The following is a 55,966-nucleotide window of genomic DNA, read 5'->3' as shown; positions in this document are numbered from 1 at the left end:
GGAATTGACGCAAAAAGGCTATTTCGTCTTCCTGCCCAATCCACGCGGCAGCTTTGGCCAGGGCCAGGCGTTTACGCGCGCCAACATGGCGGACTTTGGCGGCGGCGACTGGCGCGACATTCTCGCTGGCATCGACGAAGTGCAAAAAGTGGCGCCTGTCGACGGCCAGCGCCTGGGCTTGATCGGCCATTCGTATGGCGGCTTCATGACCATGTGGGGCGTCACGCACAGCGATCGTTTCAAGGCGGCCGTGGCGGGCGCGGGAGTATCGAACTGGATCAGTTACTATGGCCAGAACGGCATCAACCAGTGGATGATCCCGTTCTTTGGCGCGTCCGCCTATGACGATCCTGCCGTCTACCGCCGTGCCTCGCCCATCGAATCGATCAAGGCGGCGAAGACGCCGACCCTGATCTATGTGGGCGAGCGCGACGTGGAAACGCCGGCCGCCCAGTCGCTGGAATTCTGGCACGGCTTGCGCGCCATGGGCGTGCCGTCCAGCCTGTTCATTTACGATGGCGAAGGCCATTCCTTCCGCAAGCCTGAACACCAGCGCGACTTGCAGAAACGCACTATCGGCTGGTTTGAGCAGTATCTGAAGTAAGTTGGGCAGGCTTAGCGCGGCGAGACAATGTGCACGATCGCGGCGCTATGTACCACGATCTTGTCCGCATCGGCTTGCAACAGGCGGATGCGTCTTTTGACCAGCGGCCAGCCCGACCAGGCCACGTCGCTGACGGGCGGTGCGGCAGGAGCGGCCAGCGGGGCGCTGATGGTGGCCTTGTTGTCGAGTTGCTCCAGCGCGCGCGACAGGGTCAAACACACTTGCGTATGGCTATGGCTGAGCAGGGCGTTGACGGGCGCGACAGGCAGCTGGCTGGCGTGCCGGCCCAGGATCGAACGCAGCGCCGCCACGTGGGCCACCAGCAGGTAATTTTGCACGATGAACAGGTTGATGTCTTCCACGGCCCGCTGCTTGCTGGCCGGTTCATCGAGCATGCGCACGAGTGCCGAACTGAGCGCGGCCAGGCTGTCCATCAAACGCTTGCGCTCGATGCGGTAGGCGAAATCATCGAAGCATTTCCCCTGTAGCAGCGCGAAGCTGGCTTGCATATAGCTCAAGTTTACATTCAGCACCTGCCGCACCAGCCGTGGCAGGCTCTGGTATTCCCAGTTGGCCAGCACGAAGCTGAACACGGTGGCGACCGCCGCGCCGATCAGCGTGTCGATCAGGCGCTCACTGACGAGGTTCGGATTGCTGGGCGCCACCAGGTGCATTTGCAGCAAGATCATCAGGCTGACGGCGATGGCTGTGTAGCGGTAGCGCAAGTAAATAAAAGTGGGCGTGGCCACGATGGAGAGAAATAAAATGGCCATCAGAACGATATTGCTGTGCACAAAGCGGATCACGATGGCCGTGACCACGCAGCCGATGATGGTGCCGATGATGCGGTCGGCGCGGCGCTGGCGCGTCATGCTGAAGGTGGGGCGCAGGATGATGACGATGGTGAGCACGATCCAGTAGCTGTGCGCCGCATATGGCAGCCAGTGGCCGATCAGCAATCCCACCGAGATGGCCATCGAGACGCGCAGGGCGAAGCGGAACACGGGCGAGTCCAGGCGCAAATTCGACAGCAGGGTCTTGAGTTCGTATTTCTGCTGCGACAGGAATGGCGCCATGTCGGCACCGCTCCAGAACGGCACGTCGGCATACACCTTTTGCGTCGCCAGGTGCAATTCACCGATCATCTTCAGAATGGCGCGGATCTTGTTGCGCTGCGCGCGCAAGGTCGCCAGCGCTTCCTGCGCAGCGTCGCCTTGTGCGTGCAGGCGGGCAATTTCTCCTTCGATATCGGCCCATTCCTTGTCGTAGCTGATCTGCGCATACGAAGCGCGCTTGCGCGTGACGGCATACGCCACGGCTTCGATATCGCGCGCCGCCTTGTAGGCGAGGTCGTGCAAGGATTGCAGTACCTCGGAGTCGGCCAGGTGCTGGCGCAGCAGCGCGTAGTCCGTGTGCGTGGAAAGGATCAGTTCATATAAATCCAGCATGCACACGTGCACTTGCACGACGATGGCGTCCTTGCTGTTTTTGTGGCTGCGCAAAATCAGGTCGCGCGACGCCTGCTGGCGGTCGGCCAAAATACTTTGATGGCGCACCAGCTTGTTGAATTGCTCCGTCAAATTGAAACGCGTGTCGTAGAAATCGGCCTTGATGTCGATGTAGGCGGCTAACTCGAACAGGGCTTCGGCCAGCACTTGCTGTTTGATGCGGTGACGCAAGACCCAGGCGATGGCCATGGCGTAGGCCAGATAAATCAATCCCCCCAGCATGAACAGGCCCGCGTGGTGGAACGATTGCTGCCACGTCATCTGGTGCTCCATCGACATGGTCATGATGAACAGGGCGGCCAGCTGCAAGGGCATGGATTTCTTGCCGTACACCACCATCATGCTGGCGAGAAAACTCACCAGCACGAGTACCGTCATCAAGAGCCACTGCACGGGCCCGCACAGGCTGATTAATAAGGTGACGGCGCTGCACAGCAGCACGGAAGCCAGCATTTCGTTGAACTTGTGGCGCAGCGGGCTGGGCATGTCCATCAGGGTCGTGCACAGGGCGCCGATGCATACCGTCATGGCGGTGGCGCTGTCGCTGAGTTCCTGGACCAGCAAGGCCAGGCCCACCAGGCCGACGGCCACGCGCAAGCCCAGGTAAAAATAATGGCTGTAAATAAAGGTGCGCAGGTTCAGTGCGTAGTGCATGGGATTACCTTGTGGGTAGGGCACAGAAAGAGGCGCCGCAGCGGGGTCTCCGATGCGGCGCCAGGATGTTGCATTCGCTACAGCCCGGAGTTACATCAGGGCAATGACCGGGTAACGCCGCCATTCGGGCTCGGCAAAGCGCTGGCAGTGCTCAAAAATGAAATCGAGCACGGCTTCCTGATTGCTCAGCAAGGCCAGATTCGCTGCTTTCCAGTCGGCAAACTTGGCGGCCAGCACCGGTTCGTCGCGCAGCAGTTCGGATGCCATGTCTTCGAACACGTAATCGGAAAACGCTTCTTTCTTCTCCAGCACGCTGTTGAAGAAGCCCCAGCGGAAGAAGCTGTCGTGCGCTTGCGGTTCCAGGGTTTCCACGGCGTAGCGCGCGTTGTCCTGCGCCAGGCTGATGACATAATCGCCCGCCTGCACGGTGAATTGCCCCGTGCGCGCTTCCACGTCCACCGTGTCGTGGAACATATGGCCTTCGTAGGCGGTGGCGCGCGTGCCGACATTGGTGATGTGGTAGTAGCGTGCCGTTAGCGTCTGTTCGGCGGTGATGCGGATCATTTCCACGCCGTTCCAGCGCAGGCGCTCGATGACTTCGCGCCAGGCTTGCGGCACCACATAGGCTTTCGGCGCGGCCACGGTGACATCCGCATCGAAGCGGTTGTAATACTTGATATCGCGTTCCCACGGCTGCGAGCGGTCGTAGGACAGGCGCTGGTAGTCGCCCAGGATACTCGGCGTGTATTGCGCCGCGTAGCCCTTGAAGGGGAAGGTCGACGGCTGCTCTTCGTTCATGACCCAGTGGATCGGCCACTCGGCTTGCGTGCGGCCAGCTGCTTTTGCCTGCGCGCGCAATTGGCGGATTGTCTCGCCATGTTCGATGGTAAACGCCATCGTGATGTCGAGCAGGGCACGCATGGAAGCGTAGCGGTCGGCAAACGGTTTCAACATATGCGTTTCCGGCATGAAACCGATGACGTGATGCAAGGCGGCAAAACCGGTGGAGAAACGGGGTACTTCGAGGAATTCGGCGATGCCGTGGTCGGGGCTGTCCTTGACGGGATTCACATACGGGCAGGTGGGCCAGCCGGCGCTTTCCATGGCCGCAAAGATGTGCGGCAGCATGGTGTCTTGCAGGAAGGGGCCCAGGCCATTGCCCAGCTTATCCGTCTGCGTGTGGATCAGGGTCATCGTGTACGGATAGTCGGCGCCATTCGACGTATGCGTGTCGACCATCACGTCCGGGTCCCAGCTGGCCAGCAGGCGGTTGAACACTTGCGCGTTCAGGCTGTCGCACTTGATGAAATCGCGGTTCAGGTCCAGATGGCGGCTGTTGCCGCGGAAACCGAATTGCTCCGGGCCATCCTGGTTTACGCGCGAGGTATTAGCGCGGTTCAGGCTGCCATCGACGTTGTAGATCGGAATGAACAGCAGCACGGTGCTGCCCAGCGCCGCCAGGCGCTCCGGCTGCGTGCAAAGGTCGCGCACGATGGCCATGCAGGCGTCGATGCCTTCCGGTTCGCCCGGATGGATGCCGTTGTTGTTGAAAAAGACGGTGCGCCCTGTGCGCTTGATCTGCTCGCGGTCAAACACGCCGTCCGCGCTGACGACGCCAGCATGGATGGGCACGCCCGAGTCGGACAGGCCGATCTGTTCGAAATGCAGCACGTGCGGGTAGCGTGCGGCGAGATCCTTGTAGAAAGTGATGCATTCCAGCCAGGTCGTGGTCTGGTTGTGGTTACCGAGTTCGTAGGTCGTGCGCAAGTCTTGTGGCATAGCGGTCTGAGTCTGGGAGGGGGAAGGCGCGCTGGGTAAGTACGCCCGTTAGGGGCCAATTGTAGCACCGGCGCTTCTGCCTTGATGCGCCGCAGGGGCTTGCTGCAGTACTTGTGTTATGAGTACGTTTCACGCGCAAGGGGAGGCGGCATGGGCAAGGCAGTGATGGCAGCGCTGGCGGCGCTGGTGTGGTGGGCTTGCCTGGCGGCACAGGCGGCGCCATTGCGCTTGCCAGCAAGCAAGGGGCAGGTGGCGCAGGGCGGGGCCGTCACGGCCACCGCACGGGGCGCGCTGATACGCTACCGGGGCTGGCTGCTGGCCGTCGATGGGGCAGTGGCGGAAGAGCGGCCTGACGTCTTGCTGACGTCGGCCGATGCGGGCCAGGCGCCGCGGCTGCAGATCGGCTCCATGCGGCGCAGCTTGCCCCTGTGGTCAGCCTTCGAGTTGATCAAGGGCAGCACGCGCTTGCGCATCACGGCGCTGCCGGGACCTGAGGCGCCCGCGCTGCTGCTCGATTTTGGCGAGGCCGATTATCGCATCGTGATTCCCGCCGCTACCATAGCGCGGCCAGCGTATTCGCTGCTGGCGCAGCGCTTTCCCGGCGCTGACCTGGCCTTGCTGCTGCAGGATGGCCGGCGGGTCATGCTGCCGCTGGGAAGCGGTCGCACGCAAGTGTTTGGCGCGGAGCAAGCCGTGCCTTACCGGTTTTCAAAGATCAAACGCCAGGCGAAAAAAAGCCACTCCCGCGGGAGTGGCTCAGGCTAAAGCGCCCGTTGCCGGGTTATGGCTTTTTGTTATTCAGCGCCCATTTCTTTCAGCAGGTTGTCGGCGTGGTCGATGTGTTTCATGTTCCACAGCATGTAGCGCAGGTCGACCTGGATCGAACGGGTGTTGGCCTTGTTGTAGTCCCAATCGGAGATGATCGAGTCCAGCGTGCCGTCGAAGGCCAGGCCGATGAATTCGCCTTTCGAGTTCAGGGCAGCCGAACCGGAGTTGCCGCCGGTGATATCCAGGGTGGCCAGGTAGTCGACCGGCACGGTTTTCAGCTTCGGATCGACAAATTTGCCGAAGTCCTTGGCTTTGATCGCGGCCAGTTGTTTCGCAGGTGCATTGAACTCGCCTTCGCCCGTGGCTTTGGCAGCGACGCCATTGACGGTGGTGAAGGCAGTCCAGGTGGTGCCGTCGGCGCCATGGTCACGGCCGGCAACTTTGCCGAACGTTACGCGCAAGGTGCTGTTGGCGTCAGGGTAAACGGCTAGTCCCTTGCTCTTCATGAAGGCAATTTTCGCTTTCATGTAGTTGGCGTAGGCTTGCTGGATCTTGCCGGCCAGTTCTTCGTCTTCCGCTTCGTTTTTCAGCGAATCTGGATACATGGCGACGGCTGCCTGGATGAAGCTGTCCTTGCTGGCCTGGAATTCGGCTGGCGTGCGTTTCAGCCATGCTGCGCGCTCGGCCTTGTCGGCCAGCTTGCTGCCCGCATACAGTTTGTCCAGGGCGGCGGACAAGTCGGCTGGCGACATGCCATCCTTGATGCCGATGGCGGCGTCAAAGCTGGCGCGGCGCTGTGCTGCCGGTTGCGCGGCGTACTTGGTCAGGCTGTTGAGTACCAGCGCCTTGTCGACTTTTTCATCGTAGGTGCGCTCGACCGAGGTGATGCCCGCTTCCATGCGTGGCAAATCGCGCGTCTGGTAGCCGGACTTGCGTTCCGTATCGGCCTTGGTGCTTTCGTTGGACAAACGATACAGGCTGCGTGCCGTGCTCAGCAGGCGTGGCTGTGCGTAGCCCAGGAAGAAGTCGCGCTTGGTGTCGGCATCGCGTTCGGCGATCAGCTTTTCCACTTGCTCGATGTCGCCGGCAAACTCCGCCTTGCGGGCAGCATTGGCGTTGACCCAGGTTTTCAGGGCTTCGTGTTCCGTCGTCTTGCGCGCCAGGAAGTCGCTGCCGGCGTAGGAATCGAGCATGCCTTGGCGGTTCTTGTAGTAATTGTTCACGCCAGCGACCTGACCCGCGTATTTCAGGGCAACGTCCTTGTTGTCCTTGGTTTCGCGCGCGATGATGGCCAGGGTTTCGCCCGACGCTTTCACGAAGGCCGGATAGTTCCAGTCAAACGTGAACGCCACTTCCGATGGCAGGCGGTGGCGGTTGGTGCGGCCAGGGTAGCCCAGCGCCATCACGAAATCGCCTTCTTTCAAGCCATCCTTGGCCAGTTTCAGCACGTGTTTTGGCTGGTACGGCACGTTGTCCTTGCTGAAGTCGGCAGCTTTGCCATCGCGGCTGACATAGGCGCGGTAGAAACCGTAGTCGCCCGTGTGGCGTGGCCACATCCAGTTGTCGGTGTCGCCGCCGAACTTGCCCACGCCTGCTGGAGGCGCGTGTACCAGGCGCACGTCGCGGATTTCCAGTTGCTTGATCAGGTAGAACTCTAGGCCGCCGTAGTAGCTCGACACGGTGCAGCGGAAGCCGGCTTCTTTTTCGCATTCGGCGACCAGTTTTTTCTGGTTTTTCTCGATCGCGTCGATGCGTGCCTTGCCTTGCAGCTTGGCCACGTCGGCGGTGATGATCTTGTCGCTGACATTGGTCACGGCCGAGGTGACGAAGATGCGGCTGCCTGGGGCGGCCGGCAATTCTTCAGCGAAGGTCTTGGCCAGGAAGCCGTTGGCCAGCAAATCGCGTTCCTTGGTTGAATTGACTGCCACGCTGTTGTAGACGCAATGGTGGTTGGTGGCAACCAGGCCTTGTGGCGAGACGAACGAGGCCGAGCAACCGCCCAGGCTGACGATGGCGCCCATCGGGAATTCGGTCAGTTTGGTCAGGGTGGTCGGATCGAGTTTCAGTCCGGCCGCTTTCAGTTCCTTGGCTACTTGTGGCAGCTGTTGGGGCATCCACATGCCTTCGTCGGCGTGTGCGAAGTTGCTCAGGATGGCGAGCGCGATTAAAGATTTTTTCATTCGAGTTCTAGTCTTTTTACATGGTGGGAAGTCGGAACCAACGTGTACCCAGTGTTTTTCTCAGCGGGCGACCTAGAGTATCCGTATCGAACTCGCACTAGTCAATCACATTTTCCGGGCGGCATGTTCTTGCATAATTGTATAAATAGCATGATTTTCGGTGGCGTAGGGGCAGGAACCGGCCGCCAGCCTGCATTTTTCCGTGCGGCGACTGTAGTATTGTCCATACGTGTCCTAGCGGCAATAAAAGTGGCCGGGGCGCTTGCGCGGCCCGGCCACCTCGTGAGGCACGGCGTGTCGCCGGTCTAGCGGATTTTGCCGCGGCGCAAAAGATTCACGATGCCCAGCAGGATCACGGCGCCCAGGAACGAGACCAGCAGCGAAGACACGCTGAAATTGTCGCTATTGATGGTACCCGTGCCGAACAGTGGCGCCAGCAGCCAGCCACCCAGAAAGGCGCCCACGATGCCGACGACGATATTGAGGAAGATACCCTGTTGCGCATCGGTTTTCATGACCATGCTGGCCAGCCAGCCGATGACGCCGCCAATAACGATCCAGATAATGAAATTCATGTAGTCCTCCGCGCGATGGTTGAGTGGGGGTGTCATGTTAGAAAAACATCATGCCAGGTGATACTGATGCCGCACGATAGAAAAGTCCAGCGGATTTGCATCGCGCATGCAAAAGCCCGCCTGGCTGCGGGCAGCGAGGCGGGCTTGTCGTGCGGCAAGGCCGTGTTTAGTCGGCCTTGATCGCTTCTACCTGGATGGCCAGCTTGACTTCCGGCGAGAACGCCGGCATGCCGTAGTTCAGGCCAAAGTCGCTGCGCTTGAATTCAGCGCTGGCATCGGCGCCGCACACTTCGCGCTTGTAGCGCGGGTGCATGATGCACTTGAATTTGCTCACGTTCAATTTGACGGGCTTGGTCACGCCCAGCAGGGTCAGTTCGCCATCGACTTCCACCAGCTGATCGCCATTGAACTTGAACGACTTGCTCTTGTAGGTGATTGCCGGGAATTTTTCCACATTGAACATGTCCGCTTTTTTCGCGTGCGTGTTCATGGCGTCGAGGCCGAAATCGATCGAATCGGCATCGATGACCAGGTCCAGGCTGCCCGTCTTGGCGGCACGGTCCAGGGTCACGGTTCCCTTGGTCTTGTTGAACTTGCCGCGCCAGACGGACATGCCCATGTGATCGGCTTCAAAGCTGGGGAAGGTGTGCGTCGGGTCGAGGTTGTAGGTGTCGGTAGCGGCCATGGCCGAACCCGCGCCGGCGGCTGCCAGCACGGCGATCATCAAGTGCTTGAATGTCATGAATATCCTAAGGTTGAACAAGGGGTATAGCGATTACTGAGCAGAAACATGGAATTTAATTGTGACCTCATCGGCGACCATGCTCGTGTCTTTCCACTCGCCTTCGCCGATGTTGTAGGTCAGGCGCTTGATCGGCAGGGCGCCGTCGAACGCATATTTGCCGCCGTCGGCTTTCACCGTCAGGGGGAAGGTCACGTCGGTGGTCTTGCCTTTGATGCTCAGCTTGCCGCTTACCGTCAGCTTGCCCGCGCCGGCGGCCTTGATGCTGCTCGAGACAAAGGTGGCTTTCGGGAACTGGGCCGAATTGAACCATTCTTTCTTCGCCACTTCCTTGTTGTACTCGGGGTCGCCGATATCGATGCTGGCCGTCTCGATGTCCACCGACGCCTTCGAGGCGTCCGGCGTGGCCGGGTTGTAATCGATGGCGATATTGAATTTCTTGAACTTCGCTTCCACGGGCACGTTCATTTGCTTGAACACGGCCGACACGCTGGTCTTGGCGGGATCGACTTTCAGCAAGGTGGCGGCGGTGGCGGCCACGGACAGGCCCAGCAGGGAAGCGAGGACGATGCGTTGGGTGGTTTTCATCTTATTTTTCCTGGAGTTTCAGTGAGCAAGGGAAGTCGGTGTTACGGCAACATGCGCTTGAGGACGCCATCGCGGTCGATGAACTGGTGCTTCAGCGCCGCCAGCACATGGGCGGCCACGGCGGCGGCCATCGTCATGTTCAGAACATAATGAATCTCTTTTAAAAGTGGCTTAAGTTCCGGGTTCGGCGCCATGATGACGGGCAGCTGGAACAGGCCCAGGTAGACCACCGGCACGCCGGCGGCCAGCGTGTACAGGTAGCCGGAGATGGGCACGGCGAAAATCAGGATGTACAGCAGCACGTGCATGGCGTCGGCCGCCTTCTTTTGCCAGGCAACCATGCTGGCCGGGTGCGGCGGCGGCACGTTGGCCTTGCGCCACAGCAGGCGGATGGCGGCGATGGCCAGCACGGTCACACCCAGCCATTTGTGCCAGGAGAAATATTTGAGTTTGGTGGGTGTCAGGCCGGGAATGTCCGTCATGACCAGGCCCATGACGAAGGCGCTGATGATCAGCAGGGCGGTCAGCCAGTGCAGGATGATGGCGGTGGTGGTGTAGCGTTGCATCGGCGGCTTTCTTGAATGTAGTACGTATTAGGACTAATTCGGCCTAATATACCAAAGAAAAGCAATTTACGCTGCGTGCTGCAGATTCTACAAGAAAGATTGCCGGAAAAACCGCGGGGCGGGCAGCATTTGTATGCTGGCCGCCCCGCAGGAGTGGATCTGCCTGATCCAGGTAGCGATGGTCGCTTAGATTGCCTTGGCCAGTTGCGCCGCGATACCGATGTAGTTACCCGGCGTCATGGTCAGCAGCACGTCCTTGGCATCTTGCGGGATGGCCAGGCCGTTGACGAAGGTTTGCAGCGCTTCTTTCGAGATGCCCTTGCCGCGCGTCAGCTCTTTCAGCTGCTCGTACGGGTTTTCGATGCCGTAGCGACGCATCACGGTTTGTACGGGCTCGGCCAGCACTTCCCAGGTGGCGTCCAGGTCTTGCGCCAGGCGCGCGTGGTTCACTTCCAGCTTGTTCAGGCCGCGCAGGCAGCTGTCATAGGCCAGCAGGGTGTAGCCCAGGCCCACGCCGATGTTGCGCAGCACGGTCGAATCGGTCAGGTCGCGCTGCATGCGCGAGACGGGCAGTTTTTCCGACAGGTGTTTCAGGATGGCGTTGGCCAGGCCCAGGTTGCCTTCCGAGTTTTCAAAGTCGATCGGGTTGACCTTGTGCGGCATGGTCGACGAACCGATTTCGCCCGCTTTCAGCTTCTGCTTGAAATAGCCCAGCGAGACATACGTCCAGATGTCGCGGTTCAGGTCCAGCAAGATCGTGTTGGCGCGCGCGAAGGCATCGAACAGTTCGGCCATGTAGTCATGCGGCTCGATCTGGATGGTGTACGGGTTGAAGACCAGGCCCAGGCGCTGTTCAATGACGGCCTGCGAGAATGCCGGCCAGTCGAAGCCTGGGTAGGCGGACAGGTGGGCGTTGTAGTTGCCGACGGCGCCATTCATCTTGCCGAGGATTTCCACTTGCTCGATGCGTTTCACGGCGCGCTGCAAGCGGGCCACGACATTGGCCATTTCCTTGCCCAGGGTGGTCGGGCTGGCCGTCTGGCCGTGCGTGCGCGACAGCATCGGCACGTCGGCATTGTCGTGCGCGATCTGCGTCAGCTTGGCTACCAAGCCTTGCAGGGCCGGCAGCATCACGCCATCGCGCGCGGCTTTCAGCATCATGCCGTGCGAGGTGTTGTTGATGTCTTCCGAGGTGCAGGCGAAATGGATGAATTCCGACGCCGCCACCAGTTCCGGCACGTCCGCCACTTGTTCCTTCAGCCAGTACTCGACAGCCTTGACGTCATGGTTGGTGACCGCTTCGATGGCCTTGATGCGGGCCGCGTCGGCTTCCGAAAAGTCGGCTGCCATCTTGTCGAGCAGGGCGCTCGCTTCTGCCGAGAAAGGCTTGATCTCGGCGAAACCGGCTTGCGACAGCGCTTGCAGCCAGGAGATTTCCACTTTCACGCGGTGGTGCATGAAACCGGCTTCGGACAGGATCGGGCGCAGCAGATCGGTCTTGCTGGCGTAGCGGCCATCGAGCGGAGACAGGGCCGACAGCGTGGAATACGGAGTAGTAGAAGTCATGAGAGCGGACGCAAGTTAAAGAAACGGTTGGCGTGTGGCGCGCGGGGAGGGCAGGGCTATTGCAATACAGCAACACTGACGGCGCCACAGTAAAGGGCGATTTTACCACCGCTGGCCGCTGGCCAGCCGCCCGTCGGCCGCCAGCGCACCGCAATCTGGCCGAATCCGACCCCGATGCGGCATGCCTGCCACACTGCGGGGAGCGCCGGGTGCGTGCTGCCAAACGCCGCTGCCGCCGATGCTATACTGCTTGCTGCTCCTTTACCTTAAAGTACCTATGAAACTGATCGGTTCCCTCGCCAGCCCGTATGTCCGCAAAGCCCGTATCGTGCTGGCGGAAAAAAAGCTCGACTATGTCTTTGAGCTGGAAAACGTGTGGGTGCCGGAAACCCGCATCGCCCAGGCCAATCCCCTGGGCAAGGTGCCCTGCCTGGTGATGGAGGATGGCAGCACGCTCATCGATTCGAAAGTCATCGTCGAATACCTCGATACGCTCACGCCCGTGTGCAAGCTGCTGCCGGCCGGCGGCAATGGCCGCGAGCGGGCCGATATCAAGAACTGGGAAGCGCTGGCCGACGGCATTCTCGACGCGGGCGTGCTGGTGCGCCTGGAGCGCACGCAGCGCCCGCCCGAGCAGCAAAGCGCGGCCTGGATCGCGCGCCAGCTCGACAAAATCACGCTGGGTCTGGCCGCGCTGGAAGCACGCCTGGGCGAGAGCGCGTATTGCGCCGGCAAGAACTACACCCTGGCCGACGTGGCCGTGGGCTGCGCGCTGGGCTGGCTCAGCTTCCGCTTCCCGGAAATCGACTGGCGCGCGGACCATCCCGCGCTGGCGCGCCTGTTCGACAAACTGTCCGAGCGGCCATCGTTCAAGGACACCGTGCCGCAGTGAGCGTACGATGACCGGTACCGATTCAAAGGCGCAGCAACGCCTGCAAATGGCCGATATCGCGCGCCTGGCCGGCGTGTCCACGTCCACCGTGTCGCGCGCGCTGAGCGGCAGTTCGCTGGTCAACGAAGAGACGCGCGCGCGCGTCATCGCGCTGGCCCGTTCGCTCAAGTATTCCATCAATATCGGCGCGCAAAACCTGCGCCTGAAACAGAACCGCACGGTCGGCGTGGTGGTGCCGTATGACGCTGCCACGCGCCAGCACCTGTCCGATCCTTTTTTCCTCAGCATGCTGGGCAGCCTGGCCGATGCGCTGACGGAGCAGGGCTTCGACATGCTCATTTCGCGCGTCGATGCCGAAACGCTCGATGCGGCCGCCCAGTCTTTCGATAGCGGCCGCGTGATCGGCATCATCCTGATCGGCCAGTGGCGCCACCATGAACAACTGAACCAGCTGGCCGCGCGCCAGGTGCCCATCGTCGTGTGGGGCGCGCAATTGCCGCAGCAGCTGTATTGCACCGTCGGCGGCGACAACGTCGCCGGCGGCAGGCTGGCCACGCAACACTTGCTGGCGGCGGGGCGCACGCGCATCGCCTTCTTTGGCGACGCCAAGCTGCCCGAGGTGGCGCAGCGCCACCAAGGTTATGCGCAGGCGCTGGCCGCGCAAGGTCTGGCGCCCGACCCGCAGCTGTACGTGGCCGGCTCCTTCCTGCCGCAGGGCGGCGCGACGGACGTGCAGGAATTGCTGGACCGCCACCTGCCGTTCGATGCCATCTTTGCCTGCAGCGACTTGCTGGCCATGAGCGCCATCAGCGCCCTGCGCGCGCGCGGCGTGGCCGTGCCGGAACAGGTGGCCGTGGTCGGCTACGACGATATCGAACTGGCCGCGTATTTCCACCCGCCGCTGACCACCGTGCGCCAGCCGATCCGCGCCGCCGGGCGCGCGCTGGTGGCCTCGCTGCTGGCGCTGGTCGACGGCGCGCCTGCGCCATCCCAGCAATTGCCAACCGAGCTGATCGTACGCGCCTCGGGCCGCTGAGGCGCGCATCTCCTCTCGATTGCAACCGATTGCAATAACTTCAAATTTTCCCGTTTATTTTTATGCTGCACAGCAGCATAAAAAACGCTGCATTCGCCTCGTATCCCGCTTGTTTCCCTCTGTATTGCCCGTAATATTCTCTTAAAAACAACAACATTTTCATGTTGCAGTGCTAGATTGCAATCGATTGCAATAAATTCTTATTCGTTGAATAATGACGTACCGGCTCAGCCAGCGCGCCACGGCATGCAGCGGCCAGGACTCATAACAAGCGGATACCTCGATGTATCGGCATACAACACTGGAGACAAGATGAAAACACGTACTGCTCAACGCGGCTGCATGGCCGCCGCCGTCGCCCTGGCCATGCTGCAATTCGGCGCTGCCCAGGCACAGTCCGCCGGCGACACCGCCAGCGCCGCTCCCGCCGATGGCCTGAACCTGGAACGCATCGTGGTCACGGGCACCACCGGCGGCACGTCCAAAATGAAATCGAGCAATTCCGTCAGCAGCATGGAACTCGACACCATCCTGCACAACGCGCCCACCAGCGCCGCCGAAGTCCTGCGTTCGGTACCGGGCTTGCGGGCCGAATCCTCGGGCGGCGAAGGCAATGCCAACATCACCGTGCGCGGCCTGCCCATTTCCGCCGGCGGCGCGCGCTATGTGCAGATCCAGGAAGATGGCTTGCCGGTGCTGCAGTTTGGCGACTTCAACTTCACCACGCCCGACAGCTTCGTGAAAATCGATTCCACCCTGGACCACCTGGAAGTGGTGCGCGGCGGTTCGGCCTCCACCCTGGCCACCAATTCGCCGGGCGGCATCATCAATTTCATCAGCAAGAATGGCAAGGAGCAGGGTGGCAGCGTGGCCATCAGCCGTGGCCTGGGCTACGACCAGACGCGCGTGGACTTCGATTACGGCGCGCCGATTTCTGAGCGCACGCGCTTCTTTATCGGCGGCTCCTGGCGCACGGGCGAAGGCATCCGCCACAGTGGTGTCAACAGCGAAAAGGGCGGCCAGATCCGCGGCAATGTCACGCATGAATTCGACAGCGGCTTCGTGCGCCTGTCGTTCAAGCACCTCGACGACCAGTCTCCCACGGCCTTGCCGGTGCCGGTCAGCGTGCGCAATGGCCGCATCACGGAAATCGCCGGCATCGACCCGCGCAAGGCCAGTTTCTATTCGCCGTACTGGGTGCCCGACATGGTGCTGAACAAGGATAACCAGCGCGTGGCCACCCGCGTCAACGACGGCTTGCACGTCAAAAGCGACACTGTGGGCCTGGAAGCATCGTTCAAGCTGGGGCAGGGCTGGAGCGTGAACGAAAACTTCCGCTACGCCGACAATTCGGGCCGCTTCACGGGCGTGTTCCCGTCGAATAACGGCAGCGACGGCAGCTATGTGTTTGCCAGCGGCCCGAATCAGGGCAAGCCCTACACGGGCCGCGCGTTTTCCGCCGTGGTGTTCAATATCTCGATCGACGACGCCAGCAATACCCTGAGCGACACCAAGCTGGCCAAGACCTTCGTGCTTGACAGCGGCAAGCTGACCACCACGGCCGGCCTGTACCTGTCGCAGCAAAAGCTGGGCCTGACCTGGAACTTCAATGAATACCTGATGCAGGCCACGGGCGACCAGCCCGCGCTGCTGCAGACGGCCAGCAGCACGCCGGGCTACATCGGCCCGGCCTTCGGCGCCTGCTGCTCGCGCGCCGTCGACATGGAGTACCGCACGACGTCACCCTACCTGAACCTGGCCTGGGAAAGCGGCGCGTTGAACCTGGACGGCGGCCTGCGGCGCGACCGCCAGCACGCCAGCGGCACGGCCAATATCGCCACCGGCGCGCAAGCCTATCTGCCGTCGACGGTGCAGCAGGTCGACTACACCCTGGGGCATACCTCGTACTCGCTGGGTGCGAACTACAAACTGCAAGCCAACCTGGCCGTGTTTGCCCGCGTCAGCGAAGGCGTGGCCTTCAATGCCGACCGCATCCTGTTCGGCACCCCCCTGGATGGCAGCGTGCCGGTGGCGATGAACACCGTGCGCCAGCTTGAAGGGGGCGTGAAATGGCGGCGAGGTCCCCTGAGCACCTTCATCACCGTGTTCCAGGCCAAGACGAAGGAAAGCAATTACGAGGCGACTACCCAGCTGCGCACGGCCAACAGCTATGAAGCCAAGGGCGTGGAACTGGAAGCGGCCTACAGCAACGGCGACTTCCGCATCAATGGCGGCCTGACGTTCACGGATGCCGAGATCACGGGCACGGCGGCGGCCGATGTGGCGCTGATCGGCAATACGCCGCGGCGCCAGGCGCGTGTCGTGTACCAGCTCGCGCCCACCTATGAATGGGGACCGGCCACCTTCGGCGCCAGCCTGGTCGGCACGGGCAAGTCATGGGGCGACGATGCGCATACGATCACCTTGCCCGCCTACCAGGTGCTCAATGCCTTCGTCAATTACCAGCTGACGCCACAAATGCAGGTGGCGCTGACGGCGAACAATCTGCTCAACAAGATCGGCTACACGGAAGTCGAGGGCGATGGCCATGCGGCCCGCTCGATCACGGGGCGCGCCGTCAAGGTCAGCCTGAAATACGCATTTTAAGCAAGGATAGGATTCATGATGTCGATACGCAGCCCCCTGGCGCGCCTGCTGGCGCCGCTCCCCACGCACTTGCGCGCCGATGCGGCGCGCCGCTATGCGCGCCAGGAGGCGGTCTTGCTGGACCGCCTGGGCAGCCTGTATGGCCAGCGGCCGGACTTCCTGCCCTGGCTGGGCGACCTGATGGAAAGCGTGGGCCGGCTGTACGCGGCGCGCGCGCCCGAACTGCGGCGGCAAGATGCGCAGCGCGAAGCGCAGCCGGACTGGTTTGCCAGCCAGTCCATGCTGGGCTACAGCGCGTATGTGCAGCGCTTCGGCGGCAACTTGCAAGGCGTGGCCGAACGCATTGCCCACCTGCGTGAACTGGGCGTGACGTATCTGCACCTGCTGCCGTTTTTGCGTGCGCGCGCCGGTGAAAGCGATGGCGGCTTTGCCGTCGCCAGCTTCGAGGAAGTCGACCCTGCACTGGGCAGCAATGCCGACTTGCTGGCGTTGACGGCGCAGCTGCGCACGGCTGGCATCAGCCTGTGCTCGGACCTGATCCTCAATCACGTGGCCGACGACCATGCGTGGGCGCTGGGCGCCAAGGCGGGCGATCCGCTGCTGCGCGATTTTTTCCACACCTATCCCGACCGCGTGCAGCCGGACCGCTACGAGCAGACCGTGGGCCAGGTCTTCCCGCAGGCGGCGCCGGGCAATTTCACCTTCGTGCCAGAGCTACAGCGCTGGGTCTGGACCACGTTTTACCCGTATCAGTGGGATTTGAACTACGCCAATCCGGCCGTCTTCGCGGCCATGGCCGGCGCCATGCTGGGCCTGGCCAACAAGGGCATCGAAGTGTTCCGCCTCGATTCGACGGCTTTCTTGTGGAAGCGCGAAGGCACGGACTGCATGAACCAGTCCGAAGCCCACAGCCTGCTGCAAGCCTTGCGCGCGATTGCCGCCATTGTCGCGCCGGGCGTGCTGCTCAAGGCCGAAGCCATCGTGCCCACGCCCAAGCTGCCTGCCTACTTTGGCAGCGATGCCGCGCCCGAATGCCACATCGCCTATCACAGCAGCCTGATGGCCGCCGGCTGGGGTGCGCTGGCCGAGGAAAGCACGGACTTGCTGCAGCAGGTGATCGCCGCCACGCCGCCGCTGCCGCCGGCCGCAAGCTGGCTCAGTTATGTGCGCTGCCACGACGACATCGGCTGGAACGTGCTGCTCAATGAAGCGGGCGCGGACGGGCCAGCGCGCCTGGCGCGCATCGCGCAGTTCTTTGCCGGCACGCCCGGCAGCGGCAGCTATGCGCGCGGCGCCGCCTTCCAGAGCAGCAGCGCCGACAAGGCGCATGGCAGCAACGGCATGGCCGCCTCGCTGGCCGGCCTGGAAAGCGCCACCACGGTGCAGGAGCAGGAATACGCGTTGCGCCGCCTGCTGCTGCTGCATGGCCTGGCTTTGAGCTTTGGCGCCTTGCCGGTGCTGTACATGGGCGATGAACTGGGCATGACCAACGATTACAGCTACACGCAGCGCCCCGACCGGGCGATGGACAGCCGCTGGCTGCAGCGCCCCGCGTTCGACGACAGCCTGCTGGCATGGCGCCACGATGGCGTGAGCGCCAGCGGCCGGCTGTACCTGGGGCTGCGCCAGCTGATCGACGCGCGCGGGCGCTTGCCGGCATTGGCCGCTGCTGCGCCGCGCAGCGTGCTGCCCGCCGATACGCCGGCCGTGCTGGCGCTGCTGCGCGGCGACGCGTTTCTCAACCTGAGCAATTTCAGCGGCGCCAGCCAGCGTTTCACTTTGCCCGCAGGCGAGTGGCGCAACAGCCTCGATGGCAGCGTGCTGGCCGGCACGGTAGGCCTGCAGCCATGGCATATGCTGTGGCTGGAGCGGGAGCAAGAGCAAAAACGGGAACCAGCATGAGCGACGCCAGCACGCACCGTCCGCATCTGTCGTTCTGGCAGATCGTCAACATGAATGTCGGTTTTTTCGGCATCCAGTTCAGCTTTGGGCTGCAGCAAAGCAGCATGAGCCCGATCTACAAATACCTGGGCGCCGACGAGGCGAGCCTGCCATATTTGTGGCTGGCCGGTCCCATGACGGGGCTGCTCGTGCAACCGCTGATCGGCGCCATGAGCGACCGCACGGTAACGCGCTGGGGCCGCCGCACGCCCTACTTTCTGATCGGCGCCATCCTGTGCAGTCTGGGCCTGCTGGTCATGCCCTTCAGTCCCACCCTGTGGATGGCCGCCAGCCTGCTGTGGATACTCGACGCGGCCAACAATGTGACGATGGAGCCGTACCGCGCCTTCGTCAGCGACAAGCTCGACAAGAAGCAGCACTCGCTGGGTTTTCTCACGCAAAGTGCGTTTACGGGGCTGGGGCAAACGCTGGCCTACCTGACGCCATCGCTGCTGGTCATGCTGGGCATGAACAAGGATGCCGTCAATGGCAGCCATATTCCGCACATCGTCATCGCCGCCTTCCTGATCGGTGCCGTGTTCTCGCTGGCCTCGGTGCTGTGGACCCTGAAGACGACGCCGGAAAACCCGCTTACTGCCAGCGAGCTGGCGGCCATCCGCAGCCGCCCGCCGGGCTGGCGCCATACGCTGGCCGATATCGGCGCGGCCCTGCGCGAGATGCCGCCGACGATGAAGCAGCTGGCCCTCGTCAACCTGTTCCAGTGGTACGCCCTGTTCTGCTACTGGCAGTACATTGCGCTGTCGCTGGCGGCCACCCTGTTCCACACGACGGACCCGGCGTCGCAAGGCTTTCGCGACGCGGGCCTGCTGAACGGGCAAGTGGGCGCCTTCTACAATTTCGTCGCCTTTGTCGCCGCCTTTGCGCTGGTGCCGTTCACGCGGCGTTTCGGACCCAAACGCATGCACAGCCTGTGCCTGTGCGCGGCCGGTATCGGCATGCTGAGCATCCCGCTGATCCACAGCCCGGCGCTGCTGTTGCTACCCATGCTGGGCGTGGGCCTGGCCTGGGCCAGCATCATGGGCAATCCCTACATCATGCTGGCCGGCTGCATTCCGCCCGAGCGCACGGGCGTCTACATGGGCATCTTCAACATGTTCATCGTCATCCCGATGATCATCCAGATATTTACTCTGCCCCTGTACTATCGCAGCTGGCTGGGCGGCAATCCGGAAAACGTCATCCGGCTGGCCGGCGCCCTGTTGCTGTGTGCGGCGGTGGCGGTGCTGTTCGTCAAGCTGCGCCCGCAGCAGGCCACAAAGACTTGAGGACGGACGTAAAAAAACCGGCTCAGCCGGTTTTTTTACGATGCTGCGAAAAGATTACTCTTCCACGGCCATCTGGCTTTGCAGGTAGTTCTGGATGCCGACCTTGGCGATCAGGTCGATCTGCGTTTCGAGCCAGTCGATATGCTCTTCCGTGTCTTCCAGGATCATCAGGAACAGGTCGCGCGAAACGTAGTCGCCCGCTTTTTCGCTGATGGCGATGCCTTCCTTGACGGTGGCGTGCGCGGCGCGCTCCAGCTTCAAGTCGCATTCCAGCATTTCCGGCGTGTTCTCGCCGATCAGCAGCTTGTGCAGCGCTTGCAGGTTAGGCAGGCCGTCGAGCATCAGGATGCGGTCGATCAGCTTGTCGGCGTGTTTCATTTCGCCGATCGATTCTTCGTATTCCTTCTTGCCCAGCTTTTCCAGGCCCCAGTGCTTGTACATGCGCGCATGCAGGAAGTACTGGTTGATGGCCGACAGTTCGTTGGTGAGCTGTGCGTTGAGCATGCGGATGACTTCTTTATCGCCCTTCATGGGAATTCCTTTGTTCTGTGTCGCGTTCGATGATGAAACCGGAGGCTGCTGGCGTTCACTGCCGGGTGGCGCAGGGCTGCCTGGTGGCGCGCAGGGTGCCGGTCTCGCTATGCCCGCATGATAGCGCAAAATATGGGCGTTTTTTGCTGCAAAACGGTGTCTTTCCGTCTTTTTAACGTAAATATCGTGCGAATAAAACCCATTCTCAAATGGATTGTCATATTTTCCCGTTTTTTATTTGTTAAGGAAAATGCAGGCCATTCTCATTCGCGTTCATGCTGCTATTTGGCTGCGCTGAAAAGACGGGGAATGTTGCTCCGTTCTTGCTTTTGTGTCTTCTTGGCCGCTGCCGGCGATGCGATAATCAGGCAGCGATTTTTACTGAAAAGGATAGCAAGATGATGCTGCATATACCCGGTGTGCTGACGCCGGAACAGGTGACGCAGTTTCGCCAGCGCCTGGCGCAGACGGACTGGGTCGACGGGCGCGCCAGCGTCGGGGCGCAAGGGGCGCAGGTCAAGCGCAACCGCCAGCTGGCCGAAGGTTCGCCGCTGGCACTGGAGCTGGGCGAGATCGTCAGCCGCGCGCTGATGGCCAATCCGCTGTTCTTCGCCGCCGTGCTGCCGCTGCGCATCCTGCCGCCGTTCTTCAACAGTTATGCGGGCGGTGAGCACTATGGCCTGCATATCGACGGCGCCATCCGCACGCCGAAAAACGGCCTGCAGTCGATGCGCGCCGACGTCTCCTCGACCGTGTTCCTGAGCGAGCCGGACGAGTACGAAGGCGGCGAGCTGGTGGTGGTCGATTCCTACGGCACGCATGAGGTAAAACTGCCGGCCGGCGACGTGATCGTATATCCGTCGAGCAGCGTGCATCAGGTGCTGCCCGTCACCAGCGGCGAGCGCATCTGTTCATTCCTGTGGACGCAAAGCATGGTGCGCGAAGACTGGAAACGCAGCATGCTGTTCGAGCTCGATCAGAACATCCAGAGCGTGCGCGCAGAGCACGGCGATTCGCCCGCGACGGTGGGTTTGACGGGGCATTATCACAACCTGCTGCGGATGTGGGCGGAAATGTGATCGTGGTGGTGTCGGATTACGCGTGGCCTTTGGCCGCGCTAATCCGACCTACGATACTGCGTGAAGCATCGGCAAAAAAAAGTCTGCCTGGCCCGGGGATGTAGGCTGGCAGACTGAAACAAGCAGTTGCTTGACTGGTACAGAAAACAGGGCGCAAAAAAGCAAGCAGGGCACAGGGTGCGGTGCTTGCGGGCTGGCAGCGGCGCGAAGGCCGCCGGAAGGCTAGCTCAGCTGGAAGGTCAGCGGTACTAAAACGTAGACGGGGACAGGCTTGCCGTTTTCGATCATCGGCTTGAACAGCGCGCGCTGCGCCGCCTGGCGGCCCGCTTCATCGAGGTTGCCGTAGCCGGTCGATTTATGGATCAGGATTTGCTCCGGCAAACCCTTTTCATTGATCAGGATGCGCAATACCACGGTGCCGCTTTCGCCCAGGCGGCGCGACAAATTCGGGTAGATCAGTTGCGGCGCCTTGATGTATTCGACGCTGCTGACGGTGCGCGGCGTGGACGGCGCCGGTGGCGTCGGCGACGGTGCCGATGGCGCAGTCGGCGCGGCGGTGGCCACGGGGGCTGCTTCGGCGCGCGTTGGCTGCGGCGGCGTGATCGTCGGTTCGCTCGGTGCCACGGCGATCAGCGGCAGCGGCGGGATCACGGCGCGCGGCACGGGAGCACTCAGTTCCACGGTTTTCGGCACCGACGGTGCCGGCGGCTTGGGTGGCGCCGGCGGGGCGATGATGCTGATGGTGGTGATGGTCGGCATGGCCGCCGTGACGACGCGGCTCAGCAAGCCGCTCTGGATGGCGTAAAAGCCGGCGAGATGCAGGACGACGATGGCCATCAGCGGCGCGAATTTGTTGCGCTTCTTGTCGAAGTCGGCAAATTGTTGCACGGCCTGCACCGTTACGGGCGGGGGCATCATCGTCATGGCGTTCATCGCTTTCTTTAGTTTGTCAGTACAGCTCGCATCAATACGGTTTCTTGCAGCACTACGGTGGCGCTCAGGTGATCGTTCAGCACCTCCCGCGCGCAGGTATGGCATTTGCCGCAGCAGGTGGCCACGCCCAGGTCGCGGCGCAGTTCGGCCATGCTGGACAGGCCAAGATCGACGGCTTGACGGATTTCACGATCAGATATGTTGTTGCAGACACATACAATCATTGATACACCTTCTGGCTGGAGGATGAACAGACACTAGTGCTCTGAAGCATTGTTGCTAGTGTTTTAATGAGAATCATTATCATTACGTTTCATTGTCGCGCAAAGCGGGGGACAATGCAAGCGATTTTGATCAAGTGTGCGGCGCCTGGCGGCTGGGCGCGGCGTGTGGATATGGCCTGCGTGCGCATGGCGCAGCCCTTGACAGGGGCCACTCTCCGGGCTAAATAAAAACAATTCGCATTCATGTTTATAATGCTGGTATTGTCTCGGACGGTCGCCGTCTGGACTGATTGAAAGGCCGCTTGTCGGTAATGCGCAACAGTGGCGTTTTACCTCACAAACCTGGGAGCAGTGCAAGGCGCCCCGCGCCCCAGCCTGTATCAGGTGTTCTTAATTTGAACGGAATTTGCTCATGACTCTAGTTCCACCCTTGATGACGCTCGATGCGCTGGCAGTCGGCCAAAGCGGCACGGTGTTGCATATCACGCCCCACACGGCAGGACAGACGGAAGATGGCGTGGACCTCGCCCGCCGCTTGATGGAGCTGGGATTCGTTCCTGGCGAACGCATCCGCATGCTCAAGCGCGGTATTCCCGGCGGCGACCCGCTGGCCATCAAGGTCGGCAATGCCACGTTCGCACTGCGCCGCTTCGAAGCGGCGCTGATCACGATTCAACCGCTGCTTCAACCGGAATAACCATGGGTGCTGTCGAAACTATCGTCGATGCGGGCGTGCACAAGCCGCCGCATCAGCCACAAATTGCCTTGCTGGGCAATCCGAACTGCGGCAAGACCGCCCTGTTCAACCGTTTGACGGGCGCGCGCCAGAAAGTGGCGAACTACGCCGGCGTGACCATCGAGCGCAAGGAAGGCCATTTCACTTCGCCCGCTGGCACGCCCGTGCGCCTGCTCGATCTGCCGGGCGCCTACAGCCTGTCGGCCACCACGCCCGACGAAGCCATCACGCGCGACGTGGTGGGGGGCTTGCGCAAGGGCGACCCACGCCCGGACGCCATCATCTGCGTGGTCGATGCCACCAATCTGCGCCTGAACTTGCGCCTGGTGCTGGAAGTCAAGCGCCTGGGCTTGCCCATGCTGCTGGCGCTGAACATGACGGACGTGGCGCGCAAGCGCGGCATGCTGATCGATACGGCCAGGCTGTCGCAGGAACTGGGCATGCCCGTGGTGGAAACCGTCGCGGTGCAGCACGATGGCGAAAAAGCCCTGTTGAACGCCATCGACGCCATGCTGCCCCTGCCGGTCGTGGAAGCGAAACCGCTGGCGGCCATCGATGCCGTCAGCGTCGAAGAAACCCAGCGCGAAGTGCGCCGCATCCTGGCCGCCGTCAGCAATGACACCAGCGACACGGGCAACCTGACGGAAAAAATCGACGACGTGGTGCTGCACCCCGTGTTCGGCCCCCTCATCCTGGCCGTGCTGATGTTCCTGATCTTCCAGGCCGTGTTTGCCTGGGCCGCCACGCCGATGGAAATGATTACCGATGGCGTGGGCCACCTGGGTGCCCTGCTGACGGCGAACATGCCAGATGGCCACCTGAAGAGCTTGCTGGTGGAAGGCATTATCGGCGGCGTCGGCAGCGTGCTGGTATTCCTGCCGCAAATCCTGATCCTGTTCTTCTTTATCCTGAGCCTGGAAGACTGCGGCTACCTGCCGCGCGCGGCCTTTTTGCTGGACCGCCTGATGGGCGGTGTGGGCTTGTCGGGCCGCGCCTTCATCCCGCTGCTGTCGAGCTTTGCCTGCGCCATTCCCGGCGTGATGGCGGCGCGCACCATCCAGAACCCGCGCGACCGCCTGGTCACCATCATGATCGCGCCGCTGATGACGTGTTCGGCGCGTTTGCCTGTGTATGCGCTGATCATCGCCGCCTTCATCCCGCAGCGCGAAGTGTGGGGCTATCTGAGCCTGCAAGGCCTGGTGCTGTTCGTGCTGTACTTCGCCGGCATCATCTCGGCCATGGCCGTGGCCTGGGTCATGAAGCGCGGCATGGGCGTGCGCGGCAACCAGCCGCTGATGCTGGAACTGCCGGCCTACCACTGGCCGCACCTGCGCAACCTGGCCGTCAGCCTGTGGGAGCGCGCGAAGATTTTCCTGACGCGCGTCGGTACCATCATCCTGAGCCTGATGATCATCCTGTGGTTCCTCAGCACCTTCCCCGGCGCGCCGGACAACGCGATCCATCCGCCGATCTATTACAGCCTGGCGGGCATCCTGGGCCGCGGCCTGGAAGTGATCTTCGCGCCCATCGGTTTCAACTGGCAGATCTGCATCGCGCTGGTGCCCGGCATGGCGGCCCGTGAAGTGGCCGTCGGCGCCCTGGGCACCGTGTATGCGCTGTCGCAAACGGGCGACGCGCTGGCCACCACGCTGGAGCCGCTGATCGCCCATTCATGGTCGATGGCCACCGCGCTCTCTTTGCTGGCCTGGTATGTGTTCGCGCCGCAGTGCCTGTCGACGCTCTCCGTGGTGAAACGCGAGACGGGCGGCTGGCGCTATCCGCTGCTGATGGCCGGCTACATGTTCGCGCTGGCGTATGCCGCCTCGTTCATCACGTATCGCGTCGCCCTGATGCTGGGCGCTTAGGAGAAAAGCATGTGGCAAACCATTATCGTCGCCCTGATCGTCGCAGCCGCGCTGCTGCATTTTTCGACCAAGTATTTGCCGGCGGGCGTGCGCCGCGCCATCGTGCGTGGCCTGGTGCGCTGCGGCCTCGATGAGGCGAAAATGTCAGCCTTCTTCAAGGTGGCGCCCGGCTGCGGCAGCGGCTGCGGTTCCTGCGGCTCCTGCGACAGCCCGCCGCCACCGTCCGCCACGCCGCCGGCCGACGGCAGCAGCAAGCGCGTGATCCTGATGCAGGTACAGCGCTAGATCTGATATACGTCTAGGCACGGGTGCGCCCGTGGGCTACACTGGGCTTTCCACATGGCAAGGAGTGGCAATGGCGATACTGTTGATCTTCATGTTTTTGTTTGCGATCGCCTCCTGGCTGCTGGCCAGCCGGCGTGGGCGCAATGGCGGCGTCTGGTTCGGTATCGGCCTGTTCCTCGGGCCGTTTGCCTTGCTGGCGGTGGCAGCTCTGCCGCCTGTGCCGGCACCCTGACCCTGTATTTTCAAAACCCGCAGATGCGGGTTTTTTTACGCCTGCCCGCCCGCATGGCGCAGCCGGTACTGGCGCGGCGAGCAGGCCATGACGCGCTTGAAAGCGTGGCTGAAGGCGCTGTCGGAATCGTAGCCCAGCGCCTGCGCGATCGCGGCGATGGGCGCGGCGCTGTCCTTCAGGCGCCGCGTGGCCAGGCGCATGCGCCAGCGCAGCAGGTAGTCGAGTGGCGTCACGCCCACCCTGGTCTTGAAATGCAGGGCAAAAGCCGAGCGCGACTGGCCTGCGACGGCGGCCAGTTGCGCCAAGGTCCAGCGCTGCGCCGGCTGCGCATGCATCGCTTCGATGGCCGCGCGCAGTCGGGGATCGGCCAGCGCGAACAGCCAGCCTGCCGGGTGCGAGGCCTGCGCTGCCAGGTACTGGCGCAGCATCTGCAGCAGCATCATGTGGCCCAGGTGGCGCGTCATCAGCGCCGCGCCGGGCGCCGTCGCCTGCAGTTCCTGCGCCAGCCGTTGCAAGGCCCAGTGCAGCACGCTGGCCTGGTCCGTATCGCCGCGCACATGCAGCAGCGGCGGCAGGCAGTCGAGCAGGATGGCCGCTTCGTCGCCAAAGCTGAAGCGTCCGCCGATGAGAAAAAAATCGTGCTGCGGCTCGCCGTGGCGAGCCACGCCGTGCTGCGCGTGCCGGTACACGTCCAGCGCCGGTGCGGCCGGCAAGCCGGGTGTGCTGGCCAGGGTAAACGCACGCCCCGGCGCCAGCAGGAAGCAGTCGCCCGTGCGCAGTTGCACGGGAGCGTCAATGCCCGTGACGGTCAGCCAGCAGCCGCCTTCGATGACAGCGTTGAACTTGATGCCGTCCGGCGGCGGAAAGTCGATGGCCCAGTCACCGCCCGCCTTCAGGCCGGCAAAGTAGGAACTGCGCGTATCAAACAGCGAGAGTACATCGGAGAGCAAATCCATGGTGGCGTTCAATTCTGGACGATGGCGATAGTATCAAAGATTTTACGCCATTCACAGTCCAGTTCCTTGCGCGCAAAATGTCCATCTCGCCAGCCATTCGGACTGGCGCCACTTGCAAAGGCAGATCCCATGGACCGCATCGACAACAAACAAACTCCCCTGCACTCCGGCTTCGACGCCACCACGACCGCCACCGAGGCGCTGGCCGGGCGCGACCTGTCCGGCATGCAGGCCATCGTCACGGGCGGCGCCTCGGGCCTGGGGCTGGAAACGGTGCGCGTGCTGGCCGGCGCCGGCGCCCGTGTACTGGTGCCGGCGCGCGACCCGCATCAGGCGCAAGCGACCCTGGATGGCATGGCCGGCGTGGAGGTCGCCGCGCTCGACCTGCTCGATCCGCAATCAATCGACGCCTTTGCCGCCGCCTTTCTTGCCACCGGCCGCGCCCTGCACCTGCTGGTCAACGGCGCCGGCATCATGGCCACGCCCCTGCTGCGCGATGCGCGCGGCTACGAGGCGCAGTTCGCGACGAATCACCTGGGGCATTTCCAGCTGACGGCGGGTTTGTGGCCGGCCTTGCGGCGGGCGCAGGGGGCGCGCGTGGTGTGCGTGTCGTCGCTGGGACACCGGCAGGCAGGCGTCGACCTGGATGACCCGCATTTCCTGCGCCAGCCGTACGACAAGTGGCGCGCATATGCGCAGTCGAAAAGCGCTAACGCCCTGTTTGCCGTGGAGCTGGACCGGCGCGCCGCAGCGCACGGCGTGCGCGCCTACTCGCTGCATCCGGGCGCCATCCTGACGCCGCTGCTGCGCCACCTGGACCTCGATGACCTGCGTCGCGTGGGCGCGCTGGACGACGCAGGCAAGGTGAATCCGCCGCCGCAATCGGGCTTCAAGAATGTGGCGCAGGGCGCCGCCACCGCCGTCTGGTGCGCCACCAGCGCGCAGCTCGATGGTATCGGTGGCGTGTATTGCGAGGATTGCGACATCGCCGCCCTGGTGGCGGACGACAGCACGGGGCCGGGCGTGCGGCGCTGGGCCGCCGATCCCGCGCAGGCACGCCGGCTATGGGCGCTCAGCGAGCAGATGACGGGCGTGCGCTTCGATTGCGGCGCGGCATAAAAAATGCCGGGCAATGCCCGGCATGTGCATGACGGCGGCGTGGCTTTACGCCTGGCCTGCCAGTTTTTCCACGACCGGCACCAGCGCGGCCGGGCGGCAGCCGAAGGCGGCCAGGCGGCCTTGCGCGTGGGGCGCCAGGTCCAGGTCATACGGCAAACGGCCCGCCACCAGCCACAGTTTATCCTGCGGCAGGGCCTCGACCAGGCGGCGCTGGCCCTCGACGAACATGGCGTTATACGTTTGCAGCACGATCTGCTGCGCGCCTTGCGCAAAGGCGATGGCCTGGTTGACCTCTTCGTCCAGCGCTTCGGCCGACAAGGCGTATTCGCGCACGTCCAGGCCCGCCGCCAGGAGCGCCGGCAGCATGGAGCTGCGCGCTTCCTTGTTGCGGCCCAGCGCCACTTCATCGATTTCGCTGCGCGAACGCACTTCCACCGTCAGCAGGGTCACGGGCAGGCTGGCGTCGAGCGCGCGGTACTCGCCCTGCACGCGCAGTGCCGCTTTTTGCAGCAGCTGCGACAGGGCCATGGCGGCCGGCTGCATCAGCGCCGGCGGGGCGACGGGACGTTCGCGCCAGTCGCGCACGGCGCGGTTGCGCTTGAGTTCCGCCACGCGCGCGCAAGCCGCGTCGATGCGCGAGATCGCAATGTCACCGCGCTCCACGGCGGCGATGACGGCGTCGATGGCCACCGTCTGCTGCGCTTCGCGGTGCGAGATGAGGACGATGTCGGCGCCTGCCTGCAAGGTGGCGATGGCGCCCTGGGCGATGCCGATGCCGTCGGCGATGGCCGCCATTTCCAGGCAGTCGGTAATGACGACGCCCTTGTATTGCATTTCACCTCGCAGCAGGTCCGTCAGCACGCCTTTCGACAGGGTGGCCGGCACGCTGGTGTCGGCTTCGAAGGCGGGGAAGACCACGTGCGCCGTCATGATGGCGTCGACGCCGCCGGCAATGGCCGCGCGGAAGGGCGCCAGTTCCACGGCGCGCAGGCGTTCCTTGTCGTGTGGCACCAGGGCCATGGCGTAATGCGTGTCGATGGCCGTGTCGCCGTGGCCGGGGAAGTGCTTGGCGGTCACGGCCATGCCGCTGGCGCGCTGGCCGCGCATGGCGGCCATGCCGTAATCGATGACGGTGGCGGCATCCTCGCCATAGGCGCGCACGCCGATGACGGGGTTGTTGCGGTTGTTGTTCACGTCCAGCACGGGCGCGAGCAGCAGGTTGATGCCCACCTGGCGCATTTCATCGCCGCTGATCTGGTTCATGCGTTCGCAATCTTCCACCGAGCCGGCCGCCTGGAAGGCCATCGCCGCGGGAATCGGCGTGACGCCCTGCTCAATGCGCATCACCATGCCGCCTTCCTGGTCGATGGAGATCAAGAGCGGGATGTCGGACACTTCCGCATTGATTTCCTGCAGTTCGCGGCACAGCGCGGACACTTGCGCAGGCGTGTGTACGTTGCGGCGGAACAGGATCACGCCGCCTACCTTCTTTTCGCGTATCAAGGTCTTGATATGCTCGTCCGCCTGCAGGGCGTCGAAGCCCACCATGAACAACTGTCCTACTTTCTCGCGCAAACCCTGCTCCATGCTGCAACTCCTCCGGTATTGATTGTGACGACGACATACGTATTCTGGCACCGTGGTGGCGCATCATGGCGGTCACCGGAAAAGCTGCCTTGGTTTTGTACTTGTTTTGGTATTGTATTGGATTTGGGTTTTTGCGCAAGTGGTTATTAAGTGGTATTGATCCACTTGCGCAAACGTCGTATCAATCCAGGCGCTGGAACGATACCGCCTGCGCCTTGGGCCAGTACAGGCCGAACACGGGCGGCAGCTGCGGCAGCTGGCTCGGGTCGAGCAGCTGGCCCGCTTCCAGGAAGGGCAGCAGGGCCGAGGCCAGTTTCACCTGGTTCGGCGAGATACGGCGCACCAGGTGGTGCGGGCGCAGTTCCTGCGGGTGCGCCAGGCCGGCGGCGGCGATCAGTTCGGCCAGCGCCTTCATGGTGTTCTGGTGGAAGTGCGCCACGCGGGCAATCTTGTCGGACACCACCAGCGCGCGCTGGCGCTGCGGGTCTTGTGTGGCCACGCCCGTGGGGCAGCGGTCCGTGTGGCAGCTTTGCGACTGGATGCAGCCCAGCGCGAACATGAAGCCGCGCGCCGAATTGCACCAGTCGGCGCCCAGCGCCAGCAGGCGGGCGATGTCGAAGGCCGTGATGATCTTGCCCGAGCAGCCGATCTTGATCTTTGCGCGCAGGTTGGCGCCCACCAGGGTGTTATGCACCAGCACCAGCGCTTCCTGCAGCGGCGTGCCCACATGGTCCGTAAATTCCAGCGGTGCCGCGCCCGTGCCGCCTTCGCTGCCGTCGACGACGATGAAGTCGGGCGTGATGCCCGTTTCCAGCATGGCTTTCACGATGGCGAAAAACTCCCACGGGTGGCCGATGGCCAGCTTGAAGCCCGTCGGCTTGCCGCCCGACAGGGTGCGCAGGCGGTCGATAAAGTGCAGCATTTCCAGTGGCGTGGAAAAGGCGCTGTGCGCCGCTGGCGAGACGCAATCCTCGCCCACCATCACGCCGCGCGTGGTAGCGATTTCGATCGTTACTTTCGGGCCGGGCAGCACGCCGCCGTGGCCCGGCTTGGCGCCCTGCGACATTTTCAGCTCGATCATTTTCACCTGCTCCGAGCTGGCGTTGGCGATGAAGCGTTCTTCCGAAAACGTGCCGTCCTGGTTGCGGCAGCCGAAGTAACCGGAGCCGATTTCCCACATCAGGTCGCCGCCGTTTTCGCGGTGATAGGGGCTGATGCTGCCTTCGCCCGTGTCGTGCATGAAGCCGCCGCTGCGCGCGCCGCCGTTCAGGGCCAGGATGGCGTTGGCCGACAGGGCGCCAAAGCTCATCGCCGAGATATTGAAGACGCTGGCCGAATACGGCTTTGTGCGCGGGCAGTCGGGGTGGTTGCCGATCTCGATGCGGAAGTCGTGGCCCGTGACCTTGGCGGGGGCGATGGAATGGTTGATCCATTCATAGCCCGCCGCATACACGTCGAGTTGGGTGCCGAACGGGCGCTTGTCCGTCTGTTCCTTGGCGCGCTGGTAGACGATGCTGCGCTGGCTGCGCGAAAACGGCGTCGCCTCGCTGTCGCTTTCCAGGAAGTACTGGCGGATTTCGGGGCGGATGCTCTCGAAGAAAAAGCGGAAATGCGCGAGGATGGGATAGTTGCGGCGCAGCGCGCGCTTCGTCTGCAGCAGGTCGCTGATGCCGACCAGGGTCAATGCACCGGCCAGCACGGGCAGCCAGTAATGGTCGTAGTAAAACAGGGACAGGACAAAGATGGCGGCCGTCGCAATGAAGGTCAGGTAGCGAAATGGTACTAGGTGCATGGGCACTCCGGTGAAGTCAGACTGATACTGTCGAGTCTACCTTCGATTTGCGGAACGTGCTGGTGGGAAAGAGCGCGGCGCCCGGTGGACGCTGCGTGAAGACTTAGCGCTGTGCTGCGCGGATCCTTTCGATGCGCTCTGCGCTGGCCGGATGGCTCGACAGATACGGCGTGCCCTCGTCCAGCTTGCCCAGGGCGACAAACACTTGCGCCAGGTGTTCCAGCGCAATGCCGTTCTGGCGCAGCATGGCAATCGCGTAGTCGTCCGCCTCGCGTTCGACATCGCGCGAGTACTTCAAGTCCAGCAGCAGTGGCGGCACGGTGGCCACCACCGTCGACACGTCGCCGAACAGCAGCGCCGCGCCGGCGCCCACGGCCGAGGTCTGGATGATGCGCCGCGTCAGGTGGCGCTGCTGCAGATGGCCCAGTTCATGCGCCAGCACGCCCATGATGGCGGCGTCATCCGGCAGCAGTTCCACCATTTCATCGGTCAGCACGATGTCGCCGGACGGCAGGGCAAACGCGTTCGCACCGATCTTGCTCTTGCGAAAAACGATACGGTGCACGGGCGTACTGTCGCCGGGCGTGGCCAGGCGCGCGAACTGGCTGCGCAAGGCTTGCTGGCGCGCGCCATCGAGCTGGCTTGGCGCGAATACATGGCGGTCCAGCATATCGAGCACGCCCTGGCCCAGTTGCCGCTCGACGGACTGGGGAATCGCATAGGCGATGCCTTTCGCCACCACGGGCAGCAGGTACTGATAGCTGAGCCACAGGGCCAGCACGGTGGCGACCGTGGCCAGCAGGGCGCCGCGCCAGCTTTGCTGCAGCCGCACTACCCAGCCGTCGCGGTGGCCCGTGTCATGCAGCATGTCGTTGAAGGCCGCCTGGTCGGCGATCTCCAGGTAGGCGCCGTCGGGAAAGCTGACCTTGCGCACGGCGTGGCTGCTGCGTTCGGACACGTGCAGCTCGCCCAGCGGGCAGCTGCGCTCGATGTCGCCCGCCAGCACAGCCACGCCATCGCGCACGGACAGTGTCACGTGGTACAGGCGCGAACTCTGGCCGTCGAAATAGCGGCCAGCCAGGGGCGCGTGGCTGGCTTGCGTGTTGGCGTCCATGCTTACATCGACAGGTCGAAGTCCAGCAGGTCGACCATGCCTTCACCCGTGGCCGATACTTGCTGGCCCGTGGCGGCGACAAACTCGTCAAGGCTGCCATGCACCAGCATGGAAGTCGCTTCCAGACGGTACTTCAGCCAGCGCACATGGGCGAATGGCGTAAACAGGCCCAGGGTGACGACGATGCCCAGCAGATTGGTCAGCATGATGAAGGTGGTGCGGCCCCATGTCAGCTGCGACTGGAACTGGTGCTGCTGCAAGCGCGTGTGGTTCCAGATCAGGTTCTGGATCATGGTCAGGAACAGCGGCAGCACGGTGAACGCCCACAGGTACAAGGCGCCGATGGCAAACAGCAGGCTGCCAACCTTGGTGCTGTCATTCGCATTGGCCGCAAACGAGGCGAACACGCTGCCGAAGACGACGAAGATCAGGACCAGCAAGCCACCCAGCAGGAGCGCGAAGAACAGCAGGTAGGTTTTGTAGAAGCTGCCGACCGTGGCGTCAAAGCTGAAATGGGTGGCGCCGAAACGGCTTTGCGTGTGCTGGAAGCGCTTCAGGCGCTGGTGCAGGAAAGGCGTCATCAGGCCGCCCGTGAAGGTATTCAGGATGGGCAGCCACAGGAAGTATTTGTAGGCTTCCCTGGCGCTGCCGCCAAAGCCGAAGCGGATGCCGCGGTAGCTGGTGTTGTACAGCTTGAATTGCAGGCTTTTCCAGACCAGCCAGGGCAGGATGGCAGCCATCAGCACCAGCATGATCAGGCCGACGATGGGCGAGACCTGGAAGGCGATGTTGTAGCCGGCGATCAGCACCACGGCGGCGATGCGGCCTTTCAGGATGGCGACCGCATTGCCATGGTATTCGAAGCTGCTGCCTGCCAGGTGGGTGCTGGAATAGAAATAGCGGTTGCGGCGCACCTTGGCCCAGGCGGAGTAAATGCCCAGGGTGACGATGCTCAGCAACAGGTTGACGATCCAGATACGGAAGTATTCGCTGCCGGTGGCGCTGAAGGTAATGGCTTCGCGCTGGGGCATGGTGTTGTTTGTGTCGAAATCCACGGAGGGTTTCCTTACTTATTGGAAACAAAACAAGATAAGGCAAGATTGAAAAGTTATCAATTGAAAATGCTGTTTTTTGCAATTTCTTTTGTGTACCGCCCCTGCCGCCGCGATTTTCCCGTCCCGGCTATACTGGAACCCAACCATCGCCTAACGGGAAACACCATGATCGTCGTCCATCATCTGAACAATTCGCGCTCGCAGCGCGTGCTCTGGCTGCTTGAGGAACTGGGCCTGGAATATGAGGTCAAGCGCTACCAGCGCGACCCGAAAACCATGCTGGCGCCCGCTTCCTTGAAAGCCGTGCATCCCCTGGGCAAGTCGCCCGTGATCACGGATGGCGCCCACACCATCGCCGAATCGGGCGCCATCATCGACTACCTGGTCGAGCGCTACGGCAATGGCCGCTTGATACCGGCGGCGGGCACGCCGGAGAAGCTGCGCTGGACTTACTGGCTGCACTTCGCGGAAGGCTCGGCCATGCCGCCGCTGCTGATGAAACTGGTGTTCGACAAGGTCGAATCGTCGCCCATGCCATTTTTCGTCAAGCCCATCGCGCGCGGCATCGCCAGCAAGGTCAAGAGCAGTTTCATCCTGCCCAATATCAACAGCCAACTGGCCTACATGGAAGCGGAGCTGGAGAACACCAAATGGTTTGCCGGCAATGAATTCACGGCGGCAGACATCCAGATGAGCTTTCCGCTGGAAGCGGCCGCCATGCGCGGTGGACTCGACGAGCGCCTGCCGAAGCTGACGGCGTTCCTGCAGCGCATCCACGCGCGGCCTGCCTACCAGCGCGCCCTGGAAAAAGGCGGGCCCTACGATTTCGCCAAATAAGGGGCATTCAAGGGCTATGTGCGGGGAACCATACGGTAAAATGCCCGATTCAACCAGCATCCACTTACCGCATGGCCAGACTCCTCGCTATCGACGGCTTGAATATCGTACGCCGCGTCTACGAAGCCAGTCCTGAACCCGATTCCGACCTGAAGGCGGAGATTGCGCTGCGCCACGCGCTGTCGTCGTTCCGCACCCTCATCAACGACCACGAGCCGACGCACATCCTGCCGGCCTTCGACTTTGGTGGCCCGACCTGGCGCCACGCCCTGTATGCCGGTTACCGCGAGGGGCGCCAGCCCATGCCGCAGGTGCTGCGCGACGCCTTGCCCGGCTTTTACGCCACCCTGGCCAGCTTCGGCATGCATGTCGTGAGCATTCCCGAGGTCGAGGCCGACGACGTGATCGGCACGGCCGTCATGCGCTGGCTGCACGAGGGGCGCGGCGCGGCCGTCATCGCCACCACCGACAAGGATTTGCATGGCCTGATCGCGCACGGTGCGCTCGTGTGGGACCATTTCAAGGGCATCTGGCACGACCGCGCCTGGGTCGAGAAAAAGTTCGGCGTGCCGCCGGAACTGCTGCCCGACCTGCTGGCGCTGATGGGCGACGTCACCGACAGCATCCCCGGTGTGTCGAAGATCGGCCTGAAAACGGGGGCGAAACTGTTGCGCGGTTACGGCAGTATCGACGCCGTGATGGCAGGCGCAGGGATTTTGCCCGGTGCGCTGGGCGAAAGCCTGCGAAAAGAGCGGGAAATACTGTATCTTTCAAGAAAGTTGGTGGAACTCAAGACCGACGTAGTTTTAGGCGTGACCTGGAACAAGCTCGCGTGGGAAAAGTAGAACGCCAGGCAAGAACAATCAAGCAAGGAAAGCAATCATGATGTTAAAAACAGTCCTGATCGATAGCAGCGCCGTGGCGCGCGGTCTGCTGAACTCGGTCCTGACCGATGGCGGCTACGATGTCTGCGGGCAGACGCATACCAGCGCGCTGGGACTGGCGCTGCTGGTCAAGCACCATCCGCATTTCGTCTGCATCGCGCGCGAGCAGGTGGAAGACGGCAGCAATGTGGTGCAAACCATCCGCGCGCAGTACCCGAAGACGCTCATTTTCATGGTCTCGGGCGGCATCGACGCCGCCTCGCTGCAGGCGGCCCATGCGATGGGCGTGTCGGGCTTCATCGTGAAACCCTTCATGGCCGACACGGTCCTGAAAACCGTGCGCAATACGGTCATTGCCATGGTGCGCAAGCAGCAGCAGGCGCTGGCCGCCGCTGCGCAATCGACCAATCAGCCCGGCTGAACTGGTGGCATTGTCAGGTGTCAGTGGGTCAGGTAATACAGTGCCTGGCCCAATGACTTTCCGAGATGCAGCAAACAGTACGCTGCGGCACTCAGCAGCAAGCTGGCTTGCAGGACTACGGGTAAGGCATTCCATGCGGTGACAATCCGGGCGTGCAGTGTGTGCATCAGCGTATCCTTTCAGTCCATGATCAGGGCAAGCCCGTGGCGCTGGCGATAATCCCGCCCCCCAGGCACACGTCGCCGTCGTACAGCACAGCCGACTGGCCCGGCGTGACGGCCCATTGTGCCTGGTCAAACGCCAGGCTGAAGTGTTCATTTCCCTCCGGCAGCAGCTGGCAAGCCACGTCGGCCTGGCGGTAGCGCGTCTTGGCGGACAGGGCGCCCGCTTGCGGCGCCACGCCCGCGACCCAGCTGGCCTGGTCTGCCGTCAAGGCGGGCGACAGCAGCCACGGATGGTCATGGCCCTGCACCACCCACAGGGTGTTATTGGCGATATCCTTGCGCGCCACATACCAGGCGTCGCTGCTGCCGTCCGCGTTCTGGTACGACTTCACGCCGCCGATGCCGATGCCCTTGCGCTGGCCCAGCGTATAAAAACTCAGGCCCACGTGTTCGCCCACCGTCTTGCCATCGGCCGTCTTCATCGGGCCCGGTTTGTAGGACAGGTAGCGGTTCAAAAATTCGCGGAACGGGCGTTCGCCGATAAAACAGATGCCCGTCGAATCCTTCTTCTGCGCGTTCGGCAGGGCCAGCTGTTCGGCGATCTGGCGCACTTGCGTCTTCGGGATTTCACCGAGCGGAAACAGGGTTTTCGACAATTGCGCCTGGTTCAGCCGGTGCAGGAAGTAGCTTTGATCCTTGCTGGCGTCGACGGCTTTCAGCAGTTCATAGCGTCCCGCATCGGTGGGCGCCTGGCGCACGCGCGCGTAGTGGCCGGTGGCGATCAGGTCGGCGCCCAGGGTCATGGCGTGGTCAAGAAACGCCTTGAACTTGATTTCGGCGTTGCACAGCACGTCCGGGTTCGGCGTGCGGCCGGCCTGGTATTCGCGTAAAAAATCGGCGAACACGCGGTCCTTGTATTCGGAGGCGAAATTGACGGCTTCGATATCGACGCCGATGACGTCGGCCACGCTGGCCGCGTCGATCCAGTCCTGGCGCGTGGAGCAGTATTCCGAATCGTCGTCATCTTCCCAGTTTTTCATGAACAGGCCGATGACTTCATAGCCTTGTTCCTTCAGCATCCATGCCGCGACCGAGGAATCGACCCCGCCGGACATGCCGATAACGACTTTCTTCTTGCTCATCTTGCTTTCCAGTTACTTTTAAATGATTGCTATGCGCTATTGAAAACGGACGCATGCGTATGCAGCAGGGCCAGCGGCGCGCGCCGGCCAGCCAGGTATTCGTCCACGCACTGCAGCACCAGAGGGCTGCGGTGGCGCTCCTGGCATGCGGCCAGCTCGTCGCGCGTCATCCACAGGGTGCGGATGATGCCTTCGTCCAGCGGGCGGTCATGCTCGGCGCCGGCCGTGCCGCAAAAGGTGAAGCGCAAATAGGTCACGTCCTCGCCCGTGCGCAGTGACTGATAGCGCGACATGTACATGCCGACCAGTGCCGTGGGGATGAAATCGTAGGCCGCTTCTTCCAGCGTTTCGCGGATCACCGCCTGTTCCAGCGACTCGAACGGATCGAGATGGCCGGCCGGCTGATTGAGCTTGATGCCTTCGCTGGTTTCTTCTTCAATCAGTAAAAACAGGCCGTCGCGCTCGACGATGGCGGCAACGGTGACAGAGGGTTTCCAGATTCTCGGCATGATTCCATCCTTGAAAGAGCCGACATTTTATCTTGTTCTGCGCGCGCGGTTTGAACCCGGCCTTCTGTTGCGCGGACATATTGATAAATGACAACGTTTTAGCAAATAGCGGTGGGAGGTACTTACGTCTTTCCCGGGGCGCGCACTAGCATGGGGGCTTAGTCGGCAAGATGGCAGGAAACGCCCGCTAATATAGGCTTTCCCTGTGGTCAAAACAAGCGCGCACGCAGGCTCGACTGTGGTGAGATTGACACACATTTCCACAATATGGTCGCCGCGCCGCATGGTGAAACGAATTGGGGGATGCTGGTGAAATTAGTGTCGTACAACTAGAAGTTGCTGGTTCACAAACGTTTAACGCGCTGCTTTCCGTGTTAGATTCTAGTCAGTTTATCAATTAGCGGAGGCATCATGAGGATAGGCATACCGGCCGAAACACGGCCTGGTGAAACGCGGGTGGCAGCCACGCCCGAGACAGTCAAGAAGCTGGCAGCCAAGCATCAGATCATCGTGCAGGCGGGAGCAGGCTTGCAAGCGTCGATTCCCGACGAGGCGTATGCCGCCGCCGGCGCGCAGATCGGCACCGCCCAGGAAGCCTATGGCTGCGCCATCGTGCTCAAGGTGCGCGCCCCCGATGCCCCTGAACGGGCCTTGATGGCCAGCGGCACGGTGCTGATCGGCATGCTCAACCCGTTTGACGCGGACAATATCGCCGCCATGGCCACGGCCGGCCTGTCCGCCTTCGCCCTGGAAGCCGTGCCGCGCATCACGCGCGCGCAGTCGATGGACGTGCTGTCCTCGCAGGCGAATATCGCCGGCTACAAGGCGGTGCTGGTGGCGGCGAATACCTACCAGCGCTTCATGCCCATGCTGATGACGGCGGCCGGCACCGTCAAGGCCGCCCGCGTACTGATCATGGGGGTGGGAGTGGCCGGTCTGCAGGCAATCGCCACGGCCAAGCGCCTGGGCGCCGTCATCGAAGCGTCCGACGTGCGCCCGCCCGTCAAGGAACAAGTGGAGTCGCTGGGCGCGAAATTCCTCGACGTGCCTTTCCTCACCGATGAAGAAAAGGAAATCGCCAAGGGCTCGGGCGGCTATGCGCGCGCCATGCCGGCCGACTGGATGCGCCGCCAGGCCGAACTGGTGCATGAGCGGGCGAAACTAGCCGACATCATCATCACCACCGCCCTGATCCCCGGCCGCGCCGCACCCGTGCTGATCTCGGAAGAAACGGTGAAAGCCATGAAACCTGGTTCCGTCATCGTCGACCTGGCCGTCGAGCAGGGCGGCAACTGCCCCCTGTCAGAACTGGGCAAGACGGTCATCAAGCACGGCGTCTACATCGTGGGCGAGCCGAACCTGGCGACCCTGGTGGCGGCCGACGCCTCGGCCCTGTATGCGCGCAACGTGCTGGACTTCTTAAAGCTCATCATCGACAAGGACGATCAATTGCTGATCGACCGCGAGGATGAAATCATCAAGGCCAGCCTGGTGTGCGCAGGTAGTGAAATCTTACGTAAATAACGCGGCGCCGGAGAGAACAACATCATGGAAATCAGTCACACCATCACCAACCTGATCATCTTCGTGCTGGCCATTTATGTCGGCTACCACGTCGTCTGGACCGTCACGCCAGCCCTGCACACGCCGCTGATGGCCGTCACCAATGCCATTTCCGCCATCATCATCGTCGGCGCCATGCTGGCGGCCGGCCTGACGCAAGGCCCGCTGGCGCAGGCGGCCGGCACCCTGGCCGTGGCGCTGGCCGCCGTCAACGTGTTCGGCGGCTTCCTCGTCACGCAGCGCATGCTCGAGATGTTCCGCAAAAAAGAACCGAAGGCCAAGCAAGGAGCAAAAGAATGAGTCACGCCATGAACTTCGTCACCATGAATCTGGTGACGATGATGTACCTGATCGCCTCGGTGTGCTTCATCCAGGCCTTGAAAGGCCTGTCGTCGCCCTCGACGGCGCGCCGCGGCAATGCCTTCGGCATGAGCGGCATGGCCATTGCGGCCGTCACCACCGTGGCGCTGATCCTGAAACTGAAGGAGCAGCAAACGGGCGGCATGGGCCTGACCCTCGTCATCATCGGCATCGTCACGGGCGGCGCCATCGGCGCCTACCTGGCAAAAACCGTGGAAATGACGAAGATGCCGGAACTGGTGGCGGCCATGCACTCGCTGATCGGCCTGGCGGCCGTGTGCATCGCCGTGGCAGCGGTGTCGGAACCGTGGGCCTTCAATATCGCCCAGCAAGGCCAGGCGCTGCCCATCGGTAACCGTTTCGAGTTGTTTATCGGCACCTTTGTCGGCGCCATCACGTTCTCCGGTTCGGTGATCGCCTTCGGCAAGCTGTCGGGCAAATACAAGTTCCGCCTGTTCCAGGGCGCGCCCGTCAGCTTCAAGGGCCAGCACATGCTCAACCTGGTGCTGGCGCTGCTGATGGTCGGCCTGGGCTTGGCGTTCTGTTTCGCCGACGGGGTGGAGCCGGCCTGGACGCCGTTCATCGTCATGACCGTCATCGCCTTTGCGCTGGGCGTGTTGATCATCATCCCCATCGGTGGCGCCGATATGCCGGTGGTGGTGTCGATGCTTAACAGTTACTCCGGCTGGGCCGCGGCCGGCATCGGTTTTTCGCTGAATAACTCGATGCTGATCATCGCGGGATCATTGGTCGGTTCTTCCGGCGCGATCCTGTCGTACATCATGTGCAAGGCCATGAACCGCTCGTTCTTCAACGTCATCCTCGGTGGCTTCGGCGGCGCTGCGCCGGCGGCAGGCGTGGCCGGCGCGCAGGAACAGCGTCCCGTGAAATCGGGGTCGGCCGACGACGCCGCCTTCATCATGAGCAATGCGGAAACCGTCATCATCGTGCCCGGCTACGGCCTGGCCGTGGCGCGCGCGCAGCACTCGTTGAAGGAACTGGTGGAAAAGCTCACGCACAAGGGCATCACCGTCAAGTATGCGATCCACCCGGTGGCAGGGCGCATGCCGGGCCACATGAACGTGCTGCTGGCCGAGGCGGAAGTGCCGTACGACCAGGTCTTCGAGATGGAAGACATCAACGGCGAATTCGGCCAGACGGACGTGGTGCTGGTGCTGGGCGCGAACGACGTGGTCAACCCGGCGGCGAAAGACCCGACATCGCCGATCGCCGGCATGCCGATCCTGGAAGCCTACAAGGCCAAGAGCATCATCGTCAACAAGCGCTCGATGGCTTCCGGCTATGCGGGCCTGGACAATGAACTGTTCTACCAGCCGAACACGATGATGGTGTTTGGCGACGCCAAGAAGGTGATCGAGGATATGCTGAAAGCTATCGAATAAATGCCGCTTGCAGCGACCGGACGGCCCGCCTTGCGCGGGCCGTTTTTATTGGCCGGTCGCTGCCGCGACGACTTTATTGCGTCCCTGATGCTTGGCCGCGTACAGGGCCTTGTCGGCATCCGATATGGCCGCGTCCAGGCTGGCGCCTTGCACCAGCGACGCCACGCCGATGCTGATGGTGACGTGCAACGGGGCGCCGTCGGGCAGCACGGTGACCGCCGCTGCCACGGCCGCGCGGATGCGTTCAGCCACCTGGTGTGCCTGCTGCAGGCTGGCGTCCGGGAAGAGCAGGCCGAATTCCTCGCCACCGAGGCGCGCCGCCACGTCGGTGATGCGTCCCGTGTCGCGCAGCGCCTGCGCCACCGTGCGCAGCACGGCGTCGCCCACGGCATGGCCGTAGCGGTCGTTGATCTTTTTAAAGTGGTCGAGGTCGGCCACGCCCACGCTCAGGGCGGCGCCGCTGCGCGCCGCGCGCGCCATCGCCTGCTCGGCCTGCGCTTCATAGGCGCGCCGGTTGGGCAGCGACGTCAGCGCATCGTACAGCGCCTGCTGTTCCAGCTGCGCCAGCAGGCTGGCGTTTTTTGCCGCCAGTTCGCGCCGTTCGCGCACATCGAGCAAAAATGCGCCGAAATAGCGCGTGCCGTCGACCACGCCCAGGTCCAGCGCCTTCATTTCGATGGGGATCATTTGCGTGTCGCGGTGGCGAATGGCAAATTCGCGTATCTTGCCCAGTACGCTGGAGCTGCGTGAGCTGCGGATGTAGCTGATCACGAGGTTGTCGTGCTGCGCGCCGACGGCGTCGGGCAGCAGGCCGTTCAGGGTCTGGCCCAGCAATTCTCCGCTGGCATAGCCCGACAGCGCCTGCATGGCGCCATTGATATAGCGGATACGGCACTGCTCGTCGATGATGATGACGGCGTCGAGGGCATCTTCCAGCAGGCGGAAAAAAAGTACTTCGGGAAGAGCTGCAGGCGGTGTTGCGGGCAAAGTATCTGTCATGGAACGGTCGCCGAAAGCCAGGTGACAGGCATTGTCGCATCCGCAGGCCGTTTACTCCATGCCGGATATGCTTGCTGTTTCTTTTTCGCCCGTGTTCTTTTTTTATTGCCAAGATTCAGCGGCGGCCGTACATCATCAGTTCCGCCAGTCCCTTGCGCGCGGGCGGGAAGGCGTCCAGCAAACCCAGCGACAGTCCCAGCAAGCCTTGCGTGGGAGCGCTGCCCGTGAAGATGCGCGCCATGGTGTCGGTGACGCGCACGGTCAGTCCACGGTCGGCCTGGCGCAATTGCGCATAGCGTTCCAGGCCGGCCGGGCTGCTGTCCTGCGTCAGTACGCGGGCCAGCACGGCGGCGTCGCGCAAGCCCAGGTTCAGGCCTTGCCCTGCCACCGGGTGCAGGGTTTGCGCCGCATTGCCGATGGCGACCGTGCGCGCCGTGCCGCCCGCCTGCGCGTTCAGACCCAGTGGATAGGCCAGGCGGCCCGTCGTATAGCTAAAGCGTCCCAGGCGGCTGCCGAAGGCGTCGCCCAGGCGTGCCAGGAAGGCAGAGTCGTCCAGGGCCAGCAACTGTTCGGCGCGCGTGGGCGGCACGCACCACACCAGCGCGTAGCCGTCGTCCTGCGGCAGCAGGGCCAGCGGGCCTTCGTCGGTGAAGCGCTCATAGGCGCGGTGGGCGATGGGAGCGCTGCTACGCACATGGGCAATGATGGCGCTTTGGCCATAATCGCGGCTGACGGCGCGCTCCGGCTGCTGGCCGAACAGACCACCCTCGGCCTGCACCAGCAGGCCGGCGCGCAAGCTCGATGCGGCGCCCGCCTGGTCGATCTGCACGCTGACGCCGTCGGCGTCTTCCTCAGTGCCCGTCACCAGCGCCGGGCGCAAGCTGACCACGCCCAGGCGCTCGCACACATCGGCCAGCGCGCTGACGACGGCGCCGTAACGGGCAACATAACCGAGTGCCTCGACGCCATGCTCGCTGCGGTCCATCAGGCTGCGCCCGAACTGGCCGCGGCGCGAGACGTGAATCTGATGAATCGGGGTCGCTGCCACGGGCCAGGCGCCCGCTTCCTCGAGAATCTGGCGGCTGCCGTGCGACAGGGCGATGGTGCGCGGGTCGCGCCTGGCTTGCTCGATGGATTTGGCGTCGAGCAGGGCGATGCCGGCGGCGCGTGTACCCCGCTGCACCAGCAGGGCGGCCAGCGCCATGCCGACGGGGCCGGCGCCGCAGATGGCGAGATCGAAAGTGGACGGTGTATGCATGCGGCGGCGTTAATCCTGTGACATCAGTTGTTCGATTTCAGCGACGCTCTTGGGCGCCGTGCTGAAGACTTCATGGCCTTGCGGCGTGACCAGCACATCGTCTTCGATGCGGATGCCGGTATGCCAGAACTGCTCCGGCACACCCGCGCCGGGGCGCACATAGATGCCCGGTTCCACCGTCAGCAGCATGCCCGGTGCCAAAGCGCGCCATGGCTTGCCGGGCGCGCCCGTGTCGCGGTAGGTGCCCACGTCGTGCACGTCCATGCCCAGCCAGTGGCTGGTGCCGTGCATGTAGAAGGGCATATACGCCTTGTCGGCGACGACGTCCTGCGCACTGCCGCTTTTTTGCCGGTCCAGCAAGTTCAAATCCAGCATGCCCTGCGCCAGCACCTGCACGGCCGCCTCGTGGATGGCGCTGTGCGGCAAGCCGGGGCGCACCATGTCCAGCGCTGCCTGCTGCGCGGCCAGCACCAGTTCATACAGCGCCCGCTGCGGGCCGCTGAAGCGGCCGTTGACAGGATACGTGCGCGTGATGTCGGACGCGTAGCCATCGAGTTCGCAGCCGGCGTCAATCAGCACCAGTTCGCCGTCCTGTAATACCGCGTTGTTGGCGCTGTAATGCAGGATGCAGGCGTTGTCGCCGCCGGCCACGATGGAGGAATACGCGGGAAACTGCGCGCCGCTGCGGCGAAATTCGTACAGCAGCTCCGCTTCCAGCGCGTATTCGTGCATGCCGGGCCGCGTGGCGCGCATGGCGCGCACGTGGGCCGCGCTGGAAATGGCGGCCGCGCGGCGCATCAGCTGTTGTTCCTGTGTGTCTTTCAGCAGGCGCATGGCGTCGAGCATGCCGTTGAGCTCAATGGCCATGGCGGGCGCCGTGACGCCGCTGCGCGCCTTCTTGCGCACACTGTGCAGCCAGACCTTGACCTGTGCATCGAGGCTGCCGCCCAGCGCATAGTAGATGGCGGGGGCGTCGGCCAGCAGGCGCGTCATTTCCACGTCGAATTCCTCGATGGGGAAGGCGCTGTCAAAACCGAAGCTGGCGCGTGCCGCCTCGGGGCCATGGCGGAAACCTTCCCAGATTTCGCGCTCGGTGTTCTTGGCGCGGCAAAACAGGATGGCGCGCGCGGGCGCCGTGGCGCTGGCGGCCACCAGCGCCACGGCGCTGTCGGGTTCCGTGAAACCGCTGAGGTAGTAAAAATAGCTGTCGTGACGATACGGATAATCGCAATCGCTGTTGCGCGGCACTTCGGGCGCCGTGGCGAGGATGGCCACGCTGCCCGGCAGCATCTGCGCCAGCAGCGCCGCGCGCCGTGCCGCGTAATTGGCCATCATGTTGCGCTGGCCCTGGCCGTGATGCCATTGAGCGCGTCGAGCTGCGCCGGCGTACCTACATTGGTCCACTCGCCAGGATAGACTTCGCCGCCCACGCGGCCCTGGTCCGCATAGCTGCGCAGCAGGTCGCCCAGTTTGGCGTGGCTGCCCGGCGTGATGCCGTCGAACATTTCGGGACGGTATACGCCGATATTGGCGAAGGTCCATTTGGTGTCGTCGGTATTGTTGATCGCGAACAAGGTCAGGCCGAAGTCCCCCTGTGGATGGAAGTCGGGATTGGGCACCAGGTAAGTCCAGGCGATGTCGCGCTGGTCGGCCGGGTACGGCGTGCCCAGCACGTCTTTGTCGGCCAGCACGTCGAGTACTTGCTTGAAGTCAAAGTAGGGGCAATAGATGTCGCCGGAAATGGCGAGAAATGGTTCATCGCCCAGCAAGTGGCGCGCCTGGGCGATGCCGCCCGCCGTTTCCAGCGGCGTGCTTTCCGGCGAATACGCGATGCGCGCACCATACGCGCTGCCGTCGCCCAGGGTTTCCTCGATCAGGTGGCCCAGGTGGGAATGGTTGATGACGATGTCCGTGATGCCGGCGCGCACCAGGTTCAGCACATGCCAGACGATCAGCGGGCGGCCGCGCACTTTCAGCAGCGGTTTGGGACAGGTATCGGTAAGCGGACGCATCCGTTCACCGCGGCCTGCGGCAAAGATCATGGCTTTCATGGTGGAACTCGTTTTCTGTGTCGTTCGGTAAAGGTTGCGTGGCGCGAGCCGCACAATAAGTTAATTCTGCAGTCATGACACCGGACAAAACCGTAGCGAGCGGCGATGATTTGTGGCCGAGAAGCGCAACCGTACTCTAGTACGGTGAGCATCGCCGGCCGCAAAGCGCGACGCGCAGTAGGTTTTGGCCGGTGTCATCAGAATGTATAGCCGACTTGTGGGGTCTTGTTTTCCAGGGCGTCCAGCAAACGCACCAGCGGCTTGAGTTCCGTATAGCGGTTGGCTGTCTTGCGCACATAGTCGAGCACGGTCGGCAGGTCGCCCATGTACAGATCCTTGCCGTCGCGGTAATTCAGGCGCGCGAACAGGCCGAGGATTTTCAGGTGGCGCTGCAGGGCCGTGAATTCGAAATCGCGGTAGAAGGCGTCGATGTCGGGATTGACTGGCAAGCCCAGCTGCTTGGCGCGCTGCCAGTAGCGGATCACCCAGTCGAGTACCAGTTCTTCATCCCACTGGATGTAGGCGTCGCGCAGCAGCGAGGCGATGTCATAGGTGACGGGACCGAAAACGGCGTCCTGGAAATCGAGGATGCCGGGATTCGGAATCGAACCATCGTTGATGTGCATCAAATTGCGCGAATGGTAGTCGCGGTGCATGAATACTTGCTGCTGCGACAAGATATTCGCCGTGATCGCTTCGAAGACCTTGTCCAGCTGGGCTTGTTGCACATCCGTCAAGCTGGCGCCCAGATGCTTGCCGATGAACCATTCCGGGAACAGATTCATTTCGCGCAGGATGAAGGCGCGGTCGAATTCGGGCAATACGTCCGGCTGGCTGGCCAGCTGGATTTTCATCAACGATTCCAGCGCTTCGGCGTACAGCACGCTGGCGTTGTCGTGGTTCAGGGCGTCGAGATACGTGGTCGTGCCCAGGTCGGAGAGCAGCAGGAAGCCGTTGTCCAGGTCTTGCGCGATGATCTCGGGCACGGACACGCCGGCACCTTTCAGCAAGCCGGCCACCTTGACGAAGGCGGGCACGTTTTCGCGCTCGGGCGGTGCATCCATGGCAATTAGTGTACTTCCTGGCAATGTTGTATTGCCTGGCAGCATATCGAGACGGTAGTAGCGGCGGAAGCTGGCATCGCTGGAAGCGGGGCGGGCGGAATCAGGCGCGACGAGGTTAAGCGAGGTCAACCAGGCTTTCAACAGGGTCAGGCGAGCGTCGGCCTGGGCCGGCGCGGTGGAGGAATTGGAAGAGAATGACATTAAGCGGCCTGTGGAATCGGGTTGATGATGCAGATTCCCATATAATAAGGGATTCAAATCAAAAAATCGCCTCTCAATGGTGCTTGCCCCTTCCAATTCATGAGCTGGTTTTCGGCCTCCCCCCCTTCGCAGCGCTGGGCTTTCGCCATCAGCGCGCTCGTCGCCGCCACGACGGTGCCTGTCCACGCCCAGAAAGCACCGCGTCCGGTTCATGTGGAAGATCCCGACGCGCCCACCGTCATGACGGCGAACAGCATGAACGGACGACCCGAAAGGGAGATCAATCTCGATAAAAATGTCGTGATTGAGCGCGGAAAAACCACAAAAATGACGGCCGATACAGCTTGTTACAAACAAGTTGAAGATCAGTTCGACGCCGAGGGCCATATCAAGATGTGGCGTTTCGGCGATTACTACACGGGTGACGTCCTGAAGCTGAACATGGAGACCGGCAAGGGTTTCCTGCTCAACCCGACGTACCGCTTCGAAGTGGGTGGCGGCCAGGGCAAGGCCGAGCGCGTCGACTTCATCAACCCCGACGAAGCCACGGTCATCGACGGCACATACAGTACCTGCGAAGGGCCGAATCCGGACTGGTACCTGAAATCGAGCACCTTGAACCTCGATACGGGCCGCGACGTGGGTACCGGCAGCAAGACCATCATCTATTTCAAGGACGTGCCGATCCTGGGCACGCCGGGCATCTCGTTTTCGCTGTCGGGTGCGCGCCGCTCGGGCTGGCTGGCGCCCACGCCGGGCTTTGCCTCGAAAAACGGTTTCGAGCTGCTGATGCCGTATTACCTGAACATCGCGCCGAACCGCGACCTGACGCTGTTCCCGCGCTACATCCAGCGGCGCGGCATCCAGCTCGGTGCGACGGGCCGCTACATGGGCGAGACGGATGCAGGCCTGTACCAGGGCGAAACGTCGTTTGAGTTCTTGCCCAACGACAAGCAGACCAAGACCAACCGCTACATGATCAAGTCCAAGCATGAGCAGGCGCTTGCCAAGGGCTGGAGTTACAGCTGGGATCTGCGCGAGGCGTCCGACAATAATTACCCGAACGATTTTTCGAAAACCGTCGCCACCGCCACCGAGCGCCAGTTGCTGCGCGAATTGCGCACCGATTACCGCACCGAGGACTGGAGCCTGACGGCGCGCGTGCAAAATTACCAGGTGCTGCAGGATCCCGATCCCACGGTGACCGTGCCGCGCCCGTATGACCGCTTGCCGGCGGTGAACTTCCACGCTGGCAAATACGACGTCTGGGGCGGCTTCGACTGGACCTTCGACGCGGAAGCGACGCGCTTCGCCCACCCGACCCTGGTGCAAGGATCGCGCCTCGTCGCCGTGCCGCAAGTGAGTTTCCCCATCATGCGCCCTGGCTACTTCATCACGCCCAAGCTGATGCTCAATGCCAGTGCGTATCAGCTTGATAATGATGCCAGGACCAAGGCGCTGCAGTTCACGACGACCTCGTTTACGCGCGCCGTGCCAACCTTCTCGGTCGACAGCGGTCTGGTGTTTGAACGCGACACGAATCTGTTTGGCGCCAAGGGCGGCACGCAAACCCTGGAGCCGCGCCTGTTCTACGTCTACACGCCGTACCGCGACCAGTCGCAGTTTCCGAAATTCGATACGGCCGACGGCACCTTCAACCTGACGCAGATCTTCACGGAAAACCGTTTTGTTGGCAGTGACCGCATCGGCGACGCCAACCAGGTCACGGCCGCCGTCGTCTCGCGCTTCCTCCAGTCGGACGGCACGGAGCGCATGCGCCTGACCTTCGGCCAGCGTTTCTATTTCGCCGACCAGCGCGTGCAACTCAATTCGACCACGCCCGTCAACCAGTCGCGTTCGGATATCCTGCTGGCGGCAACGGGCCGCGTGTCCGAGACTTGGACCGTCGACAGCCTGGTGCAGTACAATCCCAGCGATCGCCAGTTGATGAACTACAACTACACCTTGCAATATCAGCCTGGTGCCAAGAAAGTATTGAATTTCAGCAATCGTTTCCAGCGTGGAGATGCTGGTTGGCGCAATGCGGAAGTATCGACCCAATGGCCGTTGACGGACCGCCTGTATGGCGTGGGCCGCATCAGTTACTCCTTGAAGAATCGCAGCATGCTGGAAAGCCTGGTCGGTCTGGAATACAAGGGCGACTGCTGGGTGTTCCGCATGGGAGCGCAGCGTTTCGTAACGACGTCCAATACTGTTTCGACGCCGATCTTCTTCCAGCTGGAATTGACGGGCTTGTCGAATGGCCTGGGTCTGGGCACGAATGGCTTGGAAACTTTTACAAAAACCATCCCCGGTTACCAGACACTGAGCCAGCCACTCCGTTAAGATAGGCACCGTTGCCGTCGCTGGTGTCCCCGGCGCTGGCACAAACCGGTTTTTTTATTCACCTGAACTCATGAGCGCTCTACACATTATGCGTAATGCCAGTATGCACCAACTCAAAATTGCAACGGTTTTGTTGTGCGCCATTTCCGGCGCCACGACCAGTAGTGTCTGGGCGCAACAGGCTGCGCCAGCGCCTGCGAGCAAGCCCGCTGCCGCTGCCCCAGCACCGGTCAAGGGCTTCACGCCACCGGCCTCGAGCAGTGGCCAGAGCATCGACTCCATCGCCGTCGTCGTCAATGACGATGTGATCACGCGCAATGAAGTGGCGGCCCGCATCAAGAGCGTCGAGCAGCGCATGAAGGCGCAAAACGTGCCCTTGCCGGATCCCGCCGACCTGCGCCGCCAATTGCTGGAACGCATGATTGTTGAGCGCGCACAAATGCAGCTGGCCAAGGAAATGGGCGTGCGCGTGGATGACCTGACCCTGGACCGCGCGATTGGCCGTATTGCTGAACAGCAAAAGATGACGGTGCAAGAGCTGCGCAATCAGATGGAAAAAGAAGGCACGCCGTTTGCGACCTTCCGCGAAGACATCCGCGATGAAATCATCATGCAGCGCTTGCGTGAGCATGAAGTCGACGCCAAGATCCAGATTTCCGATTCCGAAGTGGATAACTTCCTGGCAGCGGAAAAAGCGGCGGCCAACGAACAGGTCGAGCTGAACCTGGCGCAGATTCTCGTGCGCATTCCGGAAAACTCCAGCCCTGAACAGATCGCCGCGCGCCGCGCGCGCGCCGAAGAAGTCAGCCGCCAGTTGCGCACGGGCGCCGATTTTGCCAAGATGGCTGCCACCTATTCCGACGCCAGCGATGCGCTGAGCGGCGGCGATATCGGCTGGCGCAATAGCGACCGTTTGCCGCCTTTGTTCACGGAACAGTTGATGAAGTTGAAGCCGGGCCAGATCACACCCATCATCAAGAGCAACACCGGTTTCCATATTTTGAAACTGGTGGATCGCCGCAGCGCGGCTGAAGCGCAAGCGGTGGCCGCCGTGCAGCAGACGCATGCACGCCACATCTTGCTGAAAATTACGCCGACCCTGTCGGCTGCCGAAGCCAAGCGCAAACTGGCCGAATTGAAAGAGCGCCTGGACAACAAGGCGGCCAAGTTCGAAGACCTGGCCCGCTTGTTCTCGAATGACGGTTCGGCCGCCAAGGGCGGTGACCTGGGCTGGCTGTATCCAGGCGACACCGTGCCGGAATTTGAAACGGCGATGAATGCGCTGAAACCGGGCGAAGTGAGCGAGCCGATCGAATCGAGCTTTGGCTTCCACCTGATCGAAGTGCTGGAACGCAAGAGCGACGACGTCTCGAAAGAGAAGCAGCGCAGCGCCGCACGCAACGCCTTGCGCGAGCGCAAACTGGAAGAAGCGACGGAAAACTGGGCGCGCGAAGTACGCGACCGTGCCTACGTCGAATTCCGCGCGGACGATCAGTAATGCTGCCGACTATTTGCGCATGAGTAACTTGCCTGTATCACGCCGCCCGGCCATCGCCATTACCTGTGGCGAACCGGCCGGTGTCGGCCCGGAAATCTCCATACGCGCGGCCTGGGCCATGCGCAATGAAGTCAACTGCATCCTGCTGGGCGACGCCGCCTTCCTGGCGCTGACGGCCAGCCTGATCGACCCGGAGATCCGTCTGGCGGCGCTGTCGCTGCAAGCCGTGCGCAACAACGGCCTGCCGCATTTCGGACCCGGCCGCCTGGCCGTGATCGATATTCCGACTGTCAATAATGTCATTCCTGGCGTACTTGACAAGGAAAACGGGCGCTCCGTGCTGGCGACCCTGGACGCGGCCGTGGAAGGTATCGAAGCCGGCTGGTTTGGCGCCATGGTCACGGCGCCCTTGCAAAAGAGTACGATCAACGACGCCGGCGTGGCCTTTTCCGGCCATACGGAATACCTGGCAGAAAAAACCAACACAGCGCAAGTGGTGATGATGCTGGCCGGCGAACCGGGACATGGCGAACCGACCCTGCGCGTGGCGCTGGCCACCACGCATTTGGCATTGAAAGATGTGTCCGCTGCCATCACCCTGGACAGCCTGACCGTCACCCTGGATATCATTCAGACGGACTTGCAACAGAAATTCGGCATCGCCGCGCCGCGCATCCTGGTGACCGGCCTGAACCCGCATGCGGGCGAGGGCGGTTATCTGGGACGCGAGGAAATCGATGTCATCGCCCCGGCGATTGCTGCGGCACAAGCGCGCGGCATCGATGCGCGCGGACCATACCCGGCCGACACCCTGTTCCAGCACAAATACCTGGCCGACGCCGATTGCGTGTTGGCCATGTACCACGACCAGGGCTTGCCCGTGCTGAAATACGCGACCTTCGGGCGCGGCATCAATATCACGCTGGGCTTGCCGCTGATTCGCACCTCGGTCGACCATGGCACGGCGCTGGACCTGGCCGCGCAAGGGCTGGGGCTGGCCGATTGCCACAGCATGGAGCAGGCCCTGCAAACGGCGCTCGACATGCTGCGCGCGAGCACCCCGACCAGAGCGTAGGTCGGGTTAGCCGCAAGGCGTAACCCGATGCCTGCTCAACGATCCCGCCGGCCTGTGCCGGCTTTACCGCATTGATAGAAAACACATTATGAAACACGTTGCCCGCAAACGCTTTGGCCAGAACTTCCTGCATGACCGTTTCGTCCTCAACGACATCACGGCCGCCATCGCGCCGCAAGCGGACGATGCCATGGTCGAGATTGGCCCCGGCCTGGGCGCCATGACGGAGCAGTTGCTGCGCCACCTGAAGCACATGCATGTGGTGGAACTGGACCGCGACCTGATCGTGCGCCTGGAAAAGACCTTCAATCCGGCCAAGCTGACGATCCATTCGGGCGACGCGCTGAAGTTTGATTTCGCGCAAATCCCCGTGCCGGCCGGCCAGAAGTTGCGCATCGTGGGCAATTTGCCGTACAACATTTCCAGCCCCCTGCTGTTCCATCTGGCGGACTTCGCACCGCTGGTGAAAGACCAGCATTTCATGCTGCAAAAGGAAGTCGTCGAACGCATGGTGGCCGAGCCTGGCAGCAAGGCGTTTGGCCGCCTGTCCGTGATGCTGCAATGGCGCTACGACATGACCTTGATGTTCATCGTGCCGCCGACGGCGTTTGATCCGCCGCCGAAGGTGGAATCGGCCATCGTGCGCATGATCCCCGTGGCCGAGCGCCTGGCCTGCGACCAGGCGACCCTGGAAGCGGTCGTCATGAAGGCCTTCTCGCAGCGCCGCAAGGTGATCCGCAACTGCCTGGCCGGCATGTTTACGGAAGAGCAGATCAAGGCGGCCGGCATCGATCCGACCAAGCGTCCGGAGACCGTGGGCCTGGAGCAGTATGTTGCTTTGGCGAATTTGCTCAAAGCACCGCAGTAAGCGCAAGGGCTGGGGTCAGACCCTCTCCACCACCAGCGTCTGAGCAAGCGTTGACGTGAGCGGGGGTCTGACCCCGGCAGTGGCAATCAAAACCACTGGTCGACCTGTTGCAGATCCTTGCGTAACGCGAGGAAGCAATCGTCCACATGATGGTTGCGGCTGATTTCATTGCGCCGCATCAAGGCGATCTTGCGCTTGCACGTAGGCTGGCGCAAGGGCGCCACGTGCAGGTCCTCGTCGTTGAGGAACGTCGTGTACAGGCTGGGCATGATGCCCACGGCGATGCCGGCGCGCACCACGCCATACAGCGACTCGCTGTGGATCATCTGGTACAGGCTCGACGGGCTCAAGCCATGCTGGCGCAGCGCGCTCGAAGCGAACTCCCAGATGCTGCCCTTGGTAAACACGACGATTTCCTGCCCCGCCAATTGCTCCCAGCGCACTTCCTTGAGCGGCGCCAGCGCATGCCGTCCCGCCGTCACCAGCACCAGCTCGTCTTCGAACAGGCCCACGCTTTCCAGCGAGACGGAGCCGGGCACCTCGATGCCCACGCAAAAGTCCAGCTGGCCCGAATGCAGCGCGTGCAACAAGCCATCGTTGGGCATGTCCGACAGGACGATTTCCACTTCATCGCCATGCTGCTCGCTGTAGCGCGCCACCACCATGGCCGTCATCGCCATGGCCGACGGTATTGCACCGATGCGGATGCGGTGCCGGCCGCTGCCGATGGCGCGCTGGATATCGGCAAAAGTGTTGCTCGCCGTATTCAATAAATGCGTGGCGTAGTCGAGCGCCAGTTTTCCCTCGCGCGTCAATTCCAGCTGGTGGGTTGTGCGGTTAAACAACTTTTTTCCCAGCTGATTTTCCAGCAGCTTGATCGAGGCGCTGAGGGCCGGCTGGGTCACGCACAATTCCTGTGCAGCCTTGCTGAAGCTGTTTACCCGGGCTAGCGTGGCAAACGCTTGCAAATGTCGTAAGGAAATCTTCTTGCTCAGTTCATGCATGGGCGTTGCTTATTAGAAAAAGTAATGGATTTATAAAAATAAACAAATTTTCTTATCCCGCAATTTACCATATTCTGGACTGGTCTTTACTTGTCTTGAAAGCAACAATATTCAAGAGAAGCGCCTGGAATGCGGCGCCGGCACGTGCGGCGGCGCGTCAGGCAAGGGACGCATCAATAAAATAATTCCAAAAAAACTCAGGGTGTATTCTTTTTAGGGTGGCGGCGATGAACAAATGGATGACGGGAACGATGGTGGTGGGTGGCTTGCTGGCGGCACAGGGGGCGGCGCAGGCGCAAAGCAGCGTGCAAGTGTATGGCTTGCTGTCGGCCGGTATCGGCTATGTGTCGGATGAGGGTAACGGCAGCCGCACGCATGCGCTGAGCGGCACGAATCAGAATCCCCGCATCGGTTTCCGCGGCCAGGAAGACCTGGGCGACGGCACCAAGGCCATCTTCGTGCTGGAAAACGGTTTTAATGTGATGACGGGCACGGCGTCGCAGAGCGGCCGTTTGTTCGGCCGCCAGTCGTACGTGGGCCTGTCGAGCAATGACAAGGGCACCCTGACCCTGGGGCGCCAGTATGAAGCCGTCAAGGATCTGCTGGGCCCGGTGGTCATCGCCAGTAACGGCGTGCACATCGGCGACAACGACAATGGCTACAACAACCTGCGCGTGCAAAATGCCGTCAAATATGTCAGCCCGAACATCAGCAACCTGTCGTTCACGGGCTTGTACGGTTTCAGCGAGAACCCGGAAGATTCCAACCGCAACCGCGTCTACAGCATGGGCGCCGGCTACAAGGTCGATGCCTTCAGCTGGGCTGTGGCCTACACCAAGATGGATCACCCGAACAGCCCCGATGCGCCGAATGGCGCCATCGGCAACGACTATGGCAGTTCCTTGTTGATCTTCAATAAAAGCGCCGTCAAGGGCGCCGGCGTGGACAGCCAGGCCATCGCCGGCACGGGAGGCTTTTATAATGTGGGCAGGACCAAGTTTGGCGCGCTGTACACCAACGTGCGCTACCACTACCTGGATCAAAGCAATCTGACCCTGCAAAACGTGGATCTGAACGTGAACCACAAGCTGACGGAAGCGCTGAACCTGGGCGCGTCGTATTTCTATACCACCGGGAAATATGACGTGATCAACAAGACGCCGAAATGGCATCAGGTCAACTTCCAGGCCGATTACTTCCTGTCCAAGCGCACCGACGTCGCCGTCACCTGGAGCTACCAGAAAGCGGCCGGCGATGCGACGTTCGCCCGCGTCTTCGGTTTCGGTGCCTCGGGCGGCAAGACGCAAAGTGTCCTGATCGTCGGCATGCGACATTATTTCTGAGTCTGATTCATCTTTACAGGCGCTGTCCCGCAGCGCCGCCCCCTGAAAGGAAGCATCTTGAAAAAGCACCTCATGTTGGCGTTGAGCCTAGGCTTGCTGGCCAACGCCGCCCACGCGGAAAAACGCGAGCTGGTCATTTCGGCCTATCCGATTGCCCAGCCCTTGTTCATGAAGTATGTGTACGAGCCGTTCAAGGCCAAGTGCGGTTGCGATATCAAGGTGGAAACGGGGAATAACGCGGACCGCATCGCCAAGCTGGTGGTGCACGCCAAGAATCCGGTGATCGACCTGGTGCTGCTGTCCGATTCCGGCATGCTGGAAGCGGCGCAAAAGGGCGTCATCCAGCCCATGGATTACTCCAAGCTGAGCAATTACAAAGCCTTGTACGATGTGGCGAAAAACCCCATCGGCGGCAACTACGCCGTCGGCTACACGCTGTACTCGGTGGGCCTGGTGTACCGCAGCGACAAGATCGCCCCGCTGACGTCGTGGAAGGACCTGTGGCGCCCCGAACTGAAGGGCCGCGTGGCCTTCCCCGACGTGAGCACCACGCAGGGCCCGTTGATGCTGCGCATGGCCGATGCGGCCTGGGGCGGCAAGACGGACGACTACGCCACCGGCTTTGCCAAGATCGTCGGCATGAAGGGTAACGTCGTCACGTTCTCGAAGAACAGCGCGCAGCTCGCGGCATTGTTCGCGCAGGATGAAATCTGGGCCGCGCCCGTGGCGCGCTTTACCTGGTCGCAAATGCTCAAGACGGGCCTGCCCCTGAAGTGGAGCATCCCGGCCGAAGGCCAGGCGGCCGGCATGAACGTGATGGGCATCGTCGCCGGCTCGAAGAATGCGGACCTGGCCTACCAGCTGATGGATTTCTGGCTGTCCAAGGAAGTGCAGACGCAACTGGCGACCAACCTGGTCGACTCGCCCGTCAACAAGGACGTGCGCCTGTCGGTGGCGGCCGCGCAATTCAATACCTATGGCGCCGATCAAATCAGCTCGCTGAAGTTCGTCAAGCCGGAAACCATCCTCAAGCAGCGCAGCAACTGGATGACGCAGTGGAACAAGGCCATGAGCAAATAGTGGTGACGAGGAGAAAACACCATGTTTGCTGATCCAAAAAAGCGCCTGGGACTGCTGCTGGTCCTGCCGGCGCTGATCTTTATCGTCGTCTGCTTCCTGCTGCCCGTGCTGGCCTTGCTGGTCGACGCTTTCCGCGTCGGCGACGGCATGCAGTGGGGCTTTGACCGCTTCATTGAATTCTTCTCGCAGGAATTCAACCGCACCATCTTCTGGCGCACCCTGCGCATCGCCGCGCTGGTGACGCTGGCGGCCATCATCCTCGGCTACCCGGCCGCGCAAGCCGTGGCGCGCGTGTCGCCGAAGTGGCGCGGCCTGGTGGTGGGCATGATGATTTTGCCGCTGATGGTCTCGCCGATTGCGCGTACCTACGCCTGGATCGTGCTGTTGGGGCGTAACGGCGCCCTCAACGCGGCGCTGGTCAACATGGGTTTCACGGACGAGCCCCTGCGTTTGCTGTTCAGCGAGTTCGCCGTGTTTGTGGGCTTGCTGCAATTGCTGCTGCCGCTGATGCTGATGTCGCTGGCTGGCGCGCTGGAAAACCTGCCGCGCGACGTGGAACCGGCCGCCGCCACCCTGGGCGCCAATCCCTGGCAAGTGTTTTGCAAGGTCACCCTGCCGCTGACGCAGGAAGGCCTGGTGGTTGGCGGCACGCTGGTGTTTACGGGCTGCGTGACGGCCTATGTGACGCCGGCCCTCTTGGGCGGCACCAAGGTGCTGATGCTGGAAACGCTGCTGTACCAGAAGGTCAGCGTGGAGAGCGATTTCGGTGCCGCGAATGTGATCGCCGTCATCCTCGTCTGCATGACCCTGCTGGTGAATGCCGGCCTTAAACGTATTTCCTCGAGCCGGAGCTCCGTATGAAAGAAAGCCTGTTTTCGCGCGCCGTCCTGTGGCTGGTGTTTTTGTTCCTGCTGGGGCCTTTCGCCATCGTCGTGCTGGCGGGCTTTTCCGGCGGTGAAACGCTGGCGTTCCCGCCCGAGTCGTATTCGCTGCGCTGGATTCTGGAAGTGTGGGCGGCGCCCGAGTTCCGCCGCGCTTTCCAGACCAGCCTGGAAATCGGCCTGATCGCCACCGTCATCGCGCTGTTGCTGGGCAT

Annotated in this window: 51 protein-coding genes (2 of these 51 cut by a window edge); 27 read left to right on the top strand and 24 right to left on the bottom strand. The window is 62.3% G+C overall.

Going from position 1 to position 55,966, the window contains the following annotated elements:
* Positions 1-604, top strand: the final stretch of a protein-coding gene (locus ACP7EG_RS13650; RefSeq protein ID WP_426088013.1) for an alpha/beta fold hydrolase. It extends 1,346 nt beyond the left edge of the window; 604 of the gene's 1,950 nt are visible here — the last part of the coding sequence; its start codon lies beyond the left edge, outside the window; it ends in the stop codon at positions 602-604.
* Between the two features lie 11 nt (positions 605-615).
* Here the strand turns inward: ACP7EG_RS13650 and ACP7EG_RS13645 are convergent, their stop codons facing one another.
* Together ACP7EG_RS13645 and ACP7EG_RS13640 are read right to left on the bottom strand one after the other, a co-directional pair.
* Positions 616-2,766, bottom strand: a complete 2,151-nt coding sequence (locus ACP7EG_RS13645; RefSeq protein WP_426088012.1) for an FUSC family membrane protein — start codon at positions 2,764-2,766, stop codon at positions 616-618.
* Between the two features lie 90 nt (positions 2,767-2,856).
* On the bottom strand, positions 2,857-4,545 hold the full coding sequence (locus ACP7EG_RS13640; RefSeq protein ID WP_426088011.1) for a M14 family zinc carboxypeptidase: 1,689 nt from the start codon (positions 4,543-4,545) through the stop codon (positions 2,857-2,859).
* Between the two features lie 150 nt (positions 4,546-4,695).
* Between ACP7EG_RS13640 and ACP7EG_RS13635 the strand changes: the two genes are divergently transcribed.
* A complete protein-coding gene (locus tag ACP7EG_RS13635) occupies positions 4,696-5,310 on the top strand; it encodes a hypothetical protein (RefSeq protein WP_426088010.1) in 615 nt (204 codons plus the stop codon).
* Positions 5,311-5,339: 29 nt separating this feature from the next.
* Here ACP7EG_RS13635 and ACP7EG_RS13630 read toward each other — a convergent pair whose 3' ends face one another.
* From ACP7EG_RS13630 to purB, 6 genes are all read right to left on the bottom strand, one after another.
* Entirely contained in the window at positions 5,340-7,493 is a 2,154-nt protein-coding gene (locus ACP7EG_RS13630; protein ID WP_426088009.1) for a S46 family peptidase, read from the bottom strand.
* A 305-nt stretch (positions 7,494-7,798) separates the two neighbouring features.
* Positions 7,799-8,068 (bottom strand): GlsB/YeaQ/YmgE family stress response membrane protein, encoded by a 270-nt coding sequence (locus ACP7EG_RS13625; protein WP_096238131.1) that lies wholly within the window; start codon positions 8,066-8,068, stop codon positions 7,799-7,801.
* 166 nt (positions 8,069-8,234) lie between these two features.
* Positions 8,235-8,810, bottom strand: a complete 576-nt coding sequence (locus ACP7EG_RS13620) for a YceI family protein (RefSeq protein WP_096238130.1) — start codon at positions 8,808-8,810, stop codon at positions 8,235-8,237.
* 33 nt (positions 8,811-8,843) lie between these two features.
* Positions 8,844-9,398: a YceI family protein gene (locus ACP7EG_RS13615; protein WP_426088008.1), complete on the bottom strand. Its 555-nt coding sequence runs from the start codon at positions 9,396-9,398 to the stop codon at positions 8,844-8,846.
* A gap of 41 nt (positions 9,399-9,439) precedes the next feature.
* Positions 9,440-9,964 (bottom strand): cytochrome b, encoded by a 525-nt coding sequence (locus tag ACP7EG_RS13610; protein WP_070311507.1) that lies wholly within the window; start codon positions 9,962-9,964, stop codon positions 9,440-9,442.
* A gap of 186 nt (positions 9,965-10,150) precedes the next feature.
* Positions 10,151-11,530, bottom strand: a complete 1,380-nt coding sequence (gene purB, locus ACP7EG_RS13605) for an adenylosuccinate lyase (protein WP_116745757.1) — start codon at positions 11,528-11,530, stop codon at positions 10,151-10,153.
* A gap of 277 nt (positions 11,531-11,807) precedes the next feature.
* Between purB and ACP7EG_RS13600 the strand changes: the two genes are divergently transcribed.
* The 5 genes from ACP7EG_RS13600 to ACP7EG_RS13580 all read left to right on the top strand — a co-directional run bounded on the left by ACP7EG_RS13600 (position 11,808) and on the right by ACP7EG_RS13580 (position 19,292).
* On the top strand, positions 11,808-12,422 hold the full coding sequence (locus ACP7EG_RS13600; protein ID WP_141170976.1) for a glutathione S-transferase N-terminal domain-containing protein: 615 nt from the start codon (positions 11,808-11,810) through the stop codon (positions 12,420-12,422).
* A 7-nt stretch (positions 12,423-12,429) separates the two neighbouring features.
* The gene (locus ACP7EG_RS13595; RefSeq protein WP_426088007.1) at positions 12,430-13,458 is read left to right on the top strand and encodes a LacI family DNA-binding transcriptional regulator; all 1,029 of its coding nucleotides are present in this window, start codon (positions 12,430-12,432) and stop codon (positions 13,456-13,458) included.
* A 312-nt stretch (positions 13,459-13,770) separates the two neighbouring features.
* Positions 13,771-16,065: a TonB-dependent receptor gene (locus ACP7EG_RS13590; protein ID WP_426088006.1), complete on the top strand. Its 2,295-nt coding sequence runs from the start codon at positions 13,771-13,773 to the stop codon at positions 16,063-16,065.
* A 15-nt stretch (positions 16,066-16,080) separates the two neighbouring features.
* On the top strand, positions 16,081-17,967 hold the full coding sequence (locus ACP7EG_RS13585; RefSeq protein ID WP_426088005.1) for an alpha-amylase family glycosyl hydrolase: 1,887 nt from the start codon (positions 16,081-16,083) through the stop codon (positions 17,965-17,967).
* Positions 17,964-19,292: an MFS transporter gene (locus ACP7EG_RS13580; RefSeq protein ID WP_426088004.1), complete on the top strand. Its 1,329-nt coding sequence runs from the start codon at positions 17,964-17,966 to the stop codon at positions 19,290-19,292. The genes ACP7EG_RS13585 and ACP7EG_RS13580 overlap by 4 nt, the downstream gene beginning before the upstream one ends.
* Before the next feature lie 54 nt (positions 19,293-19,346).
* Here ACP7EG_RS13580 and bfr read toward each other — a convergent pair whose 3' ends face one another.
* The gene (gene bfr, locus ACP7EG_RS13575; protein WP_010401839.1) at positions 19,347-19,823 is read right to left on the bottom strand and encodes a bacterioferritin; all 477 of its coding nucleotides are present in this window, start codon (positions 19,821-19,823) and stop codon (positions 19,347-19,349) included.
* Positions 19,824-20,221: 398 nt separating this feature from the next.
* Between bfr and ACP7EG_RS13570 the strand changes: the two genes are divergently transcribed.
* Positions 20,222-20,902: a Fe2+-dependent dioxygenase gene (locus ACP7EG_RS13570; RefSeq protein ID WP_096238123.1), complete on the top strand. Its 681-nt coding sequence runs from the start codon at positions 20,222-20,224 to the stop codon at positions 20,900-20,902.
* A gap of 222 nt (positions 20,903-21,124) precedes the next feature.
* Here ACP7EG_RS13570 and ACP7EG_RS13565 read toward each other — a convergent pair whose 3' ends face one another.
* Positions 21,125-21,826, bottom strand: a complete 702-nt coding sequence (locus ACP7EG_RS13565; RefSeq protein ID WP_426088003.1) for an energy transducer TonB — start codon at positions 21,824-21,826, stop codon at positions 21,125-21,127.
* A gap of 17 nt (positions 21,827-21,843) precedes the next feature.
* Positions 21,844-22,059, bottom strand: coding sequence for a (2Fe-2S)-binding protein (locus ACP7EG_RS13560; protein WP_071075208.1), 216 nt, complete (start codon positions 22,057-22,059; stop codon positions 21,844-21,846).
* Between the two features lie 412 nt (positions 22,060-22,471).
* Here ACP7EG_RS13560 and ACP7EG_RS13555 point away from each other — a divergent pair, with 412 nt between their 5' ends.
* The 4 genes from ACP7EG_RS13555 (at position 22,472) to ACP7EG_RS13540 (ending at position 25,177) form a co-directional block, all read left to right on the top strand.
* Positions 22,472-22,756 carry a FeoA family protein gene (locus ACP7EG_RS13555; protein ID WP_426088002.1) on the top strand — a complete coding sequence of 95 codons (285 nt, stop codon included), beginning with the start codon at positions 22,472-22,474 and terminating at the stop codon, positions 22,754-22,756.
* Positions 22,757-22,758: 2 nt separating this feature from the next.
* Positions 22,759-24,660 carry a ferrous iron transporter B gene (gene feoB / locus ACP7EG_RS13550; RefSeq protein ID WP_426088001.1) on the top strand — a complete coding sequence of 634 codons (1,902 nt, stop codon included), beginning with the start codon at positions 22,759-22,761 and terminating at the stop codon, positions 24,658-24,660.
* A gap of 9 nt (positions 24,661-24,669) precedes the next feature.
* Positions 24,670-24,945: a DUF6587 family protein gene (locus ACP7EG_RS13545; protein ID WP_426088000.1), complete on the top strand. Its 276-nt coding sequence runs from the start codon at positions 24,670-24,672 to the stop codon at positions 24,943-24,945.
* 70 nt (positions 24,946-25,015) lie between these two features.
* Positions 25,016-25,177: a hypothetical protein gene (locus tag ACP7EG_RS13540; protein WP_168208471.1), complete on the top strand. Its 162-nt coding sequence runs from the start codon at positions 25,016-25,018 to the stop codon at positions 25,175-25,177.
* 35 nt (positions 25,178-25,212) lie between these two features.
* Here ACP7EG_RS13540 and ACP7EG_RS13535 read toward each other — a convergent pair whose 3' ends face one another.
* Complete coding sequence (locus ACP7EG_RS13535; protein WP_426087999.1) at positions 25,213-26,133, bottom strand: cupin domain-containing protein; 921 nt, start codon at positions 26,131-26,133, stop codon at positions 25,213-25,215.
* 138 nt (positions 26,134-26,271) lie between these two features.
* On the opposite strand from ACP7EG_RS13535, the gene ACP7EG_RS13530 reads away from it, so the two are divergent.
* On the top strand, positions 26,272-27,252 hold the full coding sequence (locus ACP7EG_RS13530) for an oxidoreductase (protein WP_426088066.1): 981 nt from the start codon (positions 26,272-26,274) through the stop codon (positions 27,250-27,252).
* 45 nt (positions 27,253-27,297) lie between these two features.
* On the opposite strand, the gene nagZ is transcribed toward ACP7EG_RS13530, so the two are convergent.
* The 4 genes from nagZ to ACP7EG_RS13510 form a co-directional block, all read right to left on the bottom strand.
* Positions 27,298-28,839: a beta-N-acetylhexosaminidase gene (gene nagZ, locus ACP7EG_RS13525; RefSeq protein WP_426087998.1), complete on the bottom strand. Its 1,542-nt coding sequence runs from the start codon at positions 28,837-28,839 to the stop codon at positions 27,298-27,300.
* Positions 28,840-29,020: 181 nt separating this feature from the next.
* Positions 29,021-30,631 carry an FMN-binding glutamate synthase family protein gene (locus tag ACP7EG_RS13520; RefSeq protein WP_426087997.1) on the bottom strand — a complete coding sequence of 537 codons (1,611 nt, stop codon included), beginning with the start codon at positions 30,629-30,631 and terminating at the stop codon, positions 29,021-29,023.
* A 103-nt stretch (positions 30,632-30,734) separates the two neighbouring features.
* Positions 30,735-31,745, bottom strand: a complete 1,011-nt coding sequence (locus ACP7EG_RS13515; RefSeq protein ID WP_426087996.1) for a M48 family metallopeptidase — start codon at positions 31,743-31,745, stop codon at positions 30,735-30,737.
* Between the two features lie 2 nt (positions 31,746-31,747).
* Positions 31,748-32,800 (bottom strand): YjgN family protein, encoded by a 1,053-nt coding sequence (locus ACP7EG_RS13510; RefSeq protein ID WP_426087995.1) that lies wholly within the window; start codon positions 32,798-32,800, stop codon positions 31,748-31,750.
* Between the two features lie 165 nt (positions 32,801-32,965).
* On the opposite strand from ACP7EG_RS13510, the gene ACP7EG_RS13505 reads away from it, so the two are divergent.
* The 3 genes from ACP7EG_RS13505 to ACP7EG_RS13495 all read left to right on the top strand — a co-directional run bounded on the left by ACP7EG_RS13505 (position 32,966) and on the right by ACP7EG_RS13495 (position 34,942).
* Positions 32,966-33,637 carry a glutathione S-transferase gene (locus ACP7EG_RS13505; protein ID WP_426087994.1) on the top strand — a complete coding sequence of 224 codons (672 nt, stop codon included), beginning with the start codon at positions 32,966-32,968 and terminating at the stop codon, positions 33,635-33,637.
* A 71-nt stretch (positions 33,638-33,708) separates the two neighbouring features.
* A complete protein-coding gene (locus ACP7EG_RS13500; protein WP_426087993.1) occupies positions 33,709-34,482 on the top strand; it encodes a 5'-3' exonuclease in 774 nt (257 codons plus the stop codon).
* Between the two features lie 40 nt (positions 34,483-34,522).
* Positions 34,523-34,942, top strand: coding sequence for a response regulator (locus ACP7EG_RS13495; protein ID WP_426088065.1), 420 nt, complete (start codon positions 34,523-34,525; stop codon positions 34,940-34,942).
* Between the two features lie 190 nt (positions 34,943-35,132).
* On the opposite strand, the gene mnmA is transcribed toward ACP7EG_RS13495, so the two are convergent.
* Both mnmA and ACP7EG_RS13485 read right to left on the bottom strand, forming a co-directional pair.
* Positions 35,133-36,248: a tRNA 2-thiouridine(34) synthase MnmA gene (gene mnmA, locus ACP7EG_RS13490; RefSeq protein ID WP_426087992.1), complete on the bottom strand. Its 1,116-nt coding sequence runs from the start codon at positions 36,246-36,248 to the stop codon at positions 35,133-35,135.
* A gap of 29 nt (positions 36,249-36,277) precedes the next feature.
* Complete coding sequence (locus ACP7EG_RS13485; protein ID WP_010401817.1) at positions 36,278-36,757, bottom strand: NUDIX hydrolase; 480 nt, start codon at positions 36,755-36,757, stop codon at positions 36,278-36,280.
* Between the two features lie 411 nt (positions 36,758-37,168).
* On the opposite strand from ACP7EG_RS13485, the gene ACP7EG_RS13480 reads away from it, so the two are divergent.
* Genes ACP7EG_RS13480 through ACP7EG_RS13470 form a run of 3 tightly spaced genes read left to right on the top strand, consistent with a single transcriptional unit; the run spans position 37,169 to position 40,083 of the window.
* On the top strand, positions 37,169-38,281 hold the full coding sequence (locus ACP7EG_RS13480) for a Re/Si-specific NAD(P)(+) transhydrogenase subunit alpha (RefSeq protein ID WP_426087991.1): 1,113 nt from the start codon (positions 37,169-37,171) through the stop codon (positions 38,279-38,281).
* 24 nt (positions 38,282-38,305) lie between these two features.
* Positions 38,306-38,620: an NAD(P) transhydrogenase subunit alpha gene (locus tag ACP7EG_RS13475; protein ID WP_035822749.1), complete on the top strand. Its 315-nt coding sequence runs from the start codon at positions 38,306-38,308 to the stop codon at positions 38,618-38,620.
* A gap of 8 nt (positions 38,621-38,628) precedes the next feature.
* Positions 38,629-40,083 carry an NAD(P)(+) transhydrogenase (Re/Si-specific) subunit beta gene (locus ACP7EG_RS13470; RefSeq protein WP_426088064.1) on the top strand — a complete coding sequence of 485 codons (1,455 nt, stop codon included), beginning with the start codon at positions 38,629-38,631 and terminating at the stop codon, positions 40,081-40,083.
* 45 nt (positions 40,084-40,128) lie between these two features.
* Here the strand turns inward: ACP7EG_RS13470 and ACP7EG_RS13465 are convergent, their stop codons facing one another.
* The 5 genes from ACP7EG_RS13465 to ACP7EG_RS13445 all read right to left on the bottom strand — a co-directional run bounded on the left by ACP7EG_RS13465 (position 40,129) and on the right by ACP7EG_RS13445 (position 45,656).
* Positions 40,129-41,082, bottom strand: coding sequence for a GGDEF domain-containing protein (locus tag ACP7EG_RS13465; RefSeq protein WP_426087990.1), 954 nt, complete (start codon positions 41,080-41,082; stop codon positions 40,129-40,131).
* 115 nt (positions 41,083-41,197) lie between these two features.
* Positions 41,198-42,340 (bottom strand): UbiH/UbiF/VisC/COQ6 family ubiquinone biosynthesis hydroxylase, encoded by a 1,143-nt coding sequence (locus ACP7EG_RS13460; protein WP_426087989.1) that lies wholly within the window; start codon positions 42,338-42,340, stop codon positions 41,198-41,200.
* 9 nt (positions 42,341-42,349) lie between these two features.
* Positions 42,350-43,672 (bottom strand): aminopeptidase P N-terminal domain-containing protein, encoded by a 1,323-nt coding sequence (locus ACP7EG_RS13455; RefSeq protein ID WP_426088063.1) that lies wholly within the window; start codon positions 43,670-43,672, stop codon positions 42,350-42,352.
* Positions 43,672-44,391, bottom strand: coding sequence for an N-acetylmuramate alpha-1-phosphate uridylyltransferase MurU (gene murU, locus ACP7EG_RS13450; protein ID WP_426087988.1), 720 nt, complete (start codon positions 44,389-44,391; stop codon positions 43,672-43,674). The genes ACP7EG_RS13455 and murU overlap by 1 nt, the downstream gene beginning before the upstream one ends.
* A 197-nt stretch (positions 44,392-44,588) precedes the next feature.
* The gene (locus tag ACP7EG_RS13445) at positions 44,589-45,656 is read right to left on the bottom strand and encodes an aminoglycoside phosphotransferase family protein (protein ID WP_426087987.1); all 1,068 of its coding nucleotides are present in this window, start codon (positions 45,654-45,656) and stop codon (positions 44,589-44,591) included.
* A gap of 99 nt (positions 45,657-45,755) precedes the next feature.
* On the opposite strand from ACP7EG_RS13445, the gene ACP7EG_RS13440 reads away from it, so the two are divergent.
* The 4 genes from ACP7EG_RS13440 (at position 45,756) to rsmA (ending at position 51,443) form a co-directional block, all read left to right on the top strand.
* Entirely contained in the window at positions 45,756-48,002 is a 2,247-nt protein-coding gene (locus ACP7EG_RS13440) for an LPS-assembly protein LptD (protein WP_426087986.1), read from the top strand.
* Between the two features lie 103 nt (positions 48,003-48,105).
* Entirely contained in the window at positions 48,106-49,500 is a 1,395-nt protein-coding gene (locus ACP7EG_RS13435; RefSeq protein ID WP_426087985.1) for a peptidylprolyl isomerase, read from the top strand.
* A 19-nt stretch (positions 49,501-49,519) separates the two neighbouring features.
* Entirely contained in the window at positions 49,520-50,575 is a 1,056-nt protein-coding gene (gene pdxA / locus ACP7EG_RS13430; protein ID WP_426087984.1) for a 4-hydroxythreonine-4-phosphate dehydrogenase PdxA, read from the top strand.
* Positions 50,576-50,663: 88 nt separating this feature from the next.
* A complete protein-coding gene (gene rsmA / locus ACP7EG_RS13425; RefSeq protein WP_426087983.1) occupies positions 50,664-51,443 on the top strand; it encodes a 16S rRNA (adenine(1518)-N(6)/adenine(1519)-N(6))-dimethyltransferase RsmA in 780 nt (259 codons plus the stop codon).
* An 86-nt stretch (positions 51,444-51,529) separates the two neighbouring features.
* On the opposite strand, the gene ACP7EG_RS13420 is transcribed toward rsmA, so the two are convergent.
* The gene (locus ACP7EG_RS13420) at positions 51,530-52,447 is read right to left on the bottom strand and encodes a LysR family transcriptional regulator (RefSeq protein ID WP_426087982.1); all 918 of its coding nucleotides are present in this window, start codon (positions 52,445-52,447) and stop codon (positions 51,530-51,532) included.
* A gap of 227 nt (positions 52,448-52,674) precedes the next feature.
* Here ACP7EG_RS13420 and ACP7EG_RS13415 point away from each other — a divergent pair, with 227 nt between their 5' ends.
* The 4 genes in view from ACP7EG_RS13415 to ACP7EG_RS13400 are tightly spaced (at most 57 nt apart) and all read left to right on the top strand, a layout consistent with a single transcriptional unit that may run on beyond the window.
* Entirely contained in the window at positions 52,675-53,790 is a 1,116-nt protein-coding gene (locus ACP7EG_RS13415) for a porin (RefSeq protein WP_426087981.1), read from the top strand.
* Positions 53,791-53,847: 57 nt separating this feature from the next.
* Positions 53,848-54,870, top strand: coding sequence for an ABC transporter substrate-binding protein (locus ACP7EG_RS13410; RefSeq protein ID WP_332861809.1), 1,023 nt, complete (start codon positions 53,848-53,850; stop codon positions 54,868-54,870).
* Between the two features lie 21 nt (positions 54,871-54,891).
* Positions 54,892-55,731 (top strand): ABC transporter permease, encoded by an 840-nt coding sequence (locus ACP7EG_RS13405; RefSeq protein ID WP_282408244.1) that lies wholly within the window; start codon positions 54,892-54,894, stop codon positions 55,729-55,731.
* Positions 55,728-55,966, top strand: the beginning of a protein-coding gene (locus ACP7EG_RS13400; RefSeq protein WP_070290842.1) for an ABC transporter permease. It continues 541 nt past the right edge of the window; the window shows 239 of its 780 coding nt (coding positions 1-239); its start codon is at positions 55,728-55,730; its stop codon lies beyond the right edge, outside the window. Before ACP7EG_RS13405 ends, ACP7EG_RS13400 begins: the two co-directional genes overlap by 4 nt.

The organism is Janthinobacterium sp. PSPC1-1 (assembly GCF_049897625.1).
Taxonomy (GTDB): domain Bacteria; phylum Pseudomonadota; class Gammaproteobacteria; order Burkholderiales; family Burkholderiaceae_D; genus Janthinobacterium; species Janthinobacterium tructae.
The sequence above is the reverse complement of the archived record's forward strand: the minus strand, read 5'-3'. Positions and strand labels throughout refer to the sequence as shown.

Coding starts and splice junctions, on each gene's coding strand:
- ACP7EG_RS13645 (WP_426088012.1), bottom strand. CDS start 2,766: ATGCACTACGCACTGAACCTGCGCACCTTTATTTACAGCCATTATTTT.
- ACP7EG_RS13640 (WP_426088011.1), bottom strand. CDS start 4,545: ATGCCACAAGACTTGCGCACGACCTACGAACTCGGTAACCACAACCAG.
- ACP7EG_RS13635 (WP_426088010.1), top strand. CDS start 4,696: ATGGGCAAGGCAGTGATGGCAGCGCTGGCGGCGCTGGTGTGGTGGGCT.
- ACP7EG_RS13630 (WP_426088009.1), bottom strand. CDS start 7,493: ATGAAAAAATCTTTAATCGCGCTCGCCATCCTGAGCAACTTCGCACAC.
- ACP7EG_RS13625 (WP_096238131.1), bottom strand. CDS start 8,068: ATGAATTTCATTATCTGGATCGTTATTGGCGGCGTCATCGGCTGGCTG.
- ACP7EG_RS13620 (WP_096238130.1), bottom strand. CDS start 8,810: ATGACATTCAAGCACTTGATGATCGCCGTGCTGGCAGCCGCCGGCGCG.
- ACP7EG_RS13615 (WP_426088008.1), bottom strand. CDS start 9,398: ATGAAAACCACCCAACGCATCGTCCTCGCTTCCCTGCTGGGCCTGTCC.
- ACP7EG_RS13610 (WP_070311507.1), bottom strand. CDS start 9,964: ATGCAACGCTACACCACCACCGCCATCATCCTGCACTGGCTGACCGCC.
- purB (WP_116745757.1), bottom strand. CDS start 11,530: ATGACTTCTACTACTCCGTATTCCACGCTGTCGGCCCTGTCTCCGCTC.
- ACP7EG_RS13600 (WP_141170976.1), top strand. CDS start 11,808: ATGAAACTGATCGGTTCCCTCGCCAGCCCGTATGTCCGCAAAGCCCGT.
- ACP7EG_RS13595 (WP_426088007.1), top strand. CDS start 12,430: ATGACCGGTACCGATTCAAAGGCGCAGCAACGCCTGCAAATGGCCGAT.
- ACP7EG_RS13590 (WP_426088006.1), top strand. CDS start 13,771: ATGAAAACACGTACTGCTCAACGCGGCTGCATGGCCGCCGCCGTCGCC.
- ACP7EG_RS13585 (WP_426088005.1), top strand. CDS start 16,081: ATGATGTCGATACGCAGCCCCCTGGCGCGCCTGCTGGCGCCGCTCCCC.
- ACP7EG_RS13580 (WP_426088004.1), top strand. CDS start 17,964: ATGAGCGACGCCAGCACGCACCGTCCGCATCTGTCGTTCTGGCAGATC.
- bfr (WP_010401839.1), bottom strand. CDS start 19,823: ATGAAGGGCGATAAAGAAGTCATCCGCATGCTCAACGCACAGCTCACC.
- ACP7EG_RS13570 (WP_096238123.1), top strand. CDS start 20,222: ATGATGCTGCATATACCCGGTGTGCTGACGCCGGAACAGGTGACGCAG.
- ACP7EG_RS13565 (WP_426088003.1), bottom strand. CDS start 21,826: ATGACGATGATGCCCCCGCCCGTAACGGTGCAGGCCGTGCAACAATTT.
- ACP7EG_RS13560 (WP_071075208.1), bottom strand. CDS start 22,059: ATGATTGTATGTGTCTGCAACAACATATCTGATCGTGAAATCCGTCAA.
- ACP7EG_RS13555 (WP_426088002.1), top strand. CDS start 22,472: ATGACTCTAGTTCCACCCTTGATGACGCTCGATGCGCTGGCAGTCGGC.
- feoB (WP_426088001.1), top strand. CDS start 22,759: ATGGGTGCTGTCGAAACTATCGTCGATGCGGGCGTGCACAAGCCGCCG.
- ACP7EG_RS13545 (WP_426088000.1), top strand. CDS start 24,670: ATGTGGCAAACCATTATCGTCGCCCTGATCGTCGCAGCCGCGCTGCTG.
- ACP7EG_RS13540 (WP_168208471.1), top strand. CDS start 25,016: ATGGCGATACTGTTGATCTTCATGTTTTTGTTTGCGATCGCCTCCTGG.
- ACP7EG_RS13535 (WP_426087999.1), bottom strand. CDS start 26,133: ATGGATTTGCTCTCCGATGTACTCTCGCTGTTTGATACGCGCAGTTCC.
- nagZ (WP_426087998.1), bottom strand. CDS start 28,839: ATGGAGCAGGGTTTGCGCGAGAAAGTAGGACAGTTGTTCATGGTGGGC.
- ACP7EG_RS13520 (WP_426087997.1), bottom strand. CDS start 30,631: ATGCACCTAGTACCATTTCGCTACCTGACCTTCATTGCGACGGCCGCC.
- ACP7EG_RS13515 (WP_426087996.1), bottom strand. CDS start 31,745: ATGGACGCCAACACGCAAGCCAGCCACGCGCCCCTGGCTGGCCGCTAT.
- ACP7EG_RS13505 (WP_426087994.1), top strand. CDS start 32,966: ATGATCGTCGTCCATCATCTGAACAATTCGCGCTCGCAGCGCGTGCTC.
- ACP7EG_RS13500 (WP_426087993.1), top strand. CDS start 33,709: ATGGCCAGACTCCTCGCTATCGACGGCTTGAATATCGTACGCCGCGTC.
- ACP7EG_RS13495 (WP_426088065.1), top strand. CDS start 34,523: ATGTTAAAAACAGTCCTGATCGATAGCAGCGCCGTGGCGCGCGGTCTG.
- mnmA (WP_426087992.1), bottom strand. CDS start 36,248: ATGAGCAAGAAGAAAGTCGTTATCGGCATGTCCGGCGGGGTCGATTCC.
- ACP7EG_RS13485 (WP_010401817.1), bottom strand. CDS start 36,757: ATGCCGAGAATCTGGAAACCCTCTGTCACCGTTGCCGCCATCGTCGAG.
- ACP7EG_RS13480 (WP_426087991.1), top strand. CDS start 37,169: ATGAGGATAGGCATACCGGCCGAAACACGGCCTGGTGAAACGCGGGTG.
- ACP7EG_RS13475 (WP_035822749.1), top strand. CDS start 38,306: ATGGAAATCAGTCACACCATCACCAACCTGATCATCTTCGTGCTGGCC.
- ACP7EG_RS13470 (WP_426088064.1), top strand. CDS start 38,629: ATGAACTTCGTCACCATGAATCTGGTGACGATGATGTACCTGATCGCC.
- ACP7EG_RS13465 (WP_426087990.1), bottom strand. CDS start 41,082: ATGACAGATACTTTGCCCGCAACACCGCCTGCAGCTCTTCCCGAAGTA.
- ACP7EG_RS13460 (WP_426087989.1), bottom strand. CDS start 42,340: ATGCATACACCGTCCACTTTCGATCTCGCCATCTGCGGCGCCGGCCCC.
- ACP7EG_RS13455 (WP_426088063.1), bottom strand. CDS start 43,672: ATGGCCAATTACGCGGCACGGCGCGCGGCGCTGCTGGCGCAGATGCTG.
- murU (WP_426087988.1), bottom strand. CDS start 44,391: ATGAAAGCCATGATCTTTGCCGCAGGCCGCGGTGAACGGATGCGTCCG.
- ACP7EG_RS13445 (WP_426087987.1), bottom strand. CDS start 45,656: ATGTCATTCTCTTCCAATTCCTCCACCGCGCCGGCCCAGGCCGACGCT.
- ACP7EG_RS13440 (WP_426087986.1), top strand. CDS start 45,756: ATGAGCTGGTTTTCGGCCTCCCCCCCTTCGCAGCGCTGGGCTTTCGCC.
- ACP7EG_RS13435 (WP_426087985.1), top strand. CDS start 48,106: ATGCACCAACTCAAAATTGCAACGGTTTTGTTGTGCGCCATTTCCGGC.
- pdxA (WP_426087984.1), top strand. CDS start 49,520: ATGAGTAACTTGCCTGTATCACGCCGCCCGGCCATCGCCATTACCTGT.
- rsmA (WP_426087983.1), top strand. CDS start 50,664: ATGAAACACGTTGCCCGCAAACGCTTTGGCCAGAACTTCCTGCATGAC.
- ACP7EG_RS13420 (WP_426087982.1), bottom strand. CDS start 52,447: ATGCATGAACTGAGCAAGAAGATTTCCTTACGACATTTGCAAGCGTTT.
- ACP7EG_RS13415 (WP_426087981.1), top strand. CDS start 52,675: ATGAACAAATGGATGACGGGAACGATGGTGGTGGGTGGCTTGCTGGCG.
- ACP7EG_RS13405 (WP_282408244.1), top strand. CDS start 54,892: ATGTTTGCTGATCCAAAAAAGCGCCTGGGACTGCTGCTGGTCCTGCCG.